Source organism: Microbulbifer sp. 2205BS26-8 (genome assembly GCF_030731025.1).
In the GTDB taxonomy this organism is placed as follows: Bacteria; Pseudomonadota; Gammaproteobacteria; order Pseudomonadales; family Cellvibrionaceae; genus Microbulbifer; species Microbulbifer spongiae.
The window spans coordinates 1-57,671 of record NZ_JAVAMR010000016.1 but is presented as its reverse complement, the minus strand read 5'-3'; the positions used below and the strand labels follow the sequence as shown (position 1 = coordinate 57,671).

Sequence of the window (57,671 nt, the reverse complement as noted above, 5' to 3'; positions counted from 1 at the left end):
AACTTTGCAAGAGCCTGGGCGCGGTGGCTAAGGCGATTCTTCACTTCCTGCGGCAACTGCGCCGAGGTCAAGCCTTCGGCGGCCACATAGAACAGGGGATCATAGCCAAAGCCGTGCTTCCCGGCCGGCGCGTCGAGTATACGCCCGCGCCACTGTGCACAGCACACCAGGGGTACCGGGTCATCGAAACGGCGCACAAAAGCGAGGGCGCAATGAAAACTGGCACCGCGTAAATGCTCTTCGACTCCCCGCAGTGCCTCAAGCAGCTTGCAATTATTGCGCGCATCCGTGGCCCCTGCGCCGGAGTAACGGGCCGAATAGATGCCCGGCGCGCCACCCAGTGCGTCCACCGCCAGGCCCGAGTCATCTGCCAATGCCGGCAGACCGCTGATACGGCTCGCATGGCGGGCTTTAATCAGGGCATTTTCAATAAAACTGAGCCCCGTTTCCTGCACTGCGGGCACACCGAAAGCTGACTGCGGCAAAACCTCTATTTCCCAGGTGCCAAAAAGCTGGGAGAACTCTCGCAACTTGCCGGTGTTACCGCTGGCAAGAACAATGCTTTTCACCTTACCTCACCAACTAAAAAGCGGGCGCCAGGCCCGCAGGGAATCCCATTCAACAGTGTCATTCCCCCGGTACCAGGCACCGCTGGGGACCGGCGGCGGGACCGTTCAGGGCCTGTCCAGCTTACGGCGAAACGTGACTGTCTCTTTTTTGCCGTTGGGCAGACTGACATCCACGTTGAAGGTGAGCGTCTCCTCGTCTTCGAAGCGCAGGGCTGCCAGATAGTAGACCGCATCCCCCTCTCGGATCTCGGTGAACTTCAGCGGCCGCGACTGCTGGATCAGGTTTGTCGCCGAACCCGACATCTCAGCACTGAGGCCGTGGGTCCCACCCTCTTTTTTTACCACCGTCACATTGACGAAGGCGCGGTCCTTGGCCCGTACCAGTTGGTACTTCTGCGCAATATCTGGCTGGATAAAGTCGCTGTTGAAGACCGAATAGACCACCCGATAATCGCCAAAATCCTCATGGCTCTTGATAAGCCGGGCCTGTTGCGCGGCAGCGCTGGACATCCAGAAAAGCAGGGCCAGTGTGGCGGCTGCGACAGGAATGGGTTTCACGCTTCACCTCCAATGGTTTTGGGCACCGACCGGCAAACGGGGTCAGCACTGTATCCCGGTGGCGTGCTCACAACCCATAAGCACCCACCCCAAGCGGCTCGCCGTGTCCGTGATAGGGATACAAGACATGGCGCCGGAATCATTATTCGGCAGCGCATCATTGGTCACCGGACTACTAGTTTAGCGAGTCAGATGGTAGATCGCGGTCTCACCAAATAAATTGGGTAAATACTCTTTAAAAATCCCGCCCGGCATAGATTCGCATACTACCTGGCGATGCAAAATAGTCCAAATGCGCTCCCTGCACAACACCTCGAAATCCCGGAAAGTACAAAAATGAATATTGGGTGTGTCATACCATTCATAAGGTAATAGGTCGGAAACCGGCATGCGCCCGGAGAAGGCCAGATGCCAGCGGGCTCTCCACTGGCCGAAATTGGGGAAGGTGATGATGCAATCGCGCCCCACCCGCAGCATCTCCTCTACAACCAGGTGAGGGTGTCTGAGTGTTTGCAGGGCCTGGGTCATCACCACCGTATCAAAGCTCCCATCGGAAAAATTGCCGAGCCCCGCATCCAGGTTCTGCTCAACCACATTCACACCGCGCTCTACACAGCGTGTGATCTTTCCCGGGTCAATCTCCAACCCATAGCCTTTCACACCCCTGTTCTTGCCCAATTGCTCCAGCAGCGCACCGTCGCCACAACCCAGGTCGAGTACACAGCTGCCGTGCGCTATCCATTCCTGGATCACATCCAAATCTATCCGCATCAGCGCATCTCCTCTGCCACCCGCTGCATATAGGCGAGAAAGAGAGTTTCGTAGCGCTCACTCGGCAGCAGAAAAGCATCGTGGCCCATAGCCGACTCAATTTCCGCATAGCTCACAGGTATATTGGCGTGCATCAATGCATCCGCAATCTCCCGCGAACGCTGCGGCGCAAAGCGCCAGTCGGACGTGAAGGCAACCAACAGGAAACGGCAGCGGGCATTGGCAAATGCGGCCACAGGGTCGTCACCGTACTCCCGCGCGAGGTCGAAAAAGTCTAGGGCACGGGTCATCAGAATATAGGTGTTGGGATCGAAACTGCTGGAGAAGGTATCGCCCTGGTGGCGCAGATAGCTCTGTATCTGGAACTCCACTTCCTCAGTACCCTGCTGGAAACTGCCGGTGCGCAATTCCCGGCCAAACCTGCGCCCCAAACCATCGTCGGAAAGATAGGTGATATGGCCTATCATACGCGCCACTGCGAGGCCGCGACGGGGTAACTTTTTCCGCTCCAAATAGCGCCCCTCGCAAAAATCCGGGTCTGAAGTGATGGCCTGGCGAGCGGTCTCATTGAAAGCGATATTCTGCGCCGATAATTTCATCGCCGAGGCAATCACCACACAGTGGCGCAACCGCTCTGGATATTCCAGTGACCAGCGCATGGCCTGCATGCCGCCCAGGCTGCCACCGATCACCGCCGCCCACTGCTCGATTCCCAACAGGTCTGCAAGGCGCGCCTGGCTGTGTACCCAATCGCGCACCCGCAGAAAGGGAAAATCCGGCCCCCAGGGTTTGCCGGTGTCAGGATTGATGGAAACCGGCCCGGTGGAGCCATGGCAGCCGCCCAGGTTGTTGGGGGCAACCACAAAAAATGTATTGGTATCAATCGGTTTATCGGGGCCAATATAGTGATCCCACCAGCCTGGCCGCTTGTCATCAGGACTGTGCCACCCGGCGGCGTGGTGGTGACCCGAGAGGGCATGACAGATGAGTACCGCATTGCTCTTCTGGGCATTCAGCACACCGTAGGTTTCGTACACCAGGGTGTAGTCCTGCAGAATGCGCCCGCAGGCCAGGGACAATGGTTCGATAAACCTGTGGCGCTTGGGGGTGACAAGACCTACAGAGCCCATGGCGTTGGCACTCTGATCCTTCTCAGGCGTAGTGGGGTTTTCCGTGAACAAGGCGTTTATATCTGTCGATTACTTGGAGGCTGGCAACTACCGGAGCAGCAAGTGTACGGGAGCGCCGCAGCGGATGACAATCGCAGAAACCGCCCGTGGAAAACGCCTGCCCTGTTCAGCAGTTGAGAGAGGTCTTTAGTGGCGTGACATTACGCGCGCGGGGTGCCCGAGCCAATGGTTGAGGAGTGGAAGCGCTGTGGCGTAGCAACGCCTCCAGTGCCGACAGGGCCCCGTCATTGCGCAGCACCTCGTCCTCCAGGCTGCGCAGATTGGTGCGCCGACTGCGGCTTTTCTGTTTCAACTCGGTAAGCTTGATCAGTTGTCGGTTCAACAGATGCTTCTGGTACTGGGCATGTTGCTTGAGAGGATCCAGGGCCCGCTCCAGCCAGACCTCTGCGGCACTGCTCATCTCACCGTAGAGCCGTCTCACCTCACTGGCGAGGGTCGCGATAAAGCGCTCGCTCAGTCGATTGCGTCGCGCCAGTAACAATTGCGGCGAGCGGCGTAGCTGGGCCGCCTGACCGTGCAGGCCGCGCAGGGTGGCACGGAATTGTCGAATATTGAAATACTCTCCGGTACTGGCCGCCTTCTTCAGACTGGAGCGCTCGAAAACGGCATCCAAAAGACGGTTGACCTGGTTGACCTCGCGCTCAAGATTAGAGAGCTGGTGATCGACACCCACCATAAAACTCTCGATGGCTTTGGCCAATCCCATGGGCGTCCAGCGTTTGTGCAATGCTTTGCTGGTGTCTTCGATCAATAGCTGCAGCTGGTGGCTGGAAATTGGGGCCAATAGAGACGGGCTCCGACGCATCAGCATGCGCTGGCTGGATTTGAGCGTGAGCAGCTCCTGGTGACACAGCTTGTGCTGTTCACGCACCGTCTGCTGCAACTGGCTCAGCTCCGCCAGTTGCTCCCGGGTACTGGTGCTGTTTCGCTGCAGGTGTGTCAGCGCCGCGCGACCACTGTTGAGACGGCGTTTGAGCAGATCGCGGGTATCTGCCATCAAAGTCAGGGCCTGGTGCAGGGCGCGGTGCTCTGCCATCTTCTGGCGATGTTCCAGCAGGCGCTGCACCAGGAGAGTTTCAAAATCGGCAAAGCGGCTGTTGCGCATAAGCGCCACATCACTTTGCTGTCGCGCCAGCAGCGCCATTTTCGCCGATACAGCAGTGACACTTTCACGGGGCAGCGACAATAGACCGGCGACCTGGGCGCGCATTCGCTGCAACAAAATCTCGACATCCTCATCGGGGTCCTCCCAGAGAACATCCACTTTATTCAGCAGTGCCATCACCGCCGTGCCGCGATGATTGCGCAGGGGTGCCAGGTGGGTCTCCCACATATGCATATCGGTACCGCTGACACCGGCGTCCGCGGCGAGCAGGAAGGCCACCGCCTGGGCTCCGGGCAGGGTGCCGAGTGTCAGCTCGGGCTCATTGCCAAGGGCGTTTAGACCCGGTGTGTCGATGATGCGCAGCCCCTGATCCAGCAGCGGGTGTGGCAGGCAGATCAGGGCATAGCGCCAGGCGGGAATCTCTACCAGTTTGCCATTGTCATTCAGGTGGCGGCGGTCAAAGCCGTATCGCGCCGCCTCCTCCGGTTTCACCGACTTGGTCGCGGCAACCTTCAACAGGGCTGCGCGGGTGGCCTCGGGATCATTGGCATCGAACTCGTGGGTGACCCACTTTTGTGGAATGCGGCGGAAACTCTCCAGACTGGTATTGGTGGCGAGGGTTTCGATCGGCAGCAGGCGCAAGCTGGCGTACTCGGCGCCATCGTTGAAGATCTCCGTGGGGCACATGGTAGTGCGCCCGGGTTTGGAGGGCAGCAAGCGCTTGTCGTAAGTCTGTGACAACAGCGCATTGATCAGCTCAGTTTTGCCTCGGGAAAATTCCCCCACCAGAACAAGGGTAAACTGGTCTTCGGTGAGCAGAGTGCGCGCCTGCTGCACAGCCTGGCGGGCCCCGGCAGAATTGGGGAAGTAGCGCTCCAGCCACTCGCTGAAAAGGGCAAACTGGCAGTCCAGATTCTTTTTCCAGCGGTCGTAGTCCGCAATATGCTGGCGTAAAAGTGCGTCTTCCATGTCAAGGCGTTCTTATTGTTGACAACCTGGATACAGATCCCCCGCCCGTTGCAGCCGGCGGGAGCCAACCGCTTCCAGTATAAGGGCCCGACGCTCGGGCAAATGCGACCCAGTGCGCAGCGCAAGAAATCTTCCCTGCGCAGCATCCTTCACAAGCCGGGGATATGCCAAAATAGCTGGTACACAAAAGCGGGCATATTGGCCATCTGCGCAAAACCCAGCAACAGTTTGTCTGCCACTGTCAGCAGGATAAACACGAAAATCGGGCTGATATCAATCACCCCCAGAGGCGGTATCAACCTGCGCACCGGGGCACAGAAGGGCTCCAGCAGCTGGCGCAGCAACATCAGTGCTGGATGGCCACTGTGGGGGGCGATCCAACTGAATACGATGGAAATCAGCAGGCCGATAAACACCACCGCGATCACCGTGGCAACACAGCCGATCAAAGACCACAGCAGCGCACTGAGAGGGTTAAACAACCCAAAGCCGGCCAACAGTCCACAGGCCAATATCATCGCCAGTCCCACCAGCAGCGCCAGCACCACCGAAGCCATATCAACGCCAAGTACCCCGGGAACCACCTTGCGCAGGGGCAACAGCAGTGGATTGGTGATCTTGACGATCCCCTGGGAAATGGGGTTGTAGAAATCCGCACGGGCCAGCTGCAGTAACAAGCGCATCAACACCGCAAACAGGTACAGGATACCCAGGGTCGCCACCAGGAAGACGCCGATATTGCTGAAGGTATTTGTCATTGAAAACCCCTGAAGCGTGACTGATAGGCGATGCTGCCTGCATCACCCAATTGATTGATAATCCTAGCGGTCCAGTTCCCGCTCCATCTCTGAAGCGCGTTCGGCGCAATCGCGCATGGCCTCGGCCACCAGCTGGAAGAGTCCCCCCTGCTCAAAACGCTTTACGGCACACTCTGTGGTACCACCCGGTGACATCACATTGCGCTTCAGCTTGGCCACATCCTCTTCGCTGGCCATGGCCAGTTTGGCGGCACCCAGGGCAGTTTGCAACACGAGGCGCTCCGCATCGGCGCGGGCAAATCCGCTGGCGACAGAGGCCTCAATCATGGCCTCCATAAACAGGAAAAAATAGGCTGGGGCAGAGCCCACCACAGCAATGATCTGGTTGATTTCACACTCTTCCCGGACCCACAGGAAAATCCCCACCGCATTGGCAATCCGCTCGGTGATGGCGCGATGCTCAGCGGTCACGCCTGCGCCCGCATACAAACCGGTCGCCCCCGTCTGCACCAGCGCCGGGGTATTGGGCATGGCGCGCACGATGGGCAGGTGCTCACCGAGCCAGCGCTGATAGGCAGCCAGGGGTATGCCGGCTGCAAAACTGATGATCAGCGGATTGTGCCCGTCCAGGTGCGAACGCAGACCCGTGCACAAGTCGCGCATCGCCTGGGGCTTGACCGACAATACAATCACATCCGCATCACCGATCGCGGTAAGAGTATCACTGTGCGCCGCCACACCGTGGCGTTTCGCAAACGCTGCCAGCTTTTGGGGATCGCGCCCGGTTGCCACAATCCTGTCCGCCGGGTAGCCGGCCGCCAACAGGCCGCCGATCACCGCACCGCCCATATTGCCGGCACCGCCGATAAAAACGATTTTGGGATCTGTCGCAGTCACTCGGATTACCTCGGCAAGCACCCAGCTCATCTGCTGTAAATTTCAACACTGTTTCCCCTGTTGAGGATTCCGTTAATATGTGGCCATCTCATTCCAATAACAAGAGAGCTGTGCCTGTGCGGGCCAGCCAAGGAGAACACTATGTACCAGTGGCGCTCTTTAATCACTGCCGTACTGCTCGGTGCATCGGGCCTGGCCAGTGCGGTGGAGAGCCGTACGGAAAACAGCGGCCAGTTGCTGCTGGAAGATGTCCCCTCCATTCCCCAGAGCATTGTCGACAGGCTGAACCGCTACCAGAATGTGCGCTCGGCCAGTTTCCGCGGCTGGGATATGGAGGGCATCGGCCTGTTTGTCAGCACCCGTTTTGGCGAGGTGAACCAACTGCACAAGGTGGAGCGCGCCGGTGGTGCCCGCCGCCAACTGACCTTTTTTGAAGAACCGATCGGCACCGTGGCCACCCGTCCGGAACACCGGCAGCTGGCTTTCACCATGGATGCCGGTGGCAACGAATATGCGCAGATCTTCCTGTTCGATATCGGCAGCGGCAAGCACAAGATGATAACCGACGGCGAATCCCGCAACGGTGCCTTGCTGTGGAACAAACAGGGGGCTGCCCTGGCTTACCAGAGCACCCGTCGCAACGGCAGCGCCAACGATATCTGGCTGAGCACCTTTGACGGTGATACCCAAAAGGACCGCCTGATCGTGAAGGCCGAGGACGGCAGCTGGTGGGGTCCCGCCGGTTTCTCCCAATCCGGCAACCAGCTGCTGGTGCTGCAATACCTCTCCTCGACGCGCTCCCTGGCCCACCTGCTGGATCTCGACAGCGGCGCACTGACACTGGTAGCCGGAGGTGGTGAAGACGACTCGCGCAACTTTCCCGCGGGCTTTAGCCACGACGACCGCTCTGTCTACCTGATAAGCGACCGAGGTGGCGAATTCACCCAACTGATTCGCAAGGACCTGGCCAGTGGCGATGAAAAAGTGATTAGCGCTGATATTCCCTGGGACATCAGCAATTTTGTACTGAGCAAAGATGGCCGTCGCGGCGCCTTCACAGCCAACGAGAACGGCTTATCCGCGCTCTACCTGTACGATCCGCGCGACGACCGCTACAGCAAAGTGGATGCCCTGCCCATCGGGGTTATCGGCGGCATTGAATTCACGCCGCGGGGCGACAAACTGGCACTTTCCCTGAACACACCAAAGACCCCCACCGACACCTTTGTGCTTGCCCTTGGCCGGCATCCGCTGTCCAGTGGCGATCTCACCCGCTGGACCTACAGCGAAGTGGGCGGCCTGAATACCGGCAAATTTGTCGAGCCGGAACTGGTGCACTACCCCACTTTCGATACAGTCGACGGCAAGGCCCGCGAGATTCCCGCCTTCATATACAAGCCGCGCGGGGCCGAGGGCCCGGTACCGGTCATTATTTCCATCCACGGGGGACCGGAGGGCCAGTACCGCCCGATGTTCTCCAGTACCTACCAGCTGTGGCTGGAAGCGCTGGGTGCCGCGGTCATCGCGCCCAATGTGCGGGGTTCCGCTGGCTACGGCAAAAGTTACCTGGCCATGGATAACGGCTATAAGCGCGAGGACTCGGTCAAGGACATCGGTGCCCTGCTGGACTGGATCGCCACACAGCCTGATCTGGATGCGGAGCGGGTCGCCGTGTTCGGTGGCAGCTACGGCGGCTATATGGTACTGGCCGCCGGTATGCACTACTCAGATCAACTCAAGGCGGCAGTGGATATCGTGGGCATTTCCAACTTTGTCACCTTCCTGACCAACACCAAGAGTTACCGCCGCGACCTGCGTCGGGTGGAATACGGTGATGAGCGCGACCCCCAAATGCGCGCCTTTCTGGAGAACATCAGCCCCAATAACAATGTGGAAAAAATCCAGGTGCCCATGTTTGTGGTGCAGGGGCAAAACGACCCCCGCGTGCCCGTTACCGAAGCGGAGCAGATTGTGGCAGCCCTGCGCGAAAACGGCAACGAAGTGTGGTACATGAATGCGCTGAACGAAGGGCACGGCTATCGCAAGAAGGAAAACCGCGATGCCTTTACCCAGGCCACCGCGCTATTTTTTGCCACCTACCTGCTCAAAGAGAAACAGAAAAAGAATCTGGCGCAATCCCGGCCTTGATCCCGGTACATTCGATCCCTCCACGGCCCTGCGGGGCCGTTTTTACTGCAAGACTTCTACCCCAGCACCTAGAGCCCATGCCCGCTGGATGGCGAGGATACCTCTGACAGAGATCACAACGGGCTTGCAATAACAGTATTCCCGGCGCCGGAAAAGAGCGCAGACCACGGTAAACAGACTATTTCCGCACGCCAAAAATATCTGTGCCGATGCGCACAATGGTGGCACCACAGGCGATCGCCATCTCCATATCTGCCGACATTCCCATCGACAGGGTATCCAGGGGCTGTTCGGGAAATTGCTCGCGCAACGCCTGCAGCAGGCGCGCCAGCTCGGCAAAAGGCCTGCGCTGTTGCGCCGGGTCCCGCCGCGCCGCAGGGATCGCCATCAGCCCGCGCAAGCGCAATCCCGGCAGTGGCACCACGGCCTGTACCAGCGCTGCCACTGCCTGCGGGGCAACACCAGACTTGCTGTGCTCCCCATCAATATTCACCTGCAGGCAGATATTCAGCGGTGACTGTGTATGCGGACGCTGTGCGGACAGGCGCTGGGCAATTTTCAGTCGATCCACGCTATGTACCCACTGGAAGTGCCCGGCCACCGCACGGGTTTTGTTGGACTGCAGTGGTCCAATAAAATGCCAGCAAATATCCAGGTCCGCCAGTCTGTCCTGCTTTTGCAGGGCCTCCTGCAGGTAGTTTTCGCCAAAGTGGTGCTGGCCGGCCTCGTAGACGCTGCGTATCGCCTCCGCCGGTTGCGTTTTGGAAACCGCCAGCAGGGTGATTTCTGCGGGGTTGCGAGCGCAGTTGTTGCAGCATGTCACAATCCGCTCACCGACTGCATTCAGGTTTTCGACGATGGTCTCTTTGCGCATATACTGGGGCCCGTACCGAATTGAGCGGCAATTTTACCTGAGCCAAAATAAGAACCTAAGGTAGCAGTATGGATATCACGGAACTCCTCGCCTTCAGCGCCAAGCAAAACGCCTCGGACCTGCACCTCTCCGCCGGCTTGCCGCCGATGATCCGCGTGGACGGCGATGTGCGCCGCATCAATCTGCCGGCAATGGAGCACAAGCAGGTGCACGGCCTGATCTACGAGATCATGAACGACAAGCAGCGCAAGGACTACGAGGAAATCCTGGAGACAGACTTTTCCTTCGAAGTGCCCGGCGTGGCGCGCTTTCGTGTCAATGCGTTTAATCACAACCGCGGCGCCGGTGCCGTCTTCCGGACCATCCCCTCCAAGGTACTCACCATGGAAGACCTGGGAATGGGACAGGTATTCAAGCAAATTTCAGACACCCCCCGCGGCCTGGTGCTGGTCACAGGCCCCACCGGTTCCGGCAAGTCCACCACCCTGGCGGCGATGATGGATTACATCAATGACAACAAATATGAGCACATTCTCACCATTGAAGATCCGATCGAATTTGTGCACGAATCCAAAAAGTGCCTGGTGAACCAGCGCGAGGTGCACCGGGATACCCATGGTTTTGCCGAAGCGCTGCGTTCGGCACTGCGTGAAGACCCGGATATTATCCTGGTGGGTGAGATGCGGGATTTGGAAACCATTCGCCTGGCACTCACCGCTGCGGAAACCGGCCATCTGGTCTTCGGTACCCTGCACACCACTTCCGCAGCCAAAACCATCGACCGGGTTGTGGATGTCTTTCCGGCACAGGAAAAGGCCATGGTGCGCTCCATGCTGTCAGAGTCCCTGCAGGCGGTTATCTCCCAGACTCTACTCAAGAAAACCGGCGGCGGTCGTGTCGCCGCCCACGAAATCATGCGCGGCACCCCGGCAATTCGAAACCTGATCCGCGAGGACAAGATCGCCCAGATGTATTCCGCCATCCAGACCGGTGCCAGCACCGGCATGCAGACCATGGATCAATGTCTGGAAGATCTGGTGGCGCGCCGTATCGTCAGCCGAGAAGTTGCGCGGGAAAAAGCCAAGATACCGGAGAACTTCTAAGCATCAATTCTACCCGGGCCACAGGCGGGGCCCATCACTTCAAGCATAAATTGCGGTAACCACCATGGAAATTGAAAGACTTCTACAACTGGTTGTAGAGAAAGGCGCTTCGGATCTGTTTATCACCGCTGGCATACCACCCTCCATCAAACTGCACGGCCGCGTGGCGCCCGTTAGCAGCACCTCGCTCACGCCGGAGAAGGCACGCGAGCTGGTGGTGGGCACCATGAGTGAAAAGCAGCGGCGCGAATTTGCCGAGAAAAAAGAGCTGAATTTCGCCATTGCGGTGCGCAATGTAGGCCGTTTCCGGGTCTCGGCATTTTTCCAGCGCAACCTGGTGGGTATGGTACTGCGCCGCATCGAGACTAAGATCCCCACTATCGACGGGCTCGGCCTGCCGGATGTGCTCAAAGGCCTGGCCATGACCAAGCGCGGCCTGATTATTTTTGTGGGCGCCACCGGCACCGGTAAATCCACCTCGCTGGCCTCCATGATCGGTCACCGCAATGAGAACTCCAAAGGTCATATCATCACCATTGAAGACCCCATTGAGTTTATCCACCAGCACCGCGGCTGTATTGTGACCCAGCGCGAGGTGGGCCTGGATACCGAATCCTTCGAAGTGGCCCTGAAAAACACCCTGCGCCAGGCACCGGATGTGATCCTGATTGGAGAGGTGCGCTCGCGGGAGACCATGGACCACGCCATCGCCTTCGCCGAGACCGGCCACCTGTGCCTGTGCACCCTGCACGCCAACAACGCCAACCAGGCCCTCGACCGCATCATCCATTTCTTCCCCGCGGACCGCCACGAGCAGATGTTTATGGACCTGTCACTGAACCTGAAGGCGATGGTCGCACAGCAACTGGTACCGACACCAGATGGGGACGGCCGCCGCGCCTGTCTGGAAATCATGATCAACACCCCGTTGATGTCAGACCTGATCCGCAAAGGCGAGGTGCACAAAATGAAGGAACTGATGAAGCGCTCCGGCGAGCAGGGTATGCAGACCTTTGATCAGGCCCTCTACGAACTCTACGACCGCGGTGAGATCACCTACGAGGATGCCCTCGCCCACGCGGACTCCTCCAACGACCTGCGCCTGATGATCAAGCTCAAATCCGAATCCGATGCCGAATACTTAAACAGCGCCGCAGGTGAATTGAGCCTGCAAAATGATTCGGAATACGGTGATGGTGGGCCACAATTATATTGACATCCAAAAGTAACCAGTCACGATGTCCAGGCAACAGATGGATCTTTGTACCCGCTGTTGCGTAGAGTGAAGATGCTGTTGGAAATATCTCAACAAGCGCGGTGTTTTTTCTTTTACCGAACAGTGTGTTCAGCAGATTTCTGCAATCAGGGTCTTTACGGACGACAACATGCGCCGGCTCACCAACGGTGCCTCTGTCACTCCCTCTAGCTCTACCCGGTAATGGCCGCCCTCCTTACGCAGGCCAACGATATACTCCCGGGCCACCAGGGTGCTGCGGTGCACGCGCACAAAGCGCGCGCCGAACTCGCGCTCCAACTCCTTCAGGGATTCATCCAGGATCGTTTCACCGGCGGGGTGATGGGCCAGGACATATTTGCTGTCGGCAATCAGGCAGCGGATGGCGTTCACCAGCAAGAGTTCCACCCCCAGACGGCTCACAGCCTTGATACGGTTGCGTCCAGGGTGTTTCCGTGTGCCCTGCAACAGTTTTTGCTGGGGTTTGCTGAGGCGCTGCACCTTTGCCATCGCCTGGCGCAGCTGTTCGATACTGACCGGCTTGAGTAAGTAGCCAACCGCCGAAGTAGCAAACGCGGGCAGGGCGAATTCATCGTGGGCAGTGCAAAAAATGATTGCCGGCGGGCAGTCGCGGGCAGCCAGCTGCTGCGCCAGCGCCAGGCCACAGCCGCCGGGCATTTCAATATCGAGTAAAATAAGATCCGGATCCAGTAATTGCACCTGTAAAAGTGCGGACTCGCTATCCGCAGCTTCACCCACCAACGAGCATTGCTCGATGGTACCCAGTTGCCGTTGCAGGCGCATACGGGCCAGGGGCTCGTCATCGACAATCAGGACTCGCAACTGGGTCACTGCGTCACCTCGGTATGCCTTTTGCTTTTCATCGCGACCCCTGTTCCCCGCTGAGCCGACTCCCTCGGCAGCAAGGGTAGCTGCAGGACCACCCGATAGTGGTCGTTCTCCCGACCGGCGGTAAACCTGAAGCGATCACCGTAATAGGCCGCGAGACGCTGGCGGATATTCTCCATGGCCATACCATTGCTTTCCCTGCAAAGGCGCACAGTTTCCTGCGGCAGGGGGTTGACGATAGTGATGCTGAGGGCGCCGTCCCGGGCTCTGCATTGCACTGTGATTTCTCCACCCTTGCGCAACTGCGCCACGCCGTGCAAAACAGCGTTTTCAAGCAGGGGCTGCAGCAGCAGACTGGGCAGTTGGATTCCCTCCAGCCCTGCCTCCAGCTGCCACTGCTGCCTCAGGCGCCCCCCCAGCCGCAGCGCCTCTATCTCCAGGTAGCGCCGGGCCAGAGTGACCTCCTGCTGCAGGGGTACCAGCCTGGATTCGGCAAGGCTGGCGCGAAACAGCGTGCATAAATCCTCCACCAGCCGCTCGGCGCGGTCCGGGTCCACAGCGATCAGACTGGCCAGGCTGTTCATACTGTTAAACAGAAAATGCGGGCGGATACGGGACTGCAACGCTGCGATGCGCGCACCCAGCTCTGCCTGCTGCTGGTTGACAAGCTGCTGCTGCAGGTAGGCATAGCGCAGTACCACGCCGGCGCAGATAGCGCCCAGGAGACAGTCGCCAGCAAACCCCCACCAGTCAAAACCGGCCTGCAACAAGTGCGCGCGCAGGGCGCGCTGGATCGCCATAACAGCGCCCAATACAGCGAGCACCGCAGTGAAACTGAGCCCGACGGCCCGTTTGTGGGACAACCGGGACAAATAGGGGCGCAAGTGACACAAGACCGCTGCCGAGGGCAGTATCACCCACTGGACCAACAGCGACACCAGCCCCAGGCGCTGCCAGTTGAATTCACGCAATCCATCCAGAGCCAGTACCAGCACCAGGGCCAGCAGCTCCCCCATCAGTACCAGTGCCACCAGAGCGGTGGCACTGCACAGGTCCGGCAGAAAAGGGAGCGTATTGGAAATCGCAGAATCCTTGTCATTAACGTCAGGTTTTCGAATTTTCTGCGATATAATGCCCGGCGGCCTGGGAAATGACATGCAGTTGTTATTCTTGATTGTCCTTAAACTCACAGGGCAAGATACCACCAAGCTCCCCGGTCTTTCACCTCACTGCAGCCAGGAAAACCATGAGCAATCACAAAGTCCCCACCAGCTCCGCCAACAACCCGGCCGCCAAACCCTGGGGCGGTCGCTTCAGCGAGGCCACCGATACCTTTGTCGAGCGGTTTACCGCCTCGGTCTCCTTCGATCAACGTATGGCACTGGAGGATATCCAGGGCTCCCTTGCCCATGCGCAGATGTTGTCGGAGGTTGGGGTATTGAGCGATGGGGAGTACCGTAAAATCGCCACTGGCCTGGGGGACATCGCCGAGGAAATTAAAACCGGGACATTTCCCTGGTCGGTGCAACTGGAGGACGTGCATATGAATATCGAGGCGCGCCTGACCGAGCGTATCGGCCCCATCGGCAAAAAACTGCACACCGGTCGCTCCCGCAACGACCAGGTGGCAACGGATATTCGCCTGTGGCTGCGCGGCCGTATTGACCGGATCGCCGCCGAACTGACCCGCCTGCAATCGGGACTGGTAGCGCTGGCCGAACGCGAGGCCGATACCATCATGCCGGGCTTCACCCACCTGCAGAGTGCACAGCCGGTGACCTTCGGCCACCACCTGCTGGCCTGGAACGCCATGCTCACCCGGGATTTCGAGCGCTTGATGGATTGCCGCAAGCGCCTGAACCGCTCGCCCCTGGGCGCCGCCGCACTGGCCGGCACCAGCTACCCGATTAACCGCGCCCGCACCGCCGAACTGCTGGGCTTCGATGCGCCCAGCGAGAATGCCCTGGACGCGGTCAGTGACCGGGATTTTGCCATCGAATTCTGCGCCTTCGCCGCACTGCTGCTCACCCATCTGTCCCGTGCCAGCGAGGAACTGGTGCTCTGGGCTTCCAGCCAGTTCGATTTTATCGATCTGCCGGACCGTTTCTGCACCGGCTCCTCCATTATGCCGCAGAAGAAAAATCCGGACGTGCCGGAATTGGTGCGCGGCAAGACCGGTCGCGTCAACGGCCACCTAGTGGCTCTGCTGACCCTGATGAAAAGCCAACCGCTGGCGTACAACAAGGACAATCAGGAGGACAAGGAGCCGCTATTCGACACCGCCGATACCGCACTGGACTGCCTGCGCGCCTTTGCGGATATGGTGCCGGCACTGCAGGCAAAAAGAAGCAATATGCTCAAGGCTGCGGCCAGGGGATTCTCCACCGCCACAGACCTGGCCGACTATCTGGTACGCAAGGGCGTTGCCTTCCGGGATGCCCATGAGATTGTCGGCCAGTCGGTGTCTTTTGCCATCGAACAGGACAAGGACCTGGCAGAACTGAGTTTGCACCAACTGCAGCAATTCAGTGGAGAAATTGGTGAGGACGTGTTTGCCGTGCTCACTCTGGAGGGCTCCGTCGCTGCCCGTAGCCACATTGGCGGTACCGCGCCGGTGCAGGTGCGCAAGGCCTGCGCCCAGGCGAGAAGCGCGATCGCACTGCGCACTGTGCCTTCCGGGACCGGCCTACAGGGACAGTGCCAATGACACCGGCTCTCCCTGCTGATCGCTCAAGACACGATCCAGCAACGCTGGCAGGTCTTCACCGGTGCTAGCGCATGTCCAACCAGCAGGGGCGAAAGCCAGATGGTAGCCACCGGACCTGGCCGCCACCCAAAGTTCGCAACTGGCCGATTGGCGCGAGATAATAACCTGGCTGCCATTGTCTTCCAGTGTCAGGGTCAACACGGCGCCATTGCGCTCGAAGTCAATATCCCAGGCGCAGTTATCCACAGCGTCCTCGATCGCCATCAGGGTGTGTTCAACAGCTGCGTCGTATCTGGTCTGACTCATGTTTTGTAACTTCTGTAAGGGTCTGCTTGGTAGAAATTTCCGGGCCGCTATACTATCAGGCTTTTGCCGAACACCGCTTGGCGAGCCCGGGCGCAGGATGTCATCCATGTCGAAAACACCGTTTCTCTCCCTCCTGGCTCTCCTGGCCAGTGCCGCTCTGGCCGCCAGTTGCGGCCAGAAAGGTCCGCTCTACCTGCCCCAGGCCCCCGCTTCGCCGGCTCCGAGTATTACCACCGGACCACCATCCACCGTACCCACCAGCACCACAGCGACGCAGCCGGGTGAACCTGAGGAGGAGGATCGCAACAACGGGGAATCCCCAGCGGAGCAAGAAACACTGAAATGAGCGAGTTCAGTTACCGCGACGGCAGCCTGTGGGCGGAACAGGTTTCCCTGGAAGCGATCGCCGGGCGTTTCGGCACCCCAACCTACGTATACAGCCGCGCGCACTTTGCGCGGCAATACCAAGCTTATGCCAATGCCCTCGGCAGTCATCCCGGCCTGATCTGTTACGCGGTCAAGGCCAATAGCAACCTGGGCATCCTGTCTCTTCTGGCACAGCTGGGTGCCGGCTTTGATATTGTCTCCGGAGGCGAGTTGGAGAGGGTACTGCTGGCCGGCGGTGATCCCTCCCGTGTGGTTTTCTCCGGTGTGGGGAAAACGGCCGATGAGATGCGCCGCGCCCTCGAGGTGGGTGTGCACTGCTTCAATATTGAATCCGAAGCGGAAATGCATCGCCTGGAGCAGGTGGCGGCAGAGTGCGAGACCGTGGCCCCCATCTCACTGCGAGTGAATCCGGATGTCGATGCCCAAACCCACCCCTATATTTCCACTGGCCTTAAGGAAAACAAGTTTGGTATCGCCATTGCACGCGCCCTGGACACCTACGCGCGCGCGGCAAACTCCGCACATTTGAACGTGATCGGTGTGGACTGCCATATCGGCTCCCAACTCACCGAGATAGCGCCTTTCCTGGACGCCCTGGATCGACTGCTGGAACTGGTCGACCGGCTCATTGAGCAGGGCATCCAGTTGGAACATCTGGATCTGGGCGGTGGACTGGGTGTGCGCTACCGGGGAGAGGAGCCGCCACCGGTGGCGAACTATCTGATGGCGGTACTCGAACGCATCGGCGATCGCAACCTGGGCCTGATTCTGGAGCCGGGGCGCTCCATCGCTGCCAACGGTGGCGTACTGTTAACCCGGGTCGATTACCTGAAGCGCACAGAGGAACACAACTTTGCCATTGTCGACGCCGCCATGAACGACAACCTGCGCCCGGCCCTGTACCAAGCCTGGCAGGATATTGTACCGGTTACACCGAATCAGGGAGAGAGCGCCCTGTGGGATATTGTCGGCCCGGTGTGTGAAACCGGTGATTTTCTCGGCAAGAACCGCACCCTGTGCCTGAGGGAGGGGCAGCTGCTGGCTGTGCTCTCCACCGGCGCCTATGGGTTTACCATGAGTTCAAATTACAACAGCCGCACCCGTGCGGCAGAGGTACTGGTGGACGGTGGCAACACCTATCTGGTACGGGCGCGGGAAACTTTTGTCGATATGGTACGGGGGGAGAGCCCGGTACCGGAAAAAATCTGACCCCCTGCGGCGAAATCGGTGTCAGAATATGAAGAACACTGGCGCAATCGGGAACCCAGGGAGCACCTGTCCAGTCATGCCGAAAACGCGACACAGAGGGTGCCGCCAGCGTGAAGCTGCAAGACCATGTACTACCTGCTGACCCACTTGTCTTCGCCAGAACTTCTCGCGCGACAGCCGGTGTATTCAGGGATAATGCTTCGTCTACCCAATACCACACCCACAGAGAAATGCCATGCGTGTTAAATTCAGCAAGATGCACGGGCTCGGCAACGATTTTGTCATGCTCGACGGTGTTAGTCAGAGAATTCGGCTATCGCCCGACAAGGTCCGTCGAATTGCCGACCGCCGCCTGGGCATCGGCTGCGACCAGGTACTTCTGGTGGAACCACCCCAGCATCCCGATACGGATTTCCGCTACCGGATCTTTAATGCCGACGGTGGAGAAGTGGAGAACTGCGGTAATGGCGCCCGCTGTCTTGCACGCTTTGTGCACGAGCGACGCCTTACCGGCAAACAGCACCTGAACGTGGAAATCGCCAGTGGCACCCTGCAGCTCAACCTAATGGACGCTGACCAGGTCGAGGTGAATATGGGAGCGCCACTTCTGGAGCCGGAACAAATTCCCTTCAGGGCCGATCGCCGTGCGGAAAGCTATCCCCTGGAGGTCAACGGCGAGACCTTTACCATCGGCGCCGTATCCATGGGCAACCCCCACGCCGTGCTATTGGTTGAGGATATTCAGCTGGCTCCGGTGCGCGAGTTGGGCCCCCTGTTGGCAGTACACTCGCGCTTTCCCCAGGGCGTGAATGTGGGCTTTTTGCAAATCGAGACCCCCAGCAGGGCGCATCTGCGGGTATTCGAACGGGGCGTGGGCGAAACCCGTGCCTGTGGCACTGGCGCCTGCGCCGCCATGGTCTACGCACACCAGCGGGGGCTGGTGGAGGACAAAATAGATATGCATCTGCCGGGTGGCGCCCTGACAATCCACTGGAGTGGACCGGGTCAGCCAGTTACTATGAAGGGGCCCGCAATCACAGTTTTTCACGGGCAAATTATTCTCTGAATAACAATACCGGCAGGGTGGCAGTCCATTCGCACTTCCCGGGGATTTCGCGCACCTGTCACCAGAGGGTGCCCGCCCGCTGAAGTGGCAACTGCAACTCAGGTCCGCACAGATATCGAACACATCAAAATGGAACAAATAGACGCCAAGCATTCCCTTGACGAGATTGCCTCCGATACCCACAAGGAGGCCCAGCGCAATGAAAAGCTGCTCGCGCGCCAAGTTGCCCGCTACCTGATACAAAACCCCGAGTTCTTTGTCGAGCGGATGGACCTGCTGGAGACCATCAAATTGCCGCGGGAGAATGGCAAGACCGTGTCTTTGATGACACACCAGACCAACCTGTTGCGCGAGCGCAATGTCGAGATGCGTCAGCGGCTCGACCAGCTGCTACACAACGCCCGCGAAAACGACCAGTTATTTTTCAACAGCCGCCGCCTGATTCTGGCCCTGCTGGAGGCGCAGAGCGTGAGCGAGGCCACCGAGATCCTCTATGCCAGCTTTTCTGCCGACTTCAAAGTGCAATTCACCACCCTGACCCTGTTTGACCCCCCACCTGGGGCGCGCGGCAGCCTGGGCCAGGCAAAAACCAGTTCCAGCACCAGTGCTCAAACCGCTATTGGAGGAATTCTACGCAATGGCCGCCCTGTTTGTGGCATTCTACGCCCGATAGAGCGGGCATACCTGTTTGCGGGGCAGGGGCAACAGGTGGCCTCTGCCGCAGTGGTGCCGCTGGGCGGCCAATTGGGAGTGCTTGCGACAGGTTCTTCCGACCCGCAATACTATCGTTCCAGCCTCGGCACACTGTTTATTTCCTACATCGCCGAGGTACTCGAACGCCTGCTGCCAAAGTTGTTGGAGCGCTAAGTCGGGAGCGATCTTACCGGGCTTCTACCAGCAAGCCCCAGCGAGCCAACGGACCTCTCAGGGCTGGCAAAAAATGTGCACCGTCACCCTGTAGGAGGGGTGAACTTGTTGCGGGGCTAAATCGGGCGGCTACCGTATTTGGGCTGTGGCTTGCGCGGGGGATCGGCGCTGACATCTGGATCAATTTCGCTGATTGCGCCACCACCTGCGAGAAACTCCTCCACATCGGCACTGAGTTGACTCCTGGCGCGCTCGCGGGAGGTGACACTGCGTTCTTCGGCAAATTCCTCGGCGTCCTTACTGCGAGAGTTCTTGCCCTGATCATCGTAACCATCTTTCATAGCTAAAACCCTGTAACCTTGACTCCTGTTACAGAGGGAGTACCTCTGCGCCACCTTTTCCCGTGGCGTATAAGAAACCGAAAGCCAGTTCGAGTGACAATCCCGTGCCCCATCAAAAGTGGCGAATAATATATAGGCACTTCCTATCTGCGCTGCCAGCCATGAGAGCGTAAGCCGTAGAGTTTTTTGTTGGGACAAAAACTGCGGAATATTGCCATTTGTTATGGGGATTTCAGCGAAAGAAGGGCAGCGGGTGTTTGCCTGCATCACGCAAATGGCAGCACCGGTAATGGCCGGGAAAAGAAAAGCCCCCAGGGGGCTTATAGAGCTAGTTGGCGCTAATTTTTTATTTGGTCCTTGATTATTGGTGGGCCCAGCTACACTGCCTCCCTGCCCGTTTCACCGGTGCGAATACGAATCACCTCCTCCAAGGCGGTAATGAAGATTTTACCGTCACCGATTTTGCCTGTCTGGGCGGCCTTCGTAATGGCCTCAACAGCGGAATCCACCATGTCGTCATCCAGAGCCAGCTCCAGTTTGACTTTGGGCAGGAAGTCCACCACATACTCTGCACCGCGGTAGAGTTCCGTATGTCCTTTCTGGCGGCCAAAGCCTTTCACTTCGGTTACTGTCATCCCCTGCACGCCCACTTCCGACAGGGCTGTGCGTACATCGTCCAGTTTGAAAGGTTTAACAACGGCCGTTATCAATTTCATTTTGTCTATTCCCCTTATTGTGTCCTCTCTGCAAAAACCGCGGCCAGGCTGCCACCTGGCAGGTCTTTCAGAACAACTAATTACTCATGAACTCCGGGTAAGCTTCCATTCCGCATTCCGTCAAGTCAACACCCTCCTGCTCTTCGTCCTCGCTGACACGGATACCGGTCACCCACTTGAGCAGGTACCAAACCATCAGGGAAGCGGTAAAGACCCAGAGGAAAATGGTTACGGCGCCTATTATCTGGCCGCTCACAGTGGCGTCTTTATTCGTGAGCGGCACCAGCATCAGGCCGAGCACACCAATCACACCGTGTACGGAAATTGCGCCAACCGGATCATCTATTCTCAGCTTATCCAACGTGATAATAGAGAAAACCACAATAACACCGGCGATCATGCCGAACAGGGTTGCCTGCAGTGCAGTCGGTGTGGCGGGCTCGGCGGTAATGGCCACGAGACCGGCCAATGCCCCATTAAGCAGCATCGTCAGGTCAGCCTTGCCAAAAAGGATGCGCGCAGCGATCAGGGCGGCAATAGCCCCTCCGGCTGCAGCGGTATTGGTATTGACAAATACCATGGACACCGTGTGTGCATTGGCAGCATCGCCCAGTTTCAGTACCGAACCGCCATTAAAGCCAAACCAACCCATCCACAGGATAAAAGTACCCAAGGTTGCCAGCGGCAGGTTTGCACCGGGAATCGCATAGACCTGACCATTGGGGCCATACTTGCCCTTGCGCGCGCCCAACACCAGAACACCAGCCAGCGCAGCAGCTGCCCCAGCCATATGTACAATGCCGGAACCGGCAAAGTCAGAGAAACCAAGATCATCCAGGCTGTACAGTCCGAAAACGTCTTTTCCACCCCAGCTCCAGGAGCCCTCAAGCGGGTAAATAAAACCTGTCAGGACAACGGCAAACGCCAGGAAACTCCACAGCTTCATACGCTCGGCCACGGCACCGGATACGATGGACATTGCCGTGGCAACAAATACTACCTGAAAGAAAAAGTCGGAGGCCCCGGAATATACGGCGTCACCCTCAAAGCCTTTCCCAGCGGACTCCACCAGCACATTTTCAAGGCTGAGGATCTCAATACCGGAAAGCATCCAGTTGCCGCCATACATAATAGCGTAACCGGTCATCAGATACATGATGCACGCAATTGCAAACAGTGCGACATTCTTAGTAAGAATCTCCGTGGTATTTTTTGAACGTACCAGGCCCGCCTCCAGCATTGCAAAACCGGCAGCCATCCACATCACCAGCGCGCCACACATCAAAAAATAAAAGGTATCAATTGCATATTGCAACTGATAGATTTGGTTCTCCATTTTCCTCTCCGTTCAACTCTGAATATTTCTTAACAGTATGTTTTGAAAATTATGGTCCTAAATAGCATTGCTTCCGGTTTCTCCGGTGCGTATACGCACTACCTGTTCAAGGTTGGCTACAAAAATTTTGCCATCGCCAATCTTTCCGTTTTGCGCACTGGAGCCGATGACCTCCAGCACCCCATCCAATTGTTGCTCAGTAACCGCTATTTGAAGCATGGTTTTGGGCAGGAAATCCACTGCGTATTCTGCACCGCGATATAGTTCCGTATGTCCTTTTTGCCGGCCAAATTCCTTAACCTCACTGACAGTCACGCCATTTATACCCGCCTCTCTCAAAGCATCCCGTACTGCAACCAGTTTAAAAGGTTTAATAATTGCAGTGATCAGCTTCATGGTCCCCTTTATAAAAATAATGCCCGCAACTACTTGCGGACGCTTGTCTTACCAGGTGTAGTTTGCGCCAGCGAGCAGCGTTGGCTCACACCAGTTGGTGTCAAAACACACTCTGTCGCTTATATCTGTGCCAACAAAAGCAGCTCTCAGATTCAGACCGCCAAACTCTTTACTGAGGGTTGCGGAATAATCGATATAGGAGTCAGATTGGTATAGGAAAATTTCCTCAGAAAAAAGATTCAAACCAATGTGAAGATCCAAGCTCAGATCAGATGGCAGAGAAAAACTATACTCCACGTAAGGATAATAAAAAGCGCCAGACTCAGCCCAATAGTCATCGGAGTAAGCAAAACCCAGCGTTAGATCCAAGAATTTCAGACTGCCATATATTTCCTGATAATCCTCATCACGATCACTGCCGTGATAAGCGTAATAGATATAGCCAATATCGTAGCGCATGGAGTGATTAACTTCCGCAGAGTAACCCCCATAGAAATCCTGTTCATAATCAGTTTCGTCACTGCCGTAATCGAAATCCACTTGTGAAACCCAAGTGCCCACATAAAAACCATTGCCAACCTCCAGATCTATTCCCGCCTGTATTGCCAGTTGCCCATCGCTTTGACTAATACCGCGAAATCTGTAGTCCGAGACCAGACCAGCATTGACACTAAAACTAGGGTCATTTTTCTGGGCAAAAGCTGTATCGCTAAGAGCCAGGGCAGCGCCAGTGAAGGCAGTGGCAATTTTGTGCATTTTCGTGTTCACCTTTGATCCTCCAAGATTTTATGCATCTGAGTTTTTTGATTCCTGTAATGGCGCCGCCTGCAATCGGTCCTGTACTGTCGGGTAGACAGAGGGTTTATTGCGTCTTGTGAACCGCTAGCTTCCCGGACACCCAGTGTCGTAAATGGCACACCTACCCGGATAACTGCAGAGTTGATGCCAAAGCTGCAACACTGCATAAAATCAATGGGTTGGACAAAAAAAAGGGTGTTGGAATAAATACGAACAGTGCGCCAACAAAGCGGTACGCACCAAGTTGGTTCTATCGTCCGAAACATGCACCGACATGGTGAGGCTCAAAAAGGACAACGGCCAGAATGGTGCACCCTGAATGACTTTTGCGGCGAAATGCTGTGGGTTACAATCTGGTGCCAATAGCGACGAATTTCTGAGCGAGGAGTTGCCTGTGGCTGCGGATAAACTGCAACAGCTACTGAAAGAACTGCAACAACAGGGCGCTGTAGTCAGCAGTGACCTGCGCAGTGCCCTGGAGGTGTCCCTGGACAGGTTGCCCCTAGTATCCCAGCGCGAGTTCGATACCCAGGTGGATATTCTGCGACGTACCCGGGAAAAACTGGCGCGCCTGGAGGACAAAGTGGAAATGCTGGAACAGGCCCTGACCCCAGGAAACAATAAACCCGAAACCTGAGTTCTCGGTGGGATATTTGCAGGAGGACATTGTGAACCTCTCCGTTACCCATGCCCGCGCACAACTCGGAGTCTCTGCCCCATTGGTCACAGTCGAGACACATCTGGCCAATGGACTTCCCGCCTTCCATATTGTCGGCCTGCCTGAGACAGCGGTGAGAGAGAGCCGCGACCGGGTACGCAGTGCCCTGATCAATAGCCATTTCGAATTTCCCCAGCGCCGTATTACAGTCAATCTCGCACCCGCTGACCTGCCCAAAGAAGGCGGGCGCTACGACCTGGCGATCGCCATCGGTATCCTTGCCGCCTCCGGCCAGGTACCCTGCGAACCTCTGGAACAATACGAATTTATCGGCGAACTGGCGCTCACCGGCACTTTGCGCGAGGTCAGTGGCGCCCTGCCTGCAGCTATCGCCAGCACCCTTGCCCATCGCAAACTGGTGGTGCCGCAGGCGTGTGGTGCCGATGCCGCTCTAGCGGGAGGCGAAGTCGGCAGCGCCGCTTCACTATTGCAGGTATGTGCTGAGCTACATGGGCGTGTACCCCTGCCCCGCGCCATCCCCAAGCCGCAAGAAACCAATGTGCACTGCGCCGATCTTGTCGATGTACGCGGCCAGTTAAAAGCCCGGCGCGCCCTGGAAGTGGCTGCAGCCGGAGGCCACAATCTGCTTTTCTACGGCCCCCCCGGCACCGGCAAAACCATGCTGGCCAGCCGTCTGCCGGGCATACTGCCGCCGCTCACAGCCGCCGAGCTGATTGAGGTTTCCGCTGTGTACTCCAGCGCGGGCCTGTCGCACCAGAATCGGCGCCCTTTCCGCGCGCCTCACCACAGCGCCTCGCCCGTCGCACTGGTGGGAGGTGGCAGTACACCAAAACCCGGGGAGGTCTCGCTGGCCCATCGCGGAGTCCTGTTCCTGGATGAAATGCCGGAGTTTCCCCGCCAGGCACTGGAAATACTGCGCGAGCCCCTGGAGAACGGTGAAGTGCGTATCTCCCGCGCACAAGCCCAGGTCACCTTTCCCGCCAGCTTCCAGCTAGTGGGCGCCATGAACCCCTGCCCCTGTGGGTATTTGGGGGAGAATCGCTGTCGCTGCTCACCGGACCAGATTGGCCGCTACCGCAACAAACTTTCCGGACCACTACTGGACCGCATTGACATGCAGGTGGAGGTCAGCGCCATGAACGCCGCCCAATTGCAGGACGCCCCCACTGGCGAACCCTCTACAGTGGTGCGCACTCGGGTGTGCACCGCCCGCGAAAGACAGATTCGACGCCAGGGCAGGGTCAACACCCTTTTGCAGGGTGTCGAGTTGGAAAAGCACTGTGCACTGGGAAACAATGAAAAGCATCTGATGAGACAGTCTATAGAAAAACTGGGGCTCTCGGCGCGCAGCTACCACCGTATACTCAGGGTCGCCCGTACCCTGGCAGACCTTGCAGGCGCTGAAAGAACCGGTACAGCACATATTTCCGAAGCCCTTGCCTATCGCAATCTGGACAGACGCCGAGCCATCACAGCCTCGACCTAACTTGACCCTATAAAAATACCCCGCAATGTGCCTCCGGTATTGGGTCAGTTTCAGCGCTGCCTGACGCCTCTGGGTGTTGCACAGTTTTAAAATGAATGAAACTTTTGGCCCGATAGCAATATCTGGGTGCAGCTTTGCTGTAAATGGAATTCCACCTGTAAATATAGAAACTTACCGGAAACTGAGGAGAACATAAAATTAGCCGAAGACCTGATGTATTACGATCCTCGATATATCGCTGACAAGGTCTCAAGCTTTAATGAGTCAACCGCTAAAGGCATTTGGCTGGTCTGCTTTGTGCGATCTACAGACGAAAAACCCAGCTGTCGTATAACATATAGTATGAGGATTCCGGCTATTGCGACAAATACAGATTCCCCTAAATCAGGTTTTAAAACGTCTACTCCCAAGCTGGCTATTTTCCGGGCATCAAAATCTGGATTATTCCATGAGCTTTCACCGCAACAACAAGAGTGAGCACATTCGCTGTTGGAACGTTGTTCAGAAGATATTCTTTCAGCTAGTTCCGGTTTGCTTAGAGAGCCTATAGGAAATCAAAATAGCTTCAGATCAGAAAATTAGCGATAGAGTCCTTGATTTTGCAACTGACTGTGCCACCTATCAACCGTCGTCAGAAGATTTACTGAACCAACCGCTCCAAGGAGTAGCCTACTACCGCACCTTCTTCGTGATCGCTATGTTCGCATCATTATGCAAAAAGGCTATAGCGTTGGTTTCAACAGCAGGTTCAGAGATCAATACCTCAAGTGCGCATTGGTTTCCAGGCCCGACATAGGCAAGGGAGTTGGTCGTTACGAAGTAGCAGGATTATAGCGACTGCACTCTACGGTGGATGATCAGCCCCTGGCAGAGTATGTAGCTTCACTCAGAGTGAACAAAAAACAATCAAATAAACATTCCAGGAAGAAGCTGGATCGTGGATACGAAGCAGCTTAATGCAACAAGTCCGCCTAACCTACCCAGGTTTGCTGAGAGACAAGTTTATGATATAACATATCAGTACTAGGATATTATGGAATCAAGCGTACTTCTAAGTTGAGTACGAAAGGGCTGTGAGAGATATTGTGGCAATAGTTGCTTCTGGCACGCACTGTGTGCTGACCCCATTGTCACCAACTCTGGGGGCCTCGGAATTTGGGTGCGTTATTGAAGGAACACTTGTCCCACCTGGCTCTGGCAGGTTTCCCCATCTCCTCTCGGCATCATCAACGCCATTTGGTAATGATTGCCGGATTTTCTGGGGCGCTGTTGCTGCTGGTCGCCCTTTGCCTCGCAGGTATCTGGGAAGTGTTTGTCAGTAGTGTGGGAGCCGCCCTGTTGGTGGTGGTCCAAGGGGTAAACCGACATTTGATGTTACGAGTGGCGCCGGCTGATTAGAAAAGAGACAATGAAATTAAGACGGTAGCTGGTAATATAGCTCGTTATTGCACGGCAAGGAGATGATTACAGTCGCGATCCGGGCAGAAAGAGCCACGTTGAGCAAAAGTGACCGGCAGCTTGCCTATGTTCATGCACCAGGTAACCCTGTCAGGAGACAGGCAATGGGGCAGGCTGTACGCACATTCATCAAATCCTATCTCTTGCCGGCTATACATTAAAGGTGAGAATCCGGCGTCATTCAACAGTATCATTGTGACGCTATTTAGGGGTTTTCTAATCTCCATGAGATTGCAATGCAGTGGATTGGCTTCAACGATCAAGTGCCAGCCTGCTCACTGGAAAAGACATTGAACTGCGGATGAAATAGGCTATGAAAGCATCCCAAATAAAACAGGCCTTGAGTGTGGCAGAGCAGACCTGCCGAAATTCAGGGGTCAGTCTGACCGAGAAGCGCAGAAATGTACTTAGCATATTGCTGCGGTCAAAAACTCCGCTCTCTGCTTATGAGATTGCAGAGCAGTACCAATGGGATTATGACAATTCAATCCCGGCTATGTCCGTTTATCGGATGCTGGATTTTCTGGCTGAAGAAAACTTGGTCCACAAGCTCAATTCAGAGAACAAATATTTGGCGTGTGCGCATATCGCCTGTGATCACAGTCATCAAATCCCGCAATTTTTGATCTGCAATCGCTGTAGCAAAGTGCGGGAAATAGGTATCAAACCCGAAGTCATCGCCGCACTGCGCGATACGGTTGAAAGTACTGGCTATCACTTTCAAACGTCACAGCTGGAGCTGGAATGCCTCTGTGATGAATGCGGCCGGGATGCAGCTTAGTGGCAGATAAAGAACGGATACGCGAAGTACCGACAAATGTCATTACCGGCTTTCTCGGTGTCGGTAAGACAACGGCAATTCGTCACCTTCTGGAAAACAAGCCTGCTGATGAGCGCTGGGCGGTGTTGGTCAATGAGTTTGGTGAGGTGGGCGTTGATGGCGCACTTTTTGAATCCGGGCAGAAAGGCACAGTATATATTCGGGAAGTACCCGGCGGTTGTATGTGCTGTGCGGCCGGCCTGCCTATGCAGGTTGCACTGAATCAGCTGTTGGCCAGCGCAAGGCCCCATCGGCTGCTGATTGAACCCACTGGACTTGGCCATCCGCACGAGGTATTGATGGCGCTGTCCGAGGCTGTCAGAAATGGTGTGCTGGACCTTCGCAGTACTCTTACACTGGTAGATGCAGGGTGTATTGCAGAAGAGCGCTACCGGTACAATGAGACTTTTCGCCAGCAGCTGGAGGTGGCCGATCTGGTGGTGGCAAACAAGTCCGACCTCTATGGTCCCCAGGATTTGGAAAACCTACACCGTTTTCTTTCTTGTTTGGGTAACGGCGCAGTAAAACCGCTGCAAACGGTAGAACAAGGTCGCATCAAGATCGACTGGCTGCAGACCCCAAGTAATTTCCAGATTGCCTCTGGTCACCAGCATCAACAACCGGCTCTGCAGTCGTTGGATACACAGGAACCGCTACCGGAGTGTGGCTATATCCGCCTGGAGAACAGCGGTGAGGGGTATCACAGTTGCGGTTGGCGCTTTGCTCCCGGGCATGTATTTGATTATGAGCGACTTTTTTCTCTGATCAGTGGTGCCGAAATTGAAAGGATGAAGGGCGTTTTTATCAGTGAGCAGGGTGTGTTCGGGTTTAACAAGGCGGGCCAGGTCTTGACCGTTTTGGAACTTGATGACACGATGGAAAGCCGGATAGAGATAATAGACTGCAAGCAACGGGACTGGGATGGGATGGAATCTTCCTGGATCGGTGCACTGGCGGATGGCTGATAGAGCTGGTCCCGTTTTTTTGTTAACCAACTGAAAAGCAACAATTTTTAGAGTGCTGGCGGGTTATAAGCATTTTTATCTGCTCCCCCGGGACGGAATCACCCGCGCTAAATTTAACAATAACTTTCTCAAAGAGAGTGCATATCTGAAATGCACTTAGTTGCAACCTGAAGTAAATCAATGAACAGACATCTACTCGGCCGCTTGGGAGCGGCACTACTTGCCATGTCCGGCATTGTCGAGAGCTTTGCCGCGGACCCCCTCAATGTCACCGGAGACAAGTTTCGCCAGCTTGAAGAGCTTTTACCAACGCCAAATGCCTATCGTGCGGCTTCTGGTGCGCCCGGTCATGCCTATTGGCAACAGCAGGCGGATTACGACATCAAGGTTTCCTTAGATGATGATAAACAACTGATTACTGCTACTGAGGCAGTGACTTATACCAATAACTCTCCGGATACCCTGCGCTATTTGTGGTTGCAGCTGGACCAAAACCGCTTCAAACCGGATTCTGCCGGTAACTTGGCAGCAGCGGTAGATCTGGAATCAATTGCGCCAGACACTATCCCTTTTGGAACTTTCCGCAGGGCGGTTGTATCCGGAGAGTTTCCCGGGGGGTACCAGATTACCAGAGTGGCCGATAGCAGGGGCCGGGATCTCCCCTATACCATTGTGGATACGGGGATGCGGCTCGATCTGCCGCAGCCACTGGCTTCGGGTGCCAAAGTGACCTTTCAGGTTGACTGGGCCTACAACGTGATTGAGCAGAAAGCACTGGGAGGTCGTTCCGGCTATGAGTATTTTGAGCGCGATGATAACTACCTGTACGAAATAGCCCAGTGGTTCCCCCGTATGGCGGCCTATAACGATGTAAGTGGCTGGCAGAATAAACAGTTCCTCGGACGCGGGGAGTTTGCTTTGGAGTTCGGTAATTATCGCATAGCCATCGACGTGCCAGCCGATCACATTGTTGCTGCCACAGGCGTTCTGCAGAATCCAAAGGAGGTGCTCACCACACAACAACGTGAGCGACTGAGAAAAGCGCGCACGGCTTCGAAGCCGGTAATGATCGTCACTATGGAAGAGGCGCTGGAGAACGAGAAGCGTCGCGCTACCAAGCGTAAGACCTGGATCTTCGAGGCAGAAAATGTCCGCGACTTTTCCTGGGCATCTTCGCGCAAGTTCTTATGGGATGCGCAGGGTTACAAAAAAGGCGGTACTGACACCATGGCGATGTCATTTTATCCTGAAGAGGGCACACCGCTGTGGGAAAAGTATTCCACTGAGTCCATTATACATACAATCGATGTCTACAACCGCTACAGCTTTGACTACCCCTATCCGGTTTCTATTTCAGTCAATGGCCCTGTGGGTGGGATGGAATACCCGATGATCACCTTCAATGGTCCACGCCCGGAAATTGATGAGGAGGATCGCAGTAAGCGTTCCTATTCCCGCCGCACCAAATATGGTCTCATCTCGGTCATTATTCACGAGGTGGGACACAACTACTATCCGATGATCATCAACTCAGATGAGCGTCAGTGGACCTGGATGGATGAAGGACTCAACACCTTCGTGCAATTTTTGGCTGAGCAGGAATGGGAAGAAAAATACCCGTCCCGTCGCGGTGATGCGCGAAAAATTGTTGAGTATATGAAAAGCGAGAATCAGGTTCCGATCATGTCCAATTCGGAATCGATTCTTCAATTTGGCAATAACGCCTACGGTAAGCCCGCAACAGCATTAAATATTTTGCGTGAATCTATCATGGGGCGCGAGTTGTTCGGCTTTGCATTCCGTGAATATGCCGAGCGTTGGAAATTCAAGCGGCCAATGCCAGCAGATTTCTTTCGTACCATGGAAGATGCCTCGGGTATGGATCTTGACTGGTTCTGGCGCGGCTGGTTTTATACCACTGATAATGTGGATATCAGCCTCGACGCGGTGCATCACCACACCGTAGGCACCAAGAATCCCGACGTGGAAGGACCGTGGAATCGGGCTCAGCATGAACGTGAACCCGAGACAGTGACCGCCATTGAAAATCGTGCAAGAAAATTACCCCGAATTGTTGATGCGAAACCGGAACTCGAAGACTTTTACAACAGACACGACGAGTTCGATGTATCCAATGCCGACCGCAATAGCTACCAGGGAAAACTCGAAGAGTTGAAAGACTGGGAAAAGGACTTGCTTAAAGTGGAGAGTAATGTCTATGTTCTGGATTTCAGCAATATCGGTGGCTTGGTAATGCCTTTATTCTTACGCCTGGAGTATGAAGATGGCAGTGTTGAGGATCTGCGCATACCGGCTGAAATCTGGGCGCGCAATGCGAAAAAGACCTCCAAAATGCTGGTACGCGACAAAAGCAAGATATTGAAGTCGGTAATTCTAGACCCTAACTGGGAAACTGCCGATGTAAACGTAGAGAATAATTTTTACCCGCGCCGTTTTATCAAATCGCGCCTGGAATTATTTAAGGATGAAAAACAACGCAATCTGATGAAAGACTGGGATGTCGAGTTAAAAGAAGCGGGCTAAGCTCATTAGGGGTGCAATTTGCCACAACTTTATTTGGTAAAGCGCTCTATTTTCAGTACCAAACTCCGATTGACAGCAGTCTAGCAAACGCCGGTGATGATACATGAAACAGTTTTTTCCCCTGATATCTGTTATGGGGTTGTTGATATTTTCTCTACATGCAGAAGCGCACCGCTACCACTTCGGCCTGACTGAAATCTCGCTAAACGAACGTGCACAAACATTGGAGATTTCCCACCGTTTTTTTGTTGCTGATATCGAGAAAGCGCTGTCGCTTGCTGCCAGTAAATCGTTACAGGGTGCACAAAAACAAATGGAGGGGTATGTAAATACCCGCTTTCAGATTAGCGATGACAATGGTGATATTTTGCACCCACGGTGGGTGGGTATGGAAGCGGATGTACATGATATCTGGATTTACCAGGAAGTTCCTCTGGCTGATATCGGCAGTGGAAAATTAAAGATACGGCAATCCATGCTAATGGAAATAGAGCGGGATCAAATCAATACGATGAATTTCACTCACAATGGGAAAACCCAAAGCTATACTTTAAAGCCCGGGAATAGTCAGGTTGAAATAGCGATATAAACAAATCAAGATTTTTCCTGAGATACTTGCTTGCTTCCGCTCGATGTACAGGCGACAGAGGATCGTATGCCGGCATCCTTGATGTAGGCTTATTCAATTGACTGGGCGCCGAGAGTGGCTGCCGGCAAAACACAAGAAGAGCTGTCGCCTGTACAGTGCGGCGGGGCCGGGAGTTCGCGAACACCATTGTCGCAAGGGTATCCTGATCATATATTAGCTTCTGATGCCACCGGAGACCCAGAACCATACTCATCCACCGTCTTCCCTAGAATAAAGCGCTGTCAAACTGGCTGAGATGACTTCCAAGCCATAATGCCAACTTTGGCCGTTTGGCTGATTCTGCCTGCCTTCGGCATTTTTTGACAACAGATAGCCATACTGAAAATGACACTAATACTGCATCGCATCCTCTGCTTATCGCATGAATCTTTCCGGTTATCGATGTATGTTACGTCTTCAGAAGACCTATGCTGTCTGTAGGGATACCATTGCGAAGTGATACAGTATATCTTTATAGTGTTTAAGCAGATAGCGTGAAGTGTTCTCTGTGTTACTTGGCACAATTGAAGGAAGGGGCTTTAGATACATCAGGTTCCGCCACAACCCCTCCATGCTTAACTGGCAGTAAGGGCAATCAACACGCTGGAAAAGGAATGACTTGTTTTTCAAACACTGGGGTCTTGATGGCCTGCCGGAAGATTGAGTAAGCTCTCAGCCAAAGTCTCCCTTATTGAGAAAGTTCAGAGTAAATATGAAAATAAAAGATTCTATCGTGTTCAGCGTCTTAGCCACCGCATTGCTCGCCGGCACCGGCCACGCCAATGCTGCCGAGCCGGAAGACAGCGTTTCCACCGAGGGTATGTGGCAGCCACACCAGTTGCCGGAGCTGTCTCAGGAGCTTCGCAGTCATGGCCTCAAGTTAAATCCGGACAGCATGACCAAACTCACTGAGTTCCCAATGAATGCGGTCATCAGCTTGGGAGGATGTTCTGCCTCCTTTGTTTCTCCCACGGGGCTTGTGATTACAAATCATCACTGTGCCTATGGCTCGATCTCTTACAATTCCACCGAATCCCAGGACTTGCTGGCGGAAGGTTTCCTGGCCAAGGATATGTCCGAAGAGTTGCCCGCTGCGCCGGGGTCGCGCGTCTATGTGACCGTATCAATGAACGAAGTCACGGACAAGATAAATGATCGTCTGGACGACAAAATGGATGGCGCAACCCGTTTTGCAGCGATTGAAGATGCCAAGAAGTCGTTGGTTTCCGAATGTGAGGAGGATCCGGGCCATCGCTGTGAAGTTTACAGTTATTACGGTGGGCTCAACTACTACCTGATAAAACAATTGGAAATTCGTGATGTGCGCCTGGTTCATGCGCCAGCATCCTCAATTGGCAAGTTCGGCGGAGATATCGACAATTGGATGTGGCCGCGTCACACCGGGGATTACGCTTTTTACCGTGCCTATGTCGGTAAAGATGGCAAACCCGCCGATTACTCTAAGGACAACGTCCCCTACAAACCCAAGCACTACCTGCCTGTGGCGGCGAAGGGGCCTGTGGAGGGTGACTTTGTGATGGTAGCTGGTTACCCCGGGCGCACCAATCGCTATCGAACCGCACAAGAGGTACAGAGCAATTTCAGTTGGTACTATCCGACCATGCAGCGGATATTGGGAGAGTGGTCGGAAACGATTGCTGAGGCCACGGCCGAGAATAAAGATGCTGAGTTAAAGTACGCCAGCCGGGTGGCGGGACTGAATAATTATTCTAAGAACTTCACCGGTATGATGGAAGGGTACCAGCGCAGTGACCTTTTGCAGCGGAAACACAAGCTGGAAAAAGCGTTACAGGCTTGGGTGGAATCAGATGAGACCCGCCAGAAAAAATACCAGTCTACACTCGATGATCTGAAGGCATTGGTTGTTGAAAAAGAATCAGCCCGGGAACAGGATCTGGCTCTCAATTATATGGACAACTCCGCTATGCTGGGCGCAGCGCGACAACTGTACCGCCTGGCAAAAGAGGGGGAAAAGCCTGACGCTGAACGCAAGCGGGGCTATCAGGAAAGGGACCTGACACGCTTTACCGAGCGTATGCGGCGTATCGAGCGCAGTTTCGATGCATCTGTAGACAAGCAGGTCTGGCTCTATTTTCTGCAGCGTTATCAGGCGCTGCCAAAAGAGGAGCGTATTGCCAGCTTTGACCAGTTCCTGAATATCGGTAATGACAGCGGTGAACTGATCGCGGCGCTCGACAAAATGTACAGAGATACAGAGCTGTCTGACGTACAGGTGCGCGAGTCCTGGATCGGCAAAAAGCCAGAAGATTTCGCCAAGAGCAAAGCTCCATTTATCCAACTGGCGGTGGCAATGTACGATGACATGCTTGCCCGGGAGAAGCAGGAGGAGGCTTTGCAAGGGCGCTTCGCACAATTGCGTCCCCAGTATATGGCGTTACTGATCGATTATTACCATTCCCTGGGTAAACCGGTTTACCCGGATGCCAACAGTTCCCTGCGTCTCACTTATGGTCTGGTCAAAGGATACCAGCCTCCCGCTGGCACCATCGCAAAGGCTGCGGACGGAAATGATGGGAAACAGAGGTTTGTGCCCTTCACAACGTTGCGTGGCATCAAAGCGAAGTACACTGGTGAGGCCCCATTTGATGCCCCGAAAGCCTTAATGGAAGCCATCGACGAGAAAAACTATGGTCGCTATTACAAGAAGCAGCTTGACTCTATACCGGTTAATTTCCTCAGTACCGTGGATATTACAGGTGGTAATTCCGGGTCCCCCACAATGAACGGGCGTGGAGAGTTGGTGGGCGTGGTTTTTGATGGAACCTACGACAGCATTAATGCGGACTGGGATTTTACCGATAATACCCGGGCTATCCATGTGGATATCGCTTATATACTGTGGGTGATGGAACATATCGATGGTGCCGGGTATCTGGTGCGTGAGATGGGCCAATAATCTTGGCCGGTTAGTCCGTATCATTGCCAGGGAAGGCAAAAAAATGGCCATGGCTGGTAAAGCAGGAGATCAGCGCGGTAAAACTACCCCGGTGAGTAGGCTTCAAAAGATTTCTTGCTGTGATTTTTCCGGACTAACTGCCTGTGAAGCCTGATACCCTGCGCTTCTGGTGATTGATTAACCGAAGCAGCCGGCAGGGTATCTCTATACTTTCACTGCCAGATTCTGCTTTGTACCGGTTGCTAGCAGCACCCATAGCTACTTTCACACAGAGATTTGGATACCGACTTATTTACGCTATACCGCACTCTATGCCATCTCTCATACCCGAAATGGCGATAACATTCTCTACGGAGTCTCCTGAGCCACTTCAACCTGCCAACCCTCTATAAATTAAAAAGCCTGACAGCATTTTCCCGGCCGAGCTTTTCTCGATCGAAAAGCTCATTTCGCACTTCGAGTCCAGCGACATAGAAACTGCAGTAGAGGCTTTGGATGCTGGGCGCGTGATCAAACCCGTGCTCACTATGCAGTAGAGAGGGTGAAACCCCGGGGCAACACCCTGAGTTTTTTCTGTTGGTTGCAATTCCTGTGAAGACCGCACCCCCTGAAGCCATTGTGCACTATGGTGGTCAAAACGGTCGGCATAGTTGAATAAGCTTGAGGCGGCCAATTACACCTGTGTGGGTGCGTTACTGGCAGAATGTTTTCATTGCCAATCCCTCGACAAAGTAAGTAACAGCCACAAGTGGCGAGGGTAGGAGCACACACTCAGGCCCCCGCGTTTCCTATACTCTCTGTAGTTATTGGCCCGGGTACACCTTTGCGTTAAAAGCCATTTGCGCTGTTGGCCAGTAATTCAAAAGCGGCAGTTAAACAGGGGCAGAACCGTTGATGGCCGGGCAATAGCCGCTGCACAGTAGCCTCCCACAGGGAGCATAAGTGAGCAATGCACGATCTGGTTTTGGCATTGGTACTGTTGCTGGTTGTGGCACTCAGCCTGATTGTTACGCGTATACTGCCCCTGCCGATTCCCCTGCCCCTGATACAGATTGCAGGCGGGTTCCTGCTTGGCGCCGTGTTCGGCGTAAAAATTCCCCTGGACCCGGAACTCTTTTTCCTGCTCTTTATCCCGCCACTGTTGTTTCTGGCTGGCTGGCGTATCCCCAAGGGTGCCTTTTTCAGGGACCTGGGCCCGATTATCACCCTGGCTGTAGGGCTGGTGGTATTCACGGTTGTGGGGATGGGTTTTTTTCTCTCCTGGTTGGTGCCCGTCATGCCCGTCGCCATAGCGTTTGCAGTGGCGGCGATTCTCGCGCCCACCGATCCGGTGGCGGTGTCAGCAGTACACGGCGGCAGCGCCATGCCATCGCGACTGGAGCATATTCTCGCCGGGGAATCCCTGTTTAACGACGCCTCTGGGCTGGATATTTTCCGTTTTGCCGTGGTGGCAGCGATGACCGGCAGCTTTTCCTTTTCACAGGCGGTGGGCGGCTTTTTCTGGGTTGCCGTGGGCGGGATTGGGATTGGCGTCGGAGTGGCCTTTGTTTGCGGCTATTTGTTGCGCTGGCTGGTGCGCCTGGGAGGAGAGGATTCGACAATACAGATACTGGTGAGCCTGTTGGTGCCCTTCGCCGCCTATATGGCGGGGCAGAGCCTGCAGGTGTCAGGTATCCTGGCGGCGGCGACCGCGGGTATTGCCACCCACTACACCAACCTGCACGGGCCGGAAATGTCCACCACGCGCATGGACCGCCGCGCCGTGTGGAATACGGTGCAGACGGTCCTGGATGGCATTATCTTTGTATTGCTGGGCGAACAGCTGGTGCGCCTGTCGGGGGCGGACCTAACCGGTGCGCGCTTTGCTGGTCCCTGGATGATCCCGCTGTATATCCTGGTGATCTCCCTGGCTCTGCTGCTTTTGCGCTTTACCTGGGTTTGGGTGTCTTTGTACCTGTCGCGGCTTCGTCGCAGTATTCACAGCTTCTCCGCGCATTTTATCCTGGTAAGTGTAGTGACAGTGGCGGGCGTGCGCGGCGCCATCACCCTGGCCGGGGCCTTTTCCCTGCCTTTATTGCTGCCAGGCGGTGCCCCGCTGCCGGGTCGGGATCTGGCTCTCGTGATCGCTATGGGTGTGATTCTGGTATCGCTACTGCTCGCCGGATTTGCCTTGCCTCCCCTGTTGAGAAGGCTGCCTTACACACCGCAACTGGCCGCGATTGGGGATGAAAAGGACGCAAGGCTATCCGCTGCCAATGCGGCCGTACAACGGCTCACAGCCCTGCGCAAGGAAGTGGATGGAGACTGGGAGAACAAGGATATAGCCTATGAAGCGATCGACCATCTATTGGCGCTCTACCGCCGCAGGATGGCCACCAGTGACGACGAAAGCCAGGAAAATGTATGGGTACGCGCTCGGGTGGAGCACAACTTCCGCCTGGCCGCGCTTGTGGCAGAGCGCGAGCAACTCTTTGAGCTACGCCTGCGCAGGGAAATCGACGATGAGTTGCACCGCAAGCTGGTGTTGGAGGTTGATCTGATCGAGGCCAGCCTGATATCAAAGGACTAGTCCGGAGATGCCAATGGCTACTGTTTTTTCTCCAGGGGGTGTGCCTCCTCCCAGTAGTGATCCAGGTGCAGATCTTTGTCGCGCCTGTCTTCCTGTAACGCTTGCAGCAGCTGCTCCCGGTAGATCCGGGTCTGGGCGATATGCTGGGACTCATTGCGCCAGTAGGGAAACAGGGCCTCCAGCATACGCTGGTCGTGCTGCTTGAACTTGCGTGCGGCGCGGCGCGCGCGCAGGGGGCTGAGACCGAGCAGCTCCAGGGCCTTCTGGCCAATGGACAGGGCCGAGTCCACAGTCTCGCGAAAAATATACGGTACTCCGGCCTCCATCAGTGCATATTGGTGCATACGGTTGCGCGCCCTGGCGAGAATCGTCAAGTGGGGGAAATATTTCCGCAGCTGCGCGACGATTTCCAGGGAGGCGGCCTGATCGCTGAGGGTGAGTATCACCAGGCGCGCATTCCCAGCCCCGGCAGCGCGCAGCAGGTCCTCCCGCGAGGCGTCGCCATAATAGGCTTCAATGCCGTAGCGGCGCACCAGATCCAGCTGTTCGGCGTTGCGCTCCAACAGCGTGGTGCCAAAACCGCAGGCGTTGAGCAGGCGCCCCACAATCTGGCCGAAGCGGCCGTAGCCGATAATGATCACTGGCGAGCCGGAGTCCACCGGGGCACTGTGGTCAGCTGCCAGTGGGCTGTCGGGGCCACCGATAAAGCGCGGTTGGATAAGCTGTTCGTAGACAAGCAACAGTACTGGCGTCAGCGCCATGGCCAGGGCGATCATCGCCACCAGCAGACTCCCCGCCGCGACGTCGAGTACTTGGATCTGGGTGGAAAAGGAAACCAGCACAAAACCAAATTCCCCCGCTTGGGCCAAAGACAGGGCAAACAGCCAGTCCTCCCCTTTCGACATGCGCAGAATACGGGCTAGGGTGAATAAAACTACGAACTTTACTAACACCAAACCCGCTACCAGCCCCAGCAATAGCAGCGGGTACTCGGCGATCAGGGCGAAGTTCAGACTCGCGCCCACAGTGATAAAAAAGAGTCCCAGCAACAGCCCCTTGAAGGGCTGTATATCGGCCTCCAGCTCGTGCCGGAACTCGCTTTCGGCGAGCAGGACCCCCGCGAGGAAGGTGCCCAGTGCAGGGGACAAATCCAGCCAGCTCATCACTGCAGCGGCGGCAAATACGATCAAAAGCGCAGTGACAGTAAACATCTCGCGCACCTGGCTGCCCGCAATCAGGCGCAACAGCGGGCCAAGCAGGTAACGCCCCGTGATGGCGAAAGCGGCAATGGTACCAATCACCGCGACGCCGTAGCGCCAACCACTCAGTCCCCCTTCCTGGGCTTCTACCGGGGTAACCGCGAGCAGTGGCAACAAGGCGAGTATGGGAATAACGGCAATATCCTGGAAAAGCAATACCCCAAAGGCGCTGCGCCCGCCCTGGGTTTTGAGCAGGCCCTTTTCACTCAAAGATTGCAGCACAATGGCCGTGGAGGAAAGGGCGAGGATCAGGCCGATGGCGATGGCCGAGCGCCAGCCCGGTTCAAACAGCGCCAGCACCACGCCGGCAATTGCTGCAGCAGACAGCAACAGTTGGGCGCTGCCCGTGCCAAAGATAGCCCCGCGCAGCTGCCAGAGCTTTCTGGGCTGCAGTTCCAGGCCGATCAGAAACAGCATCAGCGCCACGCCGAACTCGGCCACATGCATTTCGTCGCTGGCATCGCCCACCAGTCCCAGTGCACTCGGGCCTATGGCCACGCCGGCGAGCAGGTAGCCCAGCACAGATCCCAGCCCCAGGCGGGTGGCGATAGGAACCGCGATGACCGCGGCGCCTAAGAAGATGACTGCTTGAGCAAGGAAACTGGCGTTTTCCATCGATTGTCTGTCACTGTCTGGCCGGTTGTCGTCAGGAGGATTGCACGGTGCTTTCCGGCTCAGCAAACTCCCGGCTGCGGCGTATCAAAGGGGCTATGGTAGAGCCCTGCACCACGATAGAAAAGAGCACCACGCCGTAAGTCATCACCACCCACAGGTAGCGCAGGTCCTGTCCCTGCACAAAGGCGCTGCCGGCCGGCAGGGACATGGCCAGCGCCAGCGCCAGGCTTCCACGCAGTCCACCCCAGATCAGTATCCGGCCGGTATAGGGGTGGTAGTTGCGCCGGCTTTTCAGGTAGAGGAAGGGGACCCCCACCGCCAGTACCCGCGCCAGCAGCACGATAATAATCCCCGCTGCCATCAGTAGATAATCCAGTGGGCGCAGATCGATGGTAATCAGAAACAGCCCCACCAGCAGGAACAGCAAACCGTTGAGAAAATCCTCGGTGATACTCCAGAAGTTATCCAACTCGTGCTGACTCACCCGGGAGAAACCCCGTTCGCGGGTGAAGTTGCCGATGATGATGCCGCTGACCACCATCGCCAGGGCACCAGAGACCCCGAGTATATGGGCCAGGGAGAATCCCGCCGAGGGAATGGCCAGGGTGAGCAGCAGTTCCAGACTGTGGTCATCGGTGCTGCAGATCAGCCAGTGGAAGATACCGCCGATAACCAGGCCCAGCAGGGTACCACCCAGCGCTTCGGTGGCAAACAGCTCTGCGACAGCGGGTACCGTGGGCTGGCTGCCTTCAAAAGCCAGCGCGTAAATAACCGTGAACAGCACTATACCGAAGCCGTCATTAAACAGCGACTCCCCCTCCACCTGAATGGATACCTGCTCCGGTGCCTTCAGGTTTTTCATAATCGCCAGTACCGCAATGGGGTCAGTGGGGGAAATCAGTGCGCCGAATAGCAAGCAGTAAACGAAGGCCACCGGCATGTTGATGATCAACAGCAGCCAATACAAGAGTGCACCTACGACAAAGGTGGAAATCAGAGTACCGACGATGACCAGCAGGCTGATTTCCAGTTTCTGATTGCGCAGTTCCAGCAGATCGATATGCAAACTCCCGGCGAAAAGCAGGAAGCCCAGCATGCCCTTCAAAAGGATATCCTGCAGGTTGAGCAGAGGCAGCAACTGGTCCACCCAGGTGCGCAACTCCACCAATCCCAGTTTCCCCAGGCCGGTAACAACAAGCGACAGCACCAGCGCACCGGTGGTAATCGCAATGGTGGTTTGGGCGCGCAATATCCGCTGGTTCAGAAAGGCAAGGAAAACCGACACGGCGCCGAGAAAACAAAAGGTGTAATAAACTTCCATGCCGTGTGTAGACTCCGGGGCGGGACCGCTCAGGGGGGTCAACCCTCAATTGGGGGCAGCGGCGCCTGCCCGCTCGACGAACAAATTTATCAGTGCGCAAGGGTGCCGTTATTGTAGTCGTGCAGGGGGTGGCCGATTTTTCCGCGAGCGCGGTATGGGGGTACTGCCGTGCTATGGGCCTGCCCTGTGGGTACAGCTGGCCTGTACCTCGACACAATAAGGGCGCGCAATTGTAACCGCTCACCGGGCAGACACAACCCATTTACCCTCTTCACACCTATCAGGCAGTGGGGTATTGGATCAGTCGCTCCCCTGGCGATTGCCCCGGGGAAACCCCACGCCGTTTCAGCTCGTCCTCCGACTGCCGCCATTTCCGCTGTTCCCGACTACACTGTTTGCATCCCTTTATCGAATGGTGTGCAACCGCGAGAGAAAAAGTTATGGCTAACCATCCTGTGCTGTGCGATACCTCCAAATTGATTGGCCGGGTTCTGTTGTCCCTGCTGTTTATTATTGCCGGCTGGGGCAAGGTGGGCGAGTATGCGATGACAGAGGAATTTATGGTATCCATGGGATTACCGGCTTTGTTATTGCCACTGGTGATCCTGGTGGAGCTGGCTGGAGGATTATCGGTGCTGCTCGGTTTCTTTACCCGCTTTTCTGCAATCGTTCTCTTCCTGTTTTGCCTGGTCAGTGCCGGGATGGTGCATTTTGTCCCGGATGATTCCGGCGAGATGACCAGCTTTATGAAGAATCTGGCTATTGCTGGCGGCTTTCTGCTACTCGCCTGTACCGGTGCCGGCCGCTTCAGCCTGGATCACTGGATAAGGGGCAGGTAGCGCTGCACTCCGGCGGAAACGGTAGGCCGCGACGACGACCGGCGGCCTGGGGAGAAGGCAATGGGTCAGCTTGTCAATGGCCGCTGGCAGAGTCAAAAGCGCGACACGGGAAAAACCGGTGGTGAATATGTGCGGGAGGCGGCACAACTGCGCAACTGGATCACTACCGACGGCAGTCCTGGCGCCAGTGGCGAGGGGGGCTTTGTTGCCGAGGCGGATCGTTATCACCTGTATGTCTCCCTGGCCTGCCCCTGGGCCCACCGCACCCTGATATTGCGCAAATTAAAAGGGGTGGAGTCCTATATTGACGTATCGGTGGTCAGCCCCTTCATGCGCGAGCACGGCTGGTCTTTCAATACGGAGGAAGGCAGTAGCGGCGACCCACTCTATCATTCGGATTATCTATACCAATTATACCTGCGCAACCGCGACGATTATACCGGCCGTGTCAGCGTGCCCCTACTCTGGGACAAGCAACGGGCGTGTGTGGTGAATAATGAGTCGTCGGAAATTGTTCGTATGTTCAATAGTGCTTTCGATCACCTCACCGGCAATCATGAGGATTTTTATCCGAAAGAGCTGCGCGGCGACATCGACGCCACCAATGCAGTGGTGTATGAAACGGTGAACAATGGCGTCTATCGCGCCGGCTTTGCCACCTCCCAAAAAGCCTATGAACAGGCCTACGAGGGGCTGTTCTGTACGCTAGACCAATTGGAGCAGCGCTTACACAATAACCGCTATCTGACGGGAGACAGAATTACCGAGGCGGACTGGCGACTATTCACCACACTGATCCGTTTTGATGCGGTCTACCATGGCCACTTCAAATGCAACAAGCAGCGCCTTGCGGATTACAAAAATCTATGGGGATTTACCCGCGAACTGTATCAGTGGCCGGGTGTTGCTGAGACGGTGAATTTTTTTCATATCAAGCACCACTATTACGATAGCCACCGCAATATCAACCCCACGGGCATAGTCCCAAGAGGACCGGAGCTCGATTACGCAGCACCCCACGGCCGGGGATAGCTACGGGGCATGGAGAAATACACCAGTATAAAAGGCAACCGGAAATGCACTTCTATACTGCTGCTACCAACACAGCTGCCAATCGAGGAATACCCGTGAAACTCTTCTATGCCCCCGGAGCCTGCTCCCTGTCCCCGCATATTGTCGCCCGCGAAGCGGATATCAATCTGGATCTGTGCAAAGTGGATTTGGAAACCCACACTCTGGAAAACGGCGATGATTTCAGAAAGATCAACCCCAAGGGCTATGTTCCGGCACTGCAGCTCGATGGCGGCGAGATACTCACCGAAGGTGCTGCCATAGTGCAGTTTTTGGCCGAACAAAAACCCGATGCCAATCTGGTGCCACCTGTGGGCACTCTCGCCCACTACCGCATGCTCGAGTGGCTCAACTTCCTGAGTGCAGAAGTGCATGAACTGTTTAAGCCCCTGTTCTGGAACGGTCCCGAGGAAGAACAGCAACGTGCCCGTGAAAATCTGATCCGGCGTTTTGACTATATCGAGAAGCACCTGGATAAAGGCTATCTGATGGGAGGGGAGTTCACCGTGCCGGATGCCTATCTGTATGTCCTGTCCACCTGGTTGGAGTCTTTGCAATTTGATATGTCGCGCTGGCCGCGATTGCAATCATTCAAAAAGCGCATGGCGGAGCGGCCAGAGGTGCAACGGGCCCTTGAGGAGGAAAACGGCAAAAGTGCCTGACTGGCCACCTCAGCGCAGGGTGAGGCGATGGATCGGTTCAATGGGTTGGCGCGCTTTGGCGACAACAACAGCACTCAACAGTGCCACCAGTGCCGAGGCAAACATCGACGCGGCGATGGGGGTCAGTGTGCCGGTGTGCAGACTGCTCACCAGCCCGCCCAGCACACCACCGGTAATAAAGATCGCAGCGCCGTAGAGGGCATTGGCGCTGCCGCTTACCTTGGGAAAAAATTCCAGGTAACAGGCGGCGGCGTTTGGTGCGATGATGCCGATACAGCTGATAACCAGTACCAAAGGCACCATCCATAGGAGCAATTCCCGGATACCGGTCAGGGTGCACAGCAGCAGCAGGCCGCAGCCGAGAAGCTGAAGTGTAATACCCGCCAGAAAAATTGAGCGCGGCTGAAACAGGTTGAGCAGGCGGATGTTCACCTGCACCATCACAATCAACCCGAGGATACAGGCGCCGAAAAACAGCGGAAACTGGTTGGCGCCAATATTGAAATACTCCATAAAAACGAAAGGCGCCGTGGTGATGTAAATAAACATCGAGCCACTGACACAGGCCTGGGCGGCGAGAAACCCGAGGGCGCGGCGGTTGCGCAGTACCACAGCGTAACTGGCTATCAGGGAGCCCAGCGGCATCCGCTGGCGCCGGGCCCGGGTGAAGCGCGGCACGGTTTCCGGCAGCAGCCGGTGGACCAGCAGCAGCATGGCCATGGCGTACAGCAGCAGAAAAACAAAAATACTCTGCCAGCCGCCCACTTCCAGCAAAAGCGAGCCGATCAATGGCGCAATCAGGGGCGCCGTCAGCATCATGGTGCTGATGATTGAGATAATCTTGGCGGCCTCGCGGCCGCTGTGTAGATCGCGCACGATGGCGGCACAGATCACTGTGGCAAAACCACCGCCAATAGCCTGTAGAAAGCGCAGGCTAATCAGTTGGCCCACATGGTCCGCGAACAGCACCAGCAGCGATGTGACGATATAGATGATGAGGCCAATGGTACCCACCAGTCGCCGCCCCCAGCGGTCCGACAGTGGGCCGCCACACAGTTGCCCCAGGGCAAAGCCGAGCAAAAAACTGGAAACCGAGTACTGGACCTGCGCCACATCGGACTCCAGCGCCGCGGCCATGGCGGGAATTGCCGGCAGGTAGCTGTCGATGGAGAAGGGGGTCAGTGAAACGAGGGCTGCCAGCCACACCACCAGCCAGCGTGGGGCTTTTTGTTCAGCGGTTGATGCAGTGGTCATTGATTGTGCTCTGGTAAGGCTTGGTGCGGGCAATCCCGGGGGCAAGTTGCCCTGAACATGGCCTCCGGGCGCAAGCTATGTCAGGTGGTGTGTCTATTATCCCCGTGAAGGCGCAGCAATACACCCGGATTCAGTGTTTGTCTTCCCGCAGGGTGTAAAGGCCCTGCTTCAGTTTCAAAAGATGTTTTTGCAGCTGCGGTCCCTTGCGCTGTGCCACACCGATGGCGAGTACATCAATCACCACCAGATGGGCAATACGCGAGGACAGCGGCGTGTAGATCTCGATGTCCTCTTCCACATCCACTTCCAGCGGGATACTGGCCTCTTGTGCTACCGGTGAGCCGCTGGGAGCCAGGCCCACAACCAGGGCCCCCTGTTTCTTCGCCATATTCATTGAGCGCAACAGCGCCTTGGTGCGCCCGCTCTGGGAGATCGCCACCACCACGTCGCCGGGCTCCATGGACATGGCCGACATATTCTGGATATGGTGATCGGAGTGTGCAGCGGTGGCCAGTTGCAGGCGAAAGAATTTGTGCTGGGCATCGGCAGCGACGGCGCCGGAGGCCCCAAAGCCAAAAAATTCGACCCGCCGGGTAGCGGCCATGGCAGTTACCGCAGCTTCCAGAGCGCGGTTGTCTATTCTGTCCCGGACCATGAGCAGGGTATCCACGGTGGAGTCAAACACCTTGCGCTTGTATTCGGCAATGGTGTCCGTCTCGGTCACCGCAATCTGACCAAAGCTGGGACTGGAGGCCAGTTGCTGGGCCAGGTTCAGCTTGAACTCCTGAAAACCCGAGCAGCCCACCGCGCGGCAGAAGCGCACCACGGTGGGTTCACTGACCTGGGCCTCTGTGGCCAGGTCGACGATACGCATATGGATAATTTCGCCGGGATTGGCGAGAATATACTCCGCTACCTTGCGCTCGGATTTGCGCATGGAGGAGAGCTGTTCGCTGATTCTTTGCGTGACTTCCGCCGGTTTCACAGGACTTCCTTCGCAATGTCAGATGGCGCAGTGTAGCCCCTGCGCGCATCGCTGGCGAGCGGCTTTGTGTGGTTAATTTTGGCTAAATCCTGTGTATATACACAGGTCTTGCACACAAGCTCTGGTACAATGCTCGCCTATGGACGTATCTCAGATTCTAGACCCCCTCAACGACGCACAGCGCGAGGCGGTATCCGCGGCACCCGGCAATCAATTGGTGCTGGCCGGGGCCGGTTCGGGCAAAACCCGCGTATTGGTTCACCGCATCGCCTGGCTGATGCGGGTGGAGGGGGCCTCGCCCTACGCCATTATGGCGGTGACCTTCACCAATAAAGCGGCGCTGGAGATGCGTGCCCGTATCGAAGCACTGCTGGGGGTGAATACCTTCGGCATGTGGGTGGGCACTTTCCACGGCCTCGCCCACCGCCTCCTCAAGGCCCACTGGCAGGAGGCCAAACTGCCGCAAAACTTCCAGATACTCGATGCCGACGACCAGCTGCGCCTGCTCAAGCGGGTGCAGGCGGATCTGGGTCTGGACGAGAAAAAATGGCCGGTGCGCGAAACCCAGTGGTGGATCGGTGCGCAAAAGGACGAGGGGTTGCGCCCTCAGTATATCGATGCCGGTGCCGACCCCTGGCTGCAGACCATGGTGCGCATTTACGCTGCCTACAAGGTGGCCTGCCAGCGTGGTGGGTTGGTGGATTTCGGCGAATTGTTGCTGCGCGCCCACGAATTGTGGCTGAACAATGACAATATCCTCGCCCACTATCGCCAGCGCTTCCCCTTTATCCTGGTGGACGAGTTTCAGGATACCAACGCGATTCAATATGCCTGGCTGCGCCTGCTGGCCGGTGAAGAGAGCTATATCACTGCGGTTGGCGACGACGACCAGTCTATCTACGGTTGGCGCGGCGCCAGGATCGAGAATATCCAGCACTTTTCCACAGACCTGCGCGGTGTGCAGACAGTGCGCCTGGAACAGAATTACCGCTCCACCGCCCGTATCCTCGACGCCGCCAACGCAGTGATCGCCCACAACCGCGGTCGCCTTGGCAAGGCGCTGTGGACCAATGGCGAAGAGGGGGAACCCATCTCCGTCTACGCCGCCTACAACGAACAGGATGAGGCGCGTTTTATTGTCGATCGTATAAAAGACTGGGTGCGCGACGGCAACCGGCGGGACAGTATCGCCGTGTTGTATCGCTCCAACGCCCAGTCGCGAGTACTGGAAGAGGGGCTCCTGCGCGAGCAGGTCCCCTATCGCATTTACGGTGGCCAGCGCTTCTACGAACGCCTGGAAATCAAGAATGCGCTGTCCTACCTGCGCCTGATCGCCAACCGCAACGACGACACCGCCTTCGAGCGGGTGGTGAACACGCCCGCACGCGGAATAGGCGCGCGCACCGTGGAGATGGTGCGCACCTTCGCCCGCGAGCAGGGCTGCTCCCTGTGGCAGGCGGCCAAGATGATGTTGCAGCAGCGGGTGCTCGCCGCCCGTGCTGGCAATGCCCTGCAGGGATTTCAGGATTTAATTAACCGGCTGGCCGCCAATGCCGAAGACAAAAAGCTGGATGCAATTGCCGGAGATGTGATTGAAACCAGCGGCCTGCTGGAATTCCACGGCAAAGAAAAAGGCGAGAAAGGCCAGACCCGGGTGGAGAACCTGCAGGAGCTGGTCAGCGCCTGTCGCGCTTTTGTCGGCGAGGATCTGCCGCAGGATGGAGATCAGGAGGGAACGTTTTCACTGCTCAACCAGTTCCTCGACAGTGCCGCACTGGATGCCGGCGAAGGGCAGGCAGAGGAATTTGAGGACGCGGTGCAACTGATGACCCTGCACTCTGCCAAGGGCCTGGAATTCCCCCTGGTGTTTATGGCTGGCGTGGAAGAAAATCTGTTTCCCCACAAAATGTCAGCACAGGAGCCGGGCCGTATGGAGGAGGAGCGCCGCCTCTGCTATGTGGGTATCACCCGCGCCATGCGCAGGCTGTATATCACCTATGCGGAAAACCGCCGCCTGTTTGGCAGTGAAACCTACAACAGTCCCTCCCGCTTTATCGGCGAGATACCGGCCGACCTGGTGCAGGAGGTGCGGCTGAAAACCGAGATATCACGACCGTTGTACCAGGCCGAGTATGGCAGGGTGGGAGAGTTTTCCGACCCGCCTCCGGATTTCGACGACCTGCCCCCCCTGGCCATGGGGGGCCGTGTCGATCACCCCAAATTTGGCGAGGGCACCGTATTGCAATTTGAAGGCAGCGGCCCCCGCGCCCGTGTGCAGGTCAACTTTGACGATGTCGGCAGCAAGTGGCTGTTGGTGGCTATGGCAAAGTTACAGCCCATGTAAGTGGTTGTTCCTGTGCAAGCCGCCATGCGTTTGCGCAAAAGGGGCCGACCACCACCCCAGCCAAAGAAAGAAAACGATAAATGGTAGTGATGAAGAAAATTAACTGGTACCCCGCCGTTATCCTCGGTCTCCTGGCGCTGCTGGTGATTACCTTTGCTGTATTGGTGGCCTCCCGAGCGGCGCTGGGACCACAACAACAGTACACCGAGGCGGGTGCCCAAGAGCGGTATCACTGGAAGCTGGTCACCACCTGGCCGAAGAACTTTCCCGGCCTCGGTCGCGCACCGGAGCACTTCGCCCGGGAAGTGGCGGTGATGTCGGGCGGGCGGTTGAAGATCAAGGTCTATGGCGCCGGCGAGCTGGTACCCGCCCTGGGCGTTTTCAGTGCCGTTTCCGAAGGCGCCGCGCAAATGGGTCACGGCGCTGCCTATTACTGGAAGGGAAAAATACCGGCGGCTCAATTTTTCACCGCTGTACCCTTCGGCCTGAATGCCCAGGAAATGAATGGCTGGCTGCATCACGGCGGTGGCCTGGAACTCTGGGAAGCACTCTACGAACCGTTTAACCTGATTCCTTTGGCCGGGGGCTCCACGGGTGTGCAAATGGCCGGCTGGTTTAACAAGCCCATCAATTCCGTTGAGGATTTACAGGGTCTGAAGATGCGTATTCCCGGTATTGGCGGTGAGGTGCTCAACCGGGCGGGTGGAACTGCAGTCACCATCCCTGGCGGCGAACTGTATACCGCATTGCAGACCGGGGTAATTGATGCCACCGAATGGGTCGGCCCCTACAACGATCTGGCCTTCGGTTTTCACCGGGTGGCCGAGTACTACTATTATCCGGGCTGGCATGAACCCGGTTCGATGATGGAGTTTATTGTCAACAAGAAGGCCTTTGAGCAACTGCCAGAAGACCTGCAGGAAATTGTGCGTGTCGCGGCCCGCGCTGCCAACCAGGATATGCTGGATGAGTACACCGCACGCAATAATCGTGCCCTGAAGGAGCTGGTGGAAGAACACGGCGTAAAGGTCAGGCGTCTGCCGGATGATGTATTGTCCCACCTGAAGGCAATCAATGCAGAAATCCTGCGGGAGTCCGCAGCGCAGGATCCAGAATTTGACCGTGTTTACCAGGCATTTAAGGCATTCGAGCAGGATGTAAAGGCGTATCACCAAATCAGTGAAGAAGCTTATTATAAGACACGAAAGATAGACGGTAACAATGGCAGCGAGTAGACAGGAGGGCATGCTCACAAAATAACCAAAAATGTAATATTGTTTTATTTATCAAGTTGCCAGTGAAAATAGTTGGATAATGGTGCGAGGCAATCTTTTGCAGGACAATGATGATGGTTGTGAGGGACCTGCGTGGAAATATCAAAGTTATCAGAGGGAATTTGCTTTGATAAATGAGTATTTTAACTAAAGTCGATCTAAGTATTGAAAAATACCAAGCAAGCTATCGGGGGCTCGCTTGGTAGTGATATCTGGTTTTTGCAGTCGAGTAACACACTACGCTATGGCAGCGGCCTGGTGCGCCCGCTATCATCGATCGCCACAAATACAAATTCACCTTCGGTGACCTTTACCTGCTCCCCGGAATCGACCCGCGTCAACCACACCTCGACCATGGTCCGGATGGAGGAGCGCCCCACCTCTAGGGCTTCAGCGTAGCAACTGACCGTGGAGCCAACCGGAACCGGGCGCAAAAACACCATACTGCCAACCGCTACTGTGGTGACCCTGCCGCGGGCGATACTCTGTGCCAGGATGGCACCGGCCAGGTCCATCTGAGACATCAGCCAGCCGGCGAAGACATCCCCCTGGGGATTGGTGTCGCGGGGCATGGCCAGGGTTTGCAGGGCGAGTGTGCCTGTGGGTTGCGGGTTTTCATCTAGTGCTGACATCGACTGCTCATAAATCATTAGCGTTATTCGGGGCGACTGCCGGGGAGGTGGCGTATTCTAGCACAAATTGACCAGTAAATAATCAGGGCTGCTTGTGAAAACTCAAGAATCGGGCGCTTCTCGGCAGTCTCCTCAGCGGGCGACCATGGCTGGCAGCCAAGTTGCCAGTGAAGGCCACAGAGCCAGCACACAAAGTATCAGCAGCTGAATGGCAATAAACGGGATAACCCCGCGGTAGATGGCCGAGGTGGCTACAGAACTCGGTGCCACCCCGCGCAGATAAAAAAGTGCAAAACCAAATGGCGGGGTCAGGAAGGAAGTTTGCAGGTTGATGGCAATCATAATCCCCAGCCACACGGGATCGATGCCCATTGCCAGCAACACAGGTCCAACGATGGGCACCACCACGAAAGTGATTTCGAAAAAGTCTAGGATAAAGCCGAGCAGGAAGATCATCACCATCACCAGAAGGGTTGCGCCCATAACGCCCCCGGGCAGGCTGTGGAAAATCCCTGTGACCAGCTCCTCGCCGCCGTAACCGCGGAAGACCAGGGAGAACAGAGAGGCGCCGATCAGTATGGCGAAAACCATAGCGGTCACTTGCAGGGTACTGCGCCCAACCGCGCCCGCTCTTGTCCGGTCCAGGGCACCACGGCTGTATGCCAGCAGACCAGCCCCCAGGGCACCGATGCCAGCGGCTTCGGTGGGCGTGGCGGCGCCGGTCATTATCGAGCCCAGCACCACCAGCATCAGGGTGATGGGGGGCAACAGGCTGTGCAGCAATGGCCAGGGCTCGAGTGCTTTGCGTTCCCCCGGTGGCGCTGCGGCCGGCTCGCGGCGCGAAATCATTAAAAGATAAGTGATATAGGCCGCTACCAGCAACAGGCCGGGAATAATGGCACCGATAAACAGGTCTCCGACACTGATCGGCTTAGGATTGAAAATGCCGGCAGACAGCTGTGCCTGCTGGTAGGCATTGGAAAGGGTATCGCCCAACAGTACCAGTGCAATCGATGGTGGAATGATCTGCCCCAGAGTACCTGTGGCACAGATGGTGCCGGTGGCGAGGTTGGGCGCATAGCCCTGCTTTAACATGGTGGGCAAGGACATCAGACCCATAGTGACCACAGTTGCACCAACAATACCGGTGCTAGCGGCGAGGAGTGTCCCCACCACTACGACAGAAATGGCCATGCCCGCGCGTGCGCCCATAAAGACCCTGGTCAGGTTGACCAGCAGATCCTCGGCGATCTTGGCCCGCTGCAGTATGACACCCATGAGAACAAAAAGCGGCACCGCTACCAGGGTGCCGTTTTGCATAATGCCGTAGAGGCGATCGGGAAAGGCCCGCAGCAGTTCTGTATCGAAGACACCACAGACTATACCGAGCCCTGCGGCGATAAGGGCAGTGCCACCGAGGGTAAAGGCTACCGGGTATCCGAACATCAGCAGGGCGCAGATAGCGGCAAACATCAGCAGGGGGACCAGTTCGATCATACTTCGGTCTCCTCGGGCTGTTTGGATAATGCCGGCGATGTTGCAGCAGCAGCTGCCACTGGGGGCGGTTCCATCAACTGTATCAGGGCGCGGATAAACTGGGCTGCACCGGCCAGGGTAAGCGTGATTGCGGCCAGTGGAATCAGACTCTTGAGTAGAAAGACCCCAGGCAAGCCGCCGGCGTTGGCACTGTCTTCGAATACCCACCAGCTGTTGAGGACAAACTGCCAGCTGCTGACCAGGAGGAAACCGCACAGGGGCAACAGGAAGACGAGATAGCCAATAGCATTAACCCAGGCTCTGCTCCGCGGGCGCATCTGACGGTAAAAGACGTCCACACGCACATGGGCATCGGTTTGCAGGGCATAGGCCAGTCCGAGCATAAAAACAGCGCCGTGCAGATAGACAACAGATTCCTGCAGGGCGACAGAGCCGCTGTCAAAGAAGCGGCGCAGCACTACGATACCGCTTTGCAGCAATGCCATGGCCAGGGTAAACCAGGCGAGAAGGTGACCGGTGCGTCTGGAAAGAGCTTCCAGCACGCGCGCGCCTCGCAGCAGAAATGGCATAGGGGATTCTCTCTGGCATCTTATTGTTATCTCGATGCCGTGAAGGTTACCGTTTTGCCCCTTCCGGCACCAGCAGGCCTCTCTTTAAGTTGTAACCTTTTTGTCATCTTTTATTCATAGAATCGTCACCTATTGTTCCTAGCATCGCCGCGCGAAATAAAAAACACTCACTGGAGTTTTACATGAACAAGCAAATTCTGGCCACTTCCCTGGCGGCGCTAACCCTCGCCACCGCCCAGGTGGCTATGGCGGCTCGCGACTATATCAGTATTGTCGGTTCCTCTACCGTTTACCCCTTTACCACGACGGTGGCGGAGCGATTCAGTCGCGCTACCCAGTTCAAGACCCCGGTTGTCGAATCTACAGGCACCGGCGGCGGTATGAAACTGTTCTGCCAGGGGGTTGGCGAGAACACTGCGGATATCACCGGCGCTTCCCGTCGCATCAAGCAGTCCGAGCTGGAGATGTGTAACAACAATGACGTCGATGTCGTAGAGGTGCAGATCGGCTACGACGGCATTGTGCTTGCCAATGCAAAAAAAGTGGCCCCGTTTGTGTTGTCCCGCAGGGACATCTTCCTGGCCCTGGCCAAGAAAGTGCCCAACCCGGATGGTTCAAAAACCCTGGTAACCAACCCCTATAAGACCTGGAAAGACGTCAACCCAGCCCTGCCCAACCTCCGCATCGAAGTATTGGGCCCGCCCCCCACTTCCGGCACCCGTGACGCCTTTGCCGAATTGGCCCTGGAGGGTGGCTGTAAAACCTTTGGCTGGATCAAGGCCATGAAGAAAACCGACAAGCGTGCATACAAGGTGATCTGTCACAATGTGCGCGAGGACGGCGCTTACGTGGAAGCCGGTGAAAACGACAACCTGATCGTGAATAAGCTGGTCGCCAACCCCAATGCTCTGGGCATTTTTGGTTTCAGCTTCCTCGACCAGAATGCCGATAAGGTGCAGGGGTCCCTGATCGAAGGTCAGGCTCCGACATTCGACTCCATTGCCGACCAGCGCTATCCGGTATCGCGCCCACTGTTTATCTATGTCAAAAAGGCCCATGCCGATGTGGTGCCGGGCATCAGACAGTTCCTGGCGGAATTCACTAGTGCGCGCGCCTGGGGGGAAGAGGGCTACCTGGCGGACAAGGGCATGATCCCGCTGCCCGATGAAAAGCGCCAACAGGTTGCTACCAACGTGCGCAAGCTGAATGCATTGGGTAATCTTGCTGCAAAATAATTGTGGTCTGAAGATGTATGATCAAAGGGACTTGGCGGCCAAGCTCGTGAGAGTTTGGCCATTCCTTCTGTACAGTCAGATGAAAACCTGGGGGAAAGTCGCGATAATGCTCTCAGCAACCCCTTCCAGCACGGTAAAGTAATGCAAACTCCCACACTGCTCGCCCTCCTGCTGTTGTTGATACTGGTGGTCTACGGTACTGGCTTCAGCCGGGCACTGGGTGCCGCGCGCAGTCTCGGTGGTGTGCGCAACCTGGCTTCTCTGCCCAGTTACTACGGCCTGTTTGCAGCACTCTGGTGCGGCCTGCCAGCCCTGCTGCTGCTGGGTGCCTGGATCGCCTTCGACGATGCGATCATTCGCACGATGGTGTTGGGCAGCCTTCCCGACAAACCCGAGACCCCCTCCGGGCAAAATCTACTCTACGCCCAAATCCAGAATCTCTCCGCCGGCCATTTGATTGGGGAAAAAACGCCCCAGTTGCAATCGGCAGCAGATTATCTCAATCGCCTGCGCCGCAATTCCAGCAACTTGCAGGCCTTTTTAAGTTTGACACTGGCGGTGGGGCTGGCCGCTTTTGCCCTGCTGCGCTTCTCACCAAAACTGTGCGCGCGGGAGAAAGTGGAAAAGGTACTGCGTGCGATTCTGATCGCTTGCGCCTGCGCAGCCATTTTTACCACGGTGGGCATTTTGCTCTCTGTATTGTTTGAATCCCTGCGCTTTTTCCAGTCTGTACCGGTGAGTGAGTTTCTCTTTGGTCTGCACTGGAGCCCGCAGATGGCACTGCGTGCCGACCAGGTGGGCTCCAGCGGCGCTTTCGGCGCTGTGCCCCTGTTTACCGGAACCTTGATGGTGTCGGCCATCGCCATGTTTGTGGCGGTGCCTGTGGGTCTGATGGCGGCTATTTATCTGGCCGAATATGCCAGTCGACGCGTGCGCGCGGTGGCCAAGCCCACCCTCGAAATTCTCGCCGGTGTACCTACAGTGGTATACGGCTTCTTTGCGGCCCTCACCGTAGCACCCTTTATTCGCGACCTGGCCACCTCGATAGGATTGCAAGCATCCAGTGAAAGCGCGCTGGCCGCCGGGCTAGTGATGGGGATTATGATTATCCCGTTTGTCTCCTCCCTCTCCGACGATGTGATCAATGCGGTGCCACAATCCCTGCGCGACGGGGCCCTGGGACTGGGCTCCACCCGCTCCGAAACCGTGCGCAAGGTAGTGATTCCGGCAGCGCTGCCCGGAATCGTCGGCGGTGTGTTGCTGGCGGTATCCCGCGCCATTGGGGAAACCATGATCGTAGTGATGGCAGCTGGACTGGCGGCCAATCTCACCGCCAACCCACTGGAATCGGTTACCACTGTTACGGTACAGATAGTGACACTGCTGGTTGGAGACCAGGAGTTTGACAGCCCCAAAACCCTCGCCGCCTTCGCCTTGGGCCTGATGCTGTTTGTCACCACACTGGTACTCAACTTTATCGCCTTGCATGTAGTGAAAAAATACCGGGAGCAGTATGAATGATCTGACTCAGGCACAGGTTCGCGAGCGCATCGCAAAGCGCCTTGCCAGCCGCCATCGCAAGGAAAAGCTCTTCCGCGGGCTCGGCGTTGCCAGTATTGTTTTTGGCGTACTCGCGGTCGTAATCCTGTTCATTGATATTATCAGTAAGGGCAGCGGTGCCTTTGTGCAGACCGCTATCCAGCTGGATGTGCACTACGATGCACAGGTGCTCGGCATTGATACGGTAGATGACGAGAGTCTGGCCTGGGCCAATTTCACTGGTGTGATTCGCCAGGCCCTGCGCGAGCGCTTTCCCTCGGTGACCGGTCGCAGTGCCAAGCGTGAACTGTACAGCCTGGTTTCCTCCGGCGCCCCCTTTACCCTGCGCGACCGTTTGGCCGACAATCCGGGGCTGCTCGGCAAAAGTGAGACCGTCTGGCTTGCCACTGATGACGATGTGGATACTTTTGTCAAAAGCCTGAAGGCTTCCAAGGAGGGCTTCCGTGGTCGTACCTCGGATCAAAAAGCCGGCTGGATAGAGCAGTTGCTGGACAGCGGCGAATTGAAAAAGCGTTTTAATACCACCTTCTTCACCAACGGCGACTCCCGCGAGCCGGAGCAGGCCGGCATCCGCGCGGCCCTGATAGGCTCCCTGTTTACTCTGCTGGTAACACTGACCCTGTCCTTCCCGATTGGGGTGGCTGCGGCCATCTACCTGGAGGAGTATGCACCGAAGAACCGCTGGACGGATTTAATCGAGGTGAATATCAACAACCTCGCCGCAGTGCCTTCTATCGTGTTCGGTCTGCTCGGGCTGGCAATCTTTATCAATTTCTTCGAATTGCCCCGTTCGGCGCCACTGGTCGGTGGCCTGGTACTCACCCTGATGACCCTGCCGACAATTATTATTTCCAGCCGCGCTGCACTGAAGGCCGTTCCGCCCTCTATCCGCGAAGCTGCCATGGGCATGGGTGCCTCGCCCATGCAGGTGGTTTTTCACCACGTACTGCCCTTAGCCATGCCTGGCATGCTGACGGGTGCGATTATCGGTATGGCCCAAGCATTAGGAGAGACGGCGCCTCTGTTGATGATCGGTATGGTTGCGTTTATTGTCGATGTACCGACCGGCATTACCGATCCGGCTACCGTGTTGCCCGTACAGATTTTCCTGTGGGCCGACAGTCCGGAGCGCGCTTTTGTGGAGCGCACCTCTGCGGCCATTATGGTGCTGTTGAGTGTGTTGATTGTGATGAATACCTGCGCGGTATTGCTTCGAAAGAAACTGGAGCGCCGCTGGTAACAGAGCGCAGAGGATCAGAGAGCGGGATTATTTATGAGTACCATGACCCTGGACGCCGCCACACCCACTGAGGCGACACACCCCAAGCTTTCGGGTGCGCTAGGTGTGAAAAGCCCGACCGAGGTGAATAAAACCATGGGTCGGCCATTTATCGATACCGCCAAACTGCGCATGCGCAATGTCAATGTACTGTATGGAGAGACCCAGGCAATTTACTCGGTGAGCCTGGATATCGGCTGCAACGAAGTCGTGGCCATGATCGGCCCATCGGGCTGTGGTAAATCTACTTTCCTGCGCTGTCTCAACCGTATGAACGACACCATTGAAGGGTGTCGCGTTGAGGGTGAGCTAAGCTTGGATGGTGAACCTATTTACGGCCCCAAGGTGGATGTGGTGCCCTTGCGTGCGCGGGTGGGTATGGTGTTCCAGAAACCCAACCCCTTTCCCAAATCCATCTACGAAAACGTCGCTTATGGCCCCAAGATCCACGGTATTGCCAGTCGCCGCGCGGAACTGGATGAAGTTGTGGAAAACAGCCTGCATCGAGCCGGCCTGTGGAATGAAGTGAAGGACCGCCTGAACAAGCCGGGAACCGGTCTGTCCGGTGGCCAGCAACAGCGCCTGTGCATTGCCCGCGCCATTGCAGTGAGTCCGGAGGTGATCCTGATGGACGAGCCCTGCTCGGCTCTGGACCCAATTGCCACTGCACGTATCGAGGAATTGATCGACGAGCTTAAGGAAAATTACACCATCGTCATTGTGACCCACTCCATGCAGCAAGCAGCTCGTGTCAGCCAGCGCACCGCCTACTTTCACCTCGGACATCTTGTCGAGGTCAACGATACTGAAACCGTGTTCACCAATCCCGAACATGAATTAACCGAAGCCTATATCACCGGCCGCTTCGGCTGAGCCAGTTTTGCCCCGAGAGTCAACTATGGAAATGCATTTCGACCAGCACATCTCCCGCCAGTTCAACGAGGATCTGGAAGGTATCAAGACCGAAATGTTGGAGATGGGTGGTATGGTCGCCTGCCAAGTGGCCGATGCTGTGGATGCCCTGTCCAATGCCGACAGTCAATTGGCGGAGAAAGTCCTACGGATCGAAGAAGAAATCGACCGCAGTGAGATGGCTTTGGATGAGCACGCGACCCTGATTATTGCCAAGCGCCAGCCTGCCGCATCGGATTTACGCATGGTGATGTCAATAACCCGTATCGCCCGCGACCTGGAGCGCATTGGCGATGAGGCCTGCAAAGTCGCAAAAATGGCCATAGCACTGACTGACGAGGGCACCTCGCCGCGGGGCTATACTGAGATACGCCATATCGCCAGTGCCGTGCGCAAAATGCTCAATGATGCTTTGGATGCCTATACTCGTTTCGATGTGGCGTCGGCCCTCCGTACCCTGGCGGAAGATGAGCAGGTGGATATGGATTACCGTAGCGCAGTGCGTGAGCTGGTTACCTATATGATGGAAGATCCACGCAGTATCTCGCGGGTGATCAATGTGTTGTGGACCCTGCGTTCACTGGAGCGCATCGGCGATCACACCAAGAATATTTGTGAACAGGTGGTGTATTTGGTGGAGGGGACGGATATCCGACACGGCCACAACAATCTGAGGAAACTCTGATTGCCCCCATCCCTCAAAAAGGCCGCGATACGCGGCCTTTTTTATTGCCGGGATTTTCACTAGAGATATTGTTGAGAGAAATAATGATGAAATATATTTTTGAGATTCGTATCAAGCAAGGATTCAGTGCCGAGGAATATGCCGAGGCCTGAGTAAAGGCGTCCACATTAATTCAGCAATCCCCTAGTGCCATGGGGACGGAACTTCACCAAAACATCAGTGATCCAAACAGACTGATCGCCATTGCCTGCTGGCGCAGCAAGGAAGACAGGGAATCAATGCAGGAACAGCATTTAGCCGAGCTCGATCCAATCACTCATAGCGTAGCGCCTTTTGTTGAGATACATTCACTGGGTGAATTCGAAGACCTGGAGAGTGTAAATTAAATTGTGTAACTGCTCATGCCTCCGTACTCTGAACCGGAGAATACCATGAGC

The 57,671-nt window shown here is 56.2% G+C and carries 50 protein-coding genes (1 of these 50 running past the window's edge); 26 read left to right on the top strand and 24 right to left on the bottom strand.

The features are described from left to right. The 7 genes from rdgB to proC all read right to left on the bottom strand — a co-directional run. A protein-coding gene (gene rdgB / locus Q5Y71_RS07835) for an RdgB/HAM1 family non-canonical purine NTP pyrophosphatase (RefSeq protein ID WP_306041397.1) crosses the window boundary here: on the bottom strand, nucleotides 1-569 show its 5' portion. The gene continues 49 nt to the left of window position 1, outside the view; 569 of the gene's 618 nt are visible here — the first part of the coding sequence; the start codon lies at nucleotides 567-569; the stop codon falls past the left edge of the window. 105 nt (nucleotides 570-674) lie between these two features. After that, on the bottom strand, nucleotides 675-1,127 hold the full coding sequence (locus Q5Y71_RS07830) for a DUF4426 domain-containing protein (protein ID WP_306041395.1): 453 nt from the start codon (nucleotides 1,125-1,127) through the stop codon (nucleotides 675-677). Nucleotides 1,128-1,307: 180 nt separating this feature from the next. Further along, entirely contained in the window at nucleotides 1,308-1,898 is a 591-nt protein-coding gene (metW, locus tag Q5Y71_RS07825) for a methionine biosynthesis protein MetW (RefSeq protein WP_306041394.1), read from the bottom strand. Further along, nucleotides 1,898-3,028 (bottom strand): homoserine O-acetyltransferase, encoded by a 1,131-nt coding sequence (locus Q5Y71_RS07820; protein ID WP_306041422.1) that lies wholly within the window; start codon nucleotides 3,026-3,028, stop codon nucleotides 1,898-1,900. Before Q5Y71_RS07820 ends, metW begins: the two co-directional genes overlap by 1 nt. A gap of 166 nt (nucleotides 3,029-3,194) precedes the next feature. Next, complete coding sequence (locus Q5Y71_RS07815; RefSeq protein ID WP_306041392.1) at nucleotides 3,195-5,162, bottom strand: dynamin family protein; 1,968 nt, start codon at nucleotides 5,160-5,162, stop codon at nucleotides 3,195-3,197. 149 nt (nucleotides 5,163-5,311) lie between these two features. Continuing rightward, nucleotides 5,312-5,920 (bottom strand): YggT family protein, encoded by a 609-nt coding sequence (locus Q5Y71_RS07810; RefSeq protein WP_301415559.1) that lies wholly within the window; start codon nucleotides 5,918-5,920, stop codon nucleotides 5,312-5,314. A 63-nt stretch (nucleotides 5,921-5,983) separates the two neighbouring features. Beyond that, nucleotides 5,984-6,817 (bottom strand): pyrroline-5-carboxylate reductase, encoded by an 834-nt coding sequence (proC, locus tag Q5Y71_RS07805; protein WP_306041390.1) that lies wholly within the window; start codon nucleotides 6,815-6,817, stop codon nucleotides 5,984-5,986. Nucleotides 6,818-6,958: 141 nt separating this feature from the next. Between proC and Q5Y71_RS07800 the strand changes: the two genes are divergently transcribed. Beyond that, nucleotides 6,959-8,965: a S9 family peptidase gene (locus Q5Y71_RS07800; protein ID WP_306041388.1), complete on the top strand. Its 2,007-nt coding sequence runs from the start codon at nucleotides 6,959-6,961 to the stop codon at nucleotides 8,963-8,965. Nucleotides 8,966-9,143: 178 nt separating this feature from the next. Here Q5Y71_RS07800 and Q5Y71_RS07795 read toward each other — a convergent pair whose 3' ends face one another. Next, entirely contained in the window at nucleotides 9,144-9,839 is a 696-nt protein-coding gene (locus Q5Y71_RS07795; protein ID WP_306041386.1) for a YggS family pyridoxal phosphate-dependent enzyme, read from the bottom strand. 68 nt (nucleotides 9,840-9,907) lie between these two features. Here Q5Y71_RS07795 and Q5Y71_RS07790 point away from each other — a divergent pair, with 68 nt between their 5' ends. Together Q5Y71_RS07790 and Q5Y71_RS07785 are read left to right on the top strand one after the other, a co-directional pair. Continuing rightward, complete coding sequence (locus tag Q5Y71_RS07790) at nucleotides 9,908-10,942, top strand: type IV pilus twitching motility protein PilT (protein WP_306041384.1); 1,035 nt, start codon at nucleotides 9,908-9,910, stop codon at nucleotides 10,940-10,942. 64 nt (nucleotides 10,943-11,006) lie between these two features. Then, nucleotides 11,007-12,158, top strand: coding sequence for a PilT/PilU family type 4a pilus ATPase (locus tag Q5Y71_RS07785; protein WP_306041382.1), 1,152 nt, complete (start codon nucleotides 11,007-11,009; stop codon nucleotides 12,156-12,158). A gap of 129 nt (nucleotides 12,159-12,287) precedes the next feature. On the opposite strand, the gene Q5Y71_RS07780 is transcribed toward Q5Y71_RS07785, so the two are convergent. Further along, a complete protein-coding gene (locus Q5Y71_RS07780; protein ID WP_306041380.1) occupies nucleotides 12,288-13,028 on the bottom strand; it encodes a LytTR family DNA-binding domain-containing protein in 741 nt (246 codons plus the stop codon). Then, a complete protein-coding gene (locus tag Q5Y71_RS07775; protein ID WP_306041378.1) occupies nucleotides 13,025-14,182 on the bottom strand; it encodes a sensor histidine kinase in 1,158 nt (385 codons plus the stop codon). The genes Q5Y71_RS07780 and Q5Y71_RS07775 overlap by 4 nt, the downstream gene beginning before the upstream one ends. Nucleotides 14,183-14,271: 89 nt before the next feature. On the opposite strand from Q5Y71_RS07775, the gene argH reads away from it, so the two are divergent. Further along, the gene (argH, locus tag Q5Y71_RS07770) at nucleotides 14,272-15,732 is read left to right on the top strand and encodes an argininosuccinate lyase (RefSeq protein WP_306041376.1); all 1,461 of its coding nucleotides are present in this window, start codon (nucleotides 14,272-14,274) and stop codon (nucleotides 15,730-15,732) included. Here argH and cyaY read toward each other — a convergent pair. Beyond that, nucleotides 15,712-16,038 carry an iron donor protein CyaY gene (cyaY, locus tag Q5Y71_RS07765; protein WP_306041374.1) on the bottom strand — a complete coding sequence of 109 codons (327 nt, stop codon included), beginning with the start codon at nucleotides 16,036-16,038 and terminating at the stop codon, nucleotides 15,712-15,714. The two genes, argH and cyaY, sit on opposite strands and share 21 nt — an antisense overlap. 106 nt (nucleotides 16,039-16,144) lie before the next feature. Here cyaY and Q5Y71_RS07760 point away from each other — a divergent pair, with 106 nt between their 5' ends. The 4 genes from Q5Y71_RS07760 (at nucleotide 16,145) to Q5Y71_RS07745 (ending at nucleotide 19,567) form a co-directional block, all read left to right on the top strand. Continuing rightward, nucleotides 16,145-16,384: a lipoprotein gene (locus tag Q5Y71_RS07760; RefSeq protein WP_306041372.1), complete on the top strand. Its 240-nt coding sequence runs from the start codon at nucleotides 16,145-16,147 to the stop codon at nucleotides 16,382-16,384. Beyond that, entirely contained in the window at nucleotides 16,381-17,634 is a 1,254-nt protein-coding gene (gene lysA / locus Q5Y71_RS07755) for a diaminopimelate decarboxylase (RefSeq protein ID WP_306041370.1), read from the top strand. Before Q5Y71_RS07760 ends, lysA begins: the two co-directional genes overlap by 4 nt. A 235-nt stretch (nucleotides 17,635-17,869) precedes the next feature. Next, entirely contained in the window at nucleotides 17,870-18,700 is an 831-nt protein-coding gene (gene dapF, locus Q5Y71_RS07750; protein WP_306041368.1) for a diaminopimelate epimerase, read from the top strand. 84 nt (nucleotides 18,701-18,784) lie between these two features. Beyond that, nucleotides 18,785-19,567, top strand: coding sequence for a DUF484 family protein (locus tag Q5Y71_RS07745; protein ID WP_306041367.1), 783 nt, complete (start codon nucleotides 18,785-18,787; stop codon nucleotides 19,565-19,567). Between the two features lie 116 nt (nucleotides 19,568-19,683). Here Q5Y71_RS07745 and Q5Y71_RS07740 read toward each other — a convergent pair whose 3' ends face one another. The 5 genes from Q5Y71_RS07740 to Q5Y71_RS07720 all read right to left on the bottom strand — a co-directional run bounded on the left by Q5Y71_RS07740 (nucleotide 19,684) and on the right by Q5Y71_RS07720 (nucleotide 23,112). Continuing rightward, complete coding sequence (locus tag Q5Y71_RS07740; RefSeq protein ID WP_301415575.1) at nucleotides 19,684-19,908, bottom strand: hypothetical protein; 225 nt, start codon at nucleotides 19,906-19,908, stop codon at nucleotides 19,684-19,686. A 377-nt stretch (nucleotides 19,909-20,285) separates the two neighbouring features. Then, nucleotides 20,286-20,624 carry a P-II family nitrogen regulator gene (locus Q5Y71_RS07735; RefSeq protein WP_301415576.1) on the bottom strand — a complete coding sequence of 113 codons (339 nt, stop codon included), beginning with the start codon at nucleotides 20,622-20,624 and terminating at the stop codon, nucleotides 20,286-20,288. 76 nt (nucleotides 20,625-20,700) lie between these two features. After that, entirely contained in the window at nucleotides 20,701-21,960 is a 1,260-nt protein-coding gene (locus Q5Y71_RS07730) for an ammonium transporter (RefSeq protein ID WP_306041364.1), read from the bottom strand. Nucleotides 21,961-22,017: 57 nt separating this feature from the next. Beyond that, nucleotides 22,018-22,356, bottom strand: coding sequence for a P-II family nitrogen regulator (locus Q5Y71_RS07725; protein ID WP_306041362.1), 339 nt, complete (start codon nucleotides 22,354-22,356; stop codon nucleotides 22,018-22,020). 48 nt (nucleotides 22,357-22,404) lie between these two features. Continuing rightward, on the bottom strand, nucleotides 22,405-23,112 hold the full coding sequence (locus tag Q5Y71_RS07720) for a TorF family putative porin (RefSeq protein WP_306041360.1): 708 nt from the start codon (nucleotides 23,110-23,112) through the stop codon (nucleotides 22,405-22,407). A gap of 436 nt (nucleotides 23,113-23,548) precedes the next feature. Here Q5Y71_RS07720 and Q5Y71_RS07715 point away from each other — a divergent pair, with 436 nt between their 5' ends. Both Q5Y71_RS07715 and Q5Y71_RS07710 read left to right on the top strand, forming a co-directional pair. Continuing rightward, nucleotides 23,549-23,791, top strand: a complete 243-nt coding sequence (locus Q5Y71_RS07715) for an accessory factor UbiK family protein (protein ID WP_306041359.1) — start codon at nucleotides 23,549-23,551, stop codon at nucleotides 23,789-23,791. 31 nt (nucleotides 23,792-23,822) lie between these two features. Continuing rightward, on the top strand, nucleotides 23,823-25,319 hold the full coding sequence (locus Q5Y71_RS07710) for a YifB family Mg chelatase-like AAA ATPase (protein ID WP_306041358.1): 1,497 nt from the start codon (nucleotides 23,823-23,825) through the stop codon (nucleotides 25,317-25,319). Between the two features lie 1,164 nt (nucleotides 25,320-26,483). On the opposite strand, the gene Q5Y71_RS07705 is transcribed toward Q5Y71_RS07710, so the two are convergent. Next, on the bottom strand, nucleotides 26,484-26,687 hold the full coding sequence (locus tag Q5Y71_RS07705; RefSeq protein ID WP_306041357.1) for a hypothetical protein: 204 nt from the start codon (nucleotides 26,685-26,687) through the stop codon (nucleotides 26,484-26,486). A 436-nt stretch (nucleotides 26,688-27,123) separates the two neighbouring features. Here Q5Y71_RS07705 and Q5Y71_RS07700 point away from each other — a divergent pair, with 436 nt between their 5' ends. From Q5Y71_RS07700 to Q5Y71_RS07675, 6 genes are all read left to right on the top strand, one after another. Beyond that, nucleotides 27,124-27,558 (top strand): Fur family transcriptional regulator, encoded by a 435-nt coding sequence (locus tag Q5Y71_RS07700; RefSeq protein WP_306041356.1) that lies wholly within the window; start codon nucleotides 27,124-27,126, stop codon nucleotides 27,556-27,558. Beyond that, entirely contained in the window at nucleotides 27,558-28,562 is a 1,005-nt protein-coding gene (locus Q5Y71_RS07695; RefSeq protein WP_306041352.1) for a GTP-binding protein, read from the top strand. The genes Q5Y71_RS07700 and Q5Y71_RS07695 overlap by 1 nt, the downstream gene beginning before the upstream one ends. A 180-nt stretch (nucleotides 28,563-28,742) precedes the next feature. Then, nucleotides 28,743-31,106: a M1 family metallopeptidase gene (locus Q5Y71_RS07690; RefSeq protein ID WP_306041350.1), complete on the top strand. Its 2,364-nt coding sequence runs from the start codon at nucleotides 28,743-28,745 to the stop codon at nucleotides 31,104-31,106. A 103-nt stretch (nucleotides 31,107-31,209) separates the two neighbouring features. Beyond that, on the top strand, nucleotides 31,210-31,695 hold the full coding sequence (locus tag Q5Y71_RS07685) for a DUF6702 family protein (RefSeq protein WP_306041348.1): 486 nt from the start codon (nucleotides 31,210-31,212) through the stop codon (nucleotides 31,693-31,695). 751 nt (nucleotides 31,696-32,446) lie between these two features. After that, nucleotides 32,447-34,672, top strand: a complete 2,226-nt coding sequence (locus tag Q5Y71_RS07680; protein WP_306041346.1) for a S46 family peptidase — start codon at nucleotides 32,447-32,449, stop codon at nucleotides 34,670-34,672. 949 nt (nucleotides 34,673-35,621) lie between these two features. After that, nucleotides 35,622-37,241 carry a Na+/H+ antiporter gene (locus Q5Y71_RS07675; RefSeq protein WP_306041345.1) on the top strand — a complete coding sequence of 540 codons (1,620 nt, stop codon included), beginning with the start codon at nucleotides 35,622-35,624 and terminating at the stop codon, nucleotides 37,239-37,241. A 17-nt stretch (nucleotides 37,242-37,258) separates the two neighbouring features. On the opposite strand, the gene Q5Y71_RS07670 is transcribed toward Q5Y71_RS07675, so the two are convergent. Next, nucleotides 37,259-39,115: a monovalent cation:proton antiporter-2 (CPA2) family protein gene (locus Q5Y71_RS07670; protein WP_306041344.1), complete on the bottom strand. Its 1,857-nt coding sequence runs from the start codon at nucleotides 39,113-39,115 to the stop codon at nucleotides 37,259-37,261. Between the two features lie 31 nt (nucleotides 39,116-39,146). Beyond that, a complete protein-coding gene (locus Q5Y71_RS07665) occupies nucleotides 39,147-40,436 on the bottom strand; it encodes a sodium:proton antiporter (protein WP_306041342.1) in 1,290 nt (429 codons plus the stop codon). Between the two features lie 440 nt (nucleotides 40,437-40,876). Between Q5Y71_RS07665 and Q5Y71_RS07660 the strand changes: the two genes are divergently transcribed. The 3 genes from Q5Y71_RS07660 to gstA all read left to right on the top strand — a co-directional run bounded on the left by Q5Y71_RS07660 (nucleotide 40,877) and on the right by gstA (nucleotide 43,008). Then, nucleotides 40,877-41,275: a DoxX family protein gene (locus Q5Y71_RS07660; RefSeq protein ID WP_306041340.1), complete on the top strand. Its 399-nt coding sequence runs from the start codon at nucleotides 40,877-40,879 to the stop codon at nucleotides 41,273-41,275. A 60-nt stretch (nucleotides 41,276-41,335) separates the two neighbouring features. Beyond that, nucleotides 41,336-42,307: a glutathione S-transferase family protein gene (locus Q5Y71_RS07655; RefSeq protein WP_306041338.1), complete on the top strand. Its 972-nt coding sequence runs from the start codon at nucleotides 41,336-41,338 to the stop codon at nucleotides 42,305-42,307. A 95-nt stretch (nucleotides 42,308-42,402) separates the two neighbouring features. Beyond that, the gene (gene gstA / locus Q5Y71_RS07650) at nucleotides 42,403-43,008 is read left to right on the top strand and encodes a glutathione transferase GstA (protein ID WP_306041335.1); all 606 of its coding nucleotides are present in this window, start codon (nucleotides 42,403-42,405) and stop codon (nucleotides 43,006-43,008) included. A gap of 9 nt (nucleotides 43,009-43,017) precedes the next feature. Here the strand turns inward: gstA and Q5Y71_RS07645 are convergent, their stop codons facing one another. After that, nucleotides 43,018-44,262 carry a multidrug effflux MFS transporter gene (locus tag Q5Y71_RS07645; protein ID WP_306041333.1) on the bottom strand — a complete coding sequence of 415 codons (1,245 nt, stop codon included), beginning with the start codon at nucleotides 44,260-44,262 and terminating at the stop codon, nucleotides 43,018-43,020. 130 nt (nucleotides 44,263-44,392) lie between these two features. Next, nucleotides 44,393-45,247 carry a transcriptional regulator HexR gene (hexR, locus tag Q5Y71_RS07640; protein WP_306041332.1) on the bottom strand — a complete coding sequence of 285 codons (855 nt, stop codon included), beginning with the start codon at nucleotides 45,245-45,247 and terminating at the stop codon, nucleotides 44,393-44,395. 139 nt (nucleotides 45,248-45,386) lie between these two features. Here hexR and uvrD point away from each other — a divergent pair, with 139 nt between their 5' ends. After that, complete coding sequence (uvrD, locus tag Q5Y71_RS07635) at nucleotides 45,387-47,591, top strand: DNA helicase II (RefSeq protein ID WP_306041330.1); 2,205 nt, start codon at nucleotides 45,387-45,389, stop codon at nucleotides 47,589-47,591. An 89-nt stretch (nucleotides 47,592-47,680) separates the two neighbouring features. Continuing rightward, the gene (locus tag Q5Y71_RS07630; RefSeq protein ID WP_306041420.1) at nucleotides 47,681-48,826 is read left to right on the top strand and encodes a TRAP transporter substrate-binding protein; all 1,146 of its coding nucleotides are present in this window, start codon (nucleotides 47,681-47,683) and stop codon (nucleotides 48,824-48,826) included. 281 nt (nucleotides 48,827-49,107) lie between these two features. On the opposite strand, the gene Q5Y71_RS07625 is transcribed toward Q5Y71_RS07630, so the two are convergent. From Q5Y71_RS07625 to Q5Y71_RS07615, 3 genes are all read right to left on the bottom strand, one after another. Beyond that, a complete protein-coding gene (locus tag Q5Y71_RS07625) occupies nucleotides 49,108-49,497 on the bottom strand; it encodes an acyl-CoA thioesterase (RefSeq protein WP_301415599.1) in 390 nt (129 codons plus the stop codon). 132 nt (nucleotides 49,498-49,629) lie between these two features. Further along, on the bottom strand, nucleotides 49,630-50,994 hold the full coding sequence (locus tag Q5Y71_RS07620; RefSeq protein ID WP_306041324.1) for a TRAP transporter large permease subunit: 1,365 nt from the start codon (nucleotides 50,992-50,994) through the stop codon (nucleotides 49,630-49,632). After that, complete coding sequence (locus Q5Y71_RS07615) at nucleotides 50,991-51,563, bottom strand: TRAP transporter small permease subunit (RefSeq protein WP_306041322.1); 573 nt, start codon at nucleotides 51,561-51,563, stop codon at nucleotides 50,991-50,993. The genes Q5Y71_RS07620 and Q5Y71_RS07615 overlap by 4 nt, the downstream gene beginning before the upstream one ends. Nucleotides 51,564-51,745: 182 nt before the next feature. Here Q5Y71_RS07615 and Q5Y71_RS07610 point away from each other — a divergent pair, with 182 nt between their 5' ends. The 5 genes from Q5Y71_RS07610 to phoU all read left to right on the top strand — a co-directional run bounded on the left by Q5Y71_RS07610 (nucleotide 51,746) and on the right by phoU (nucleotide 57,234). Then, a complete protein-coding gene (locus Q5Y71_RS07610; RefSeq protein WP_306041320.1) occupies nucleotides 51,746-52,798 on the top strand; it encodes a PstS family phosphate ABC transporter substrate-binding protein in 1,053 nt (350 codons plus the stop codon). A 141-nt stretch (nucleotides 52,799-52,939) separates the two neighbouring features. Next, nucleotides 52,940-54,319: a phosphate ABC transporter permease subunit PstC gene (gene pstC, locus Q5Y71_RS07605; protein WP_306041317.1), complete on the top strand. Its 1,380-nt coding sequence runs from the start codon at nucleotides 52,940-52,942 to the stop codon at nucleotides 54,317-54,319. After that, on the top strand, nucleotides 54,312-55,598 hold the full coding sequence (gene pstA / locus Q5Y71_RS07600; RefSeq protein ID WP_306041315.1) for a phosphate ABC transporter permease PstA: 1,287 nt from the start codon (nucleotides 54,312-54,314) through the stop codon (nucleotides 55,596-55,598). The genes pstC and pstA overlap by 8 nt, the downstream gene beginning before the upstream one ends. A 33-nt stretch (nucleotides 55,599-55,631) precedes the next feature. Further along, complete coding sequence (pstB, locus tag Q5Y71_RS07595) at nucleotides 55,632-56,510, top strand: phosphate ABC transporter ATP-binding protein PstB (RefSeq protein WP_371877014.1); 879 nt, start codon at nucleotides 55,632-55,634, stop codon at nucleotides 56,508-56,510. A 25-nt stretch (nucleotides 56,511-56,535) separates the two neighbouring features. Then, complete coding sequence (gene phoU / locus Q5Y71_RS07590; RefSeq protein ID WP_306041313.1) at nucleotides 56,536-57,234, top strand: phosphate signaling complex protein PhoU; 699 nt, start codon at nucleotides 56,536-56,538, stop codon at nucleotides 57,232-57,234. The last annotated feature ends 437 nt before the right edge of the window (nucleotides 57,235-57,671 follow it).

Coding starts and splice junctions, on each gene's coding strand:
- metW (WP_306041394.1), bottom strand. CDS start 1,898: ATGCGGATAGATTTGGATGTGATCCAGGAATGGATAGCGCACGGCAGC.
- Q5Y71_RS07820 (WP_306041422.1), bottom strand. CDS start 3,028: ATGGGCTCTGTAGGTCTTGTCACCCCCAAGCGCCACAGGTTTATCGAA.
- Q5Y71_RS07815 (WP_306041392.1), bottom strand. CDS start 5,162: ATGGAAGACGCACTTTTACGCCAGCATATTGCGGACTACGACCGCTGG.
- Q5Y71_RS07810 (WP_301415559.1), bottom strand. CDS start 5,920: ATGACAAATACCTTCAGCAATATCGGCGTCTTCCTGGTGGCGACCCTG.
- Q5Y71_RS07800 (WP_306041388.1), top strand. CDS start 6,959: ATGTACCAGTGGCGCTCTTTAATCACTGCCGTACTGCTCGGTGCATCG.
- Q5Y71_RS07795 (WP_306041386.1), bottom strand. CDS start 9,839: ATGCGCAAAGAGACCATCGTCGAAAACCTGAATGCAGTCGGTGAGCGG.
- Q5Y71_RS07790 (WP_306041384.1), top strand. CDS start 9,908: ATGGATATCACGGAACTCCTCGCCTTCAGCGCCAAGCAAAACGCCTCG.
- Q5Y71_RS07785 (WP_306041382.1), top strand. CDS start 11,007: ATGGAAATTGAAAGACTTCTACAACTGGTTGTAGAGAAAGGCGCTTCG.
- Q5Y71_RS07775 (WP_306041378.1), bottom strand. CDS start 14,182: ATGTCATTTCCCAGGCCGCCGGGCATTATATCGCAGAAAATTCGAAAA.
- argH (WP_306041376.1), top strand. CDS start 14,272: ATGAGCAATCACAAAGTCCCCACCAGCTCCGCCAACAACCCGGCCGCC.
- cyaY (WP_306041374.1), bottom strand. CDS start 16,038: ATGAGTCAGACCAGATACGACGCAGCTGTTGAACACACCCTGATGGCG.
- Q5Y71_RS07760 (WP_306041372.1), top strand. CDS start 16,145: ATGTCGAAAACACCGTTTCTCTCCCTCCTGGCTCTCCTGGCCAGTGCC.
- lysA (WP_306041370.1), top strand. CDS start 16,381: ATGAGCGAGTTCAGTTACCGCGACGGCAGCCTGTGGGCGGAACAGGTT.
- dapF (WP_306041368.1), top strand. CDS start 17,870: ATGCGTGTTAAATTCAGCAAGATGCACGGGCTCGGCAACGATTTTGTC.
- Q5Y71_RS07740 (WP_301415575.1), bottom strand. CDS start 19,908: ATGAAAGATGGTTACGATGATCAGGGCAAGAACTCTCGCAGTAAGGAC.
- Q5Y71_RS07735 (WP_301415576.1), bottom strand. CDS start 20,624: ATGAAATTGATAACGGCCGTTGTTAAACCTTTCAAACTGGACGATGTA.
- Q5Y71_RS07730 (WP_306041364.1), bottom strand. CDS start 21,960: ATGGAGAACCAAATCTATCAGTTGCAATATGCAATTGATACCTTTTAT.
- Q5Y71_RS07725 (WP_306041362.1), bottom strand. CDS start 22,356: ATGAAGCTGATCACTGCAATTATTAAACCTTTTAAACTGGTTGCAGTA.
- Q5Y71_RS07720 (WP_306041360.1), bottom strand. CDS start 23,112: ATGCACAAAATTGCCACTGCCTTCACTGGCGCTGCCCTGGCTCTTAGC.
- Q5Y71_RS07705 (WP_306041357.1), bottom strand. CDS start 26,687: ATGTCGGTTTACCCCTTGGACCACCACCAACAGGGCGGCTCCCACACT.
- Q5Y71_RS07690 (WP_306041350.1), top strand. CDS start 28,743: ATGAACAGACATCTACTCGGCCGCTTGGGAGCGGCACTACTTGCCATG.
- Q5Y71_RS07685 (WP_306041348.1), top strand. CDS start 31,210: ATGAAACAGTTTTTTCCCCTGATATCTGTTATGGGGTTGTTGATATTT.
- Q5Y71_RS07680 (WP_306041346.1), top strand. CDS start 32,447: ATGAAAATAAAAGATTCTATCGTGTTCAGCGTCTTAGCCACCGCATTG.
- Q5Y71_RS07675 (WP_306041345.1), top strand. CDS start 35,622: ATGCACGATCTGGTTTTGGCATTGGTACTGTTGCTGGTTGTGGCACTC.
- Q5Y71_RS07670 (WP_306041344.1), bottom strand. CDS start 39,115: ATGGAAAACGCCAGTTTCCTTGCTCAAGCAGTCATCTTCTTAGGCGCC.
- Q5Y71_RS07665 (WP_306041342.1), bottom strand. CDS start 40,436: ATGGAAGTTTATTACACCTTTTGTTTTCTCGGCGCCGTGTCGGTTTTC.
- Q5Y71_RS07660 (WP_306041340.1), top strand. CDS start 40,877: ATGGCTAACCATCCTGTGCTGTGCGATACCTCCAAATTGATTGGCCGG.
- Q5Y71_RS07655 (WP_306041338.1), top strand. CDS start 41,336: ATGGGTCAGCTTGTCAATGGCCGCTGGCAGAGTCAAAAGCGCGACACG.
- Q5Y71_RS07645 (WP_306041333.1), bottom strand. CDS start 44,262: ATGACCACTGCATCAACCGCTGAACAAAAAGCCCCACGCTGGCTGGTG.
- uvrD (WP_306041330.1), top strand. CDS start 45,387: ATGGACGTATCTCAGATTCTAGACCCCCTCAACGACGCACAGCGCGAG.
- Q5Y71_RS07630 (WP_306041420.1), top strand. CDS start 47,681: ATGAAGAAAATTAACTGGTACCCCGCCGTTATCCTCGGTCTCCTGGCG.
- Q5Y71_RS07625 (WP_301415599.1), bottom strand. CDS start 49,497: ATGTCAGCACTAGATGAAAACCCGCAACCCACAGGCACACTCGCCCTG.
- Q5Y71_RS07620 (WP_306041324.1), bottom strand. CDS start 50,994: ATGATCGAACTGGTCCCCCTGCTGATGTTTGCCGCTATCTGCGCCCTG.
- Q5Y71_RS07615 (WP_306041322.1), bottom strand. CDS start 51,563: ATGCCATTTCTGCTGCGAGGCGCGCGCGTGCTGGAAGCTCTTTCCAGA.
- Q5Y71_RS07610 (WP_306041320.1), top strand. CDS start 51,746: ATGAACAAGCAAATTCTGGCCACTTCCCTGGCGGCGCTAACCCTCGCC.
- pstC (WP_306041317.1), top strand. CDS start 52,940: ATGCAAACTCCCACACTGCTCGCCCTCCTGCTGTTGTTGATACTGGTG.
- pstA (WP_306041315.1), top strand. CDS start 54,312: ATGAATGATCTGACTCAGGCACAGGTTCGCGAGCGCATCGCAAAGCGC.
- pstB (WP_371877014.1), top strand. CDS start 55,632: ATGAGTACCATGACCCTGGACGCCGCCACACCCACTGAGGCGACACAC.
- phoU (WP_306041313.1), top strand. CDS start 56,536: ATGGAAATGCATTTCGACCAGCACATCTCCCGCCAGTTCAACGAGGAT.